Raw genomic sequence first — 56,970 nt, 5'->3', positions numbered from 1 at the left:
AACTGGAATTCCTTTTTCAGGACCCATCACCTATCTCCCATGCAAATCAATATGATTATAGAGCTCAACAGACAGTTTCCCTCCTTTCATGCATGGAATAGCTATTACAGAATGAACCCGAGAAGATGGTGGTATGATAGATTTTATGCCTTGGAAAGAATCTTAGGTCCTCAAGTTTTCATCGTCTTCCAAAACAATTACTATCACGGAAGCCATCCTGTTTATTATTATAATAATTACTGGACTACACACTACTATCCAAGATACACCGTAATGCCAAGATACAGAACGGTGCATGTGGATTACTATAGAATCAATCGGTACGATTATCACAGAAGTATAGGTACAAAATTCGGTTGGAACCAACCACGAAGCACCAGAACTTATACCAATTTCTCTGATGCCAATCACAATCCGAGAAGTGGCTCTATAAGCAGATTTAAGAATGACTATACAGGAAACTCCTCATGGAGCACTCCAAGAAGCAATGGAGTAAGCGGGTTTAAAAAAGAACATCATGAAAATTCGTCATTTGGTCATGCAAGAAATAACTCAGCAAACACACCAAGAACTCCCAACGGTGGTTTCAGAAATGATAGTTCTAATGGTTCAGCGTCTTCCTTTAGTACACCGAGAAATCACACCACTACTCCACCAAGAAGTACTAGCGGAGGATTTAGAAACAATAGCGGAAGCAGTTTCAGCACACCGAGAAATAGCGGATTTTCCAATAGCAATACACGCACAATGAGTAATGACACGGGTATTCGAAATTCATCCTCTGGCAGTGGCAGAGTAAGTGGATTCAAATAACCATTCAAAACGAAGTCTTTTTTCTTAGACTTCGTTTTTTTCTTTGTAAAATCCAATAAAATTATTAATTTAGCGTATCGCAAAGTGTTTTAGAAAACATCTGTGCTAAAAAACAATCAAATCTTCTTTAACATTTAATCCTAATATTTTAATAATACAATGAAAAAAAATCACGAAATCGATTACGAAATTCACGGTGAAGAAATGCAATATGTGGACATTGAGCTAGATCCACAAGAAACCGCCATAGCAGAAGCTGGAAGTTTTATGATGATGGAGGATGGCATACAGATGCAAACTATCTTTGGTGATGGCAGTGAAAAAAATCAATCTACTGGACTTTTCGGAAAAATATTAAGTGCCGGAAAGAGAATGCTCACTGGTGAAAGTCTCTTTATGACCGCCTACACCAATATGGGACAAGGTAAAAAGAAAGTAGCCTTTGCTTCTCCCTATCCAGGGAAAATTATCCCACTAGATTTAGAGCAACTGAATGGTAAGGTAATTTGCCAAAAAGATGCTTTCCTATGTGCTGCCAAAGGGGTAAGTGTAGGCATTGAGTTTCAGAAAAAATTAGGCACAGGGCTTTTCGGAGGGGAAGGTTTTATCATGCAAAAACTAGAAGGAGATGGGATGGCTTTCGTTCATGCAGGTGGACATGTTACAGAAAAAGAACTCCAAGCAGGCGAAAAAATAAAAATAGACACGGGGTGCATCGTGGGGTTTACCCAAACCGTTCATTATGATATAGAATTTGTAGGAGGCATTAAAAACACCCTCTTCGGAGGAGAAGGGGTATTCTTCGCTACACTTACTGGACCAGGGAAAGTATGGATTCAGACGCTCCCCGTGAGTAGATTAGCCTCTAGAATTCTGAGTTATGCTACCTACAACAAGAAAGAAGAAGGTAGCGTTTTAGGAAAATTAGGAAATCTATTAGACGGTGATGGCTTTTAGTAAGTAAGCTTTGGGTACAAAACACTTTATTTCAACCTAAAATAATACAATGAATCATCCCCTTTCAGTAGTGGACTATTGAAAGGGGATGAGACAAATTATTCCAAATCTCTAAAAAGAATACTTCACATCTAGCCCACCAAAGAAATAGGCTTTAGAGGGACCTGGTGTAATATCTGTAGTTATATTTTCGGGGTAACCATTGGCAAAATCAGAATCTCCCACCGCATTACCTACAAAGAGAAAACTATAATTCACTTGATTGGTCAGATTATTTCCGGCGATATAAGCGTTTAAATCCCATTTTCCAAAACTCTTTCGATACCCGAATTTCATATTCAGCTGGTGAAATCCTTTTACATTAATTTCGTTATCAAAATCAGTAAAAACATCGCTCAGATAATTGAAACTGTTATTGAGATAAAGCCCTATTTGAGTGGTAATATCCAGTCCCAAAGCATATTTAGAAGTAGGCACTCCTACTACGCGTTTACCAGAATAATCATCAATAGTGTTTTCACTTTCTTCAGAGAAGTTTTTGTATTTAAAATCATACAATGCCATATTTACATGAGGAGCAATACTCTTCACAAACCCCTCTGAAGAATACAGATATCCTATACTCGCTTCTATTCCCTTGTTCACTTGTTGCCCTGTATTCGCCCAATAGCTATAACCTCCAGAATTTGGATTCCAAAGCTGAGTAAGTTTATTAGACACATCTATATGAAAAAGAGAAATCTGATAGTTAAAATTAGTATTATCCAATAATCCTTGTGCAGTAAAATCCCACATTTTTGCTTTTTCCGCTTTCAGGTGATCATTCGTTTCTGAAATTCCTCTAATAAAAGAAGTTGCCGCCGTGGGTGGATTAAAGCCTTGACTATAGCTGAGATTAAAAACTTGATTTTTCCACTTTTTCTGCAAAGCAATATGAGGGGTAAGCTCCATGGAAAAAGATTTCTGAAAGGACAAATCTTTATTATATCCCTGTACCAGCCCTGGAAATCTCAATAAATCCAAACGATGGTACCCCATAGTGTTCCCGCTGGTTCCTACAAGTAAATCTAAGGCCCATGGTTCATAGCTTAATCGGTTCATTATAAACGCCGAAAAAGCATAATTATTATATTTAAAATAAGAAGCTCTAGAGATGGGTCTCATTTGCAAAGCAGGATCTATCACCTTACCATCAAAACGATAATTAGAAATTAAAGAACGAGAAACCGAATATTCAGCACCCCATTCTAAATGGTTAGAGAAATCATTATTCACCTTCTTATTCCACTGAAAAACAGAACGAAATCCATAGCTTGGTTGCATAGAATTTTCATGAGCACCTGCCGCCGTTCTTTGCGTATCCAAATGATGATAATAAATAGAGGTAGCATTGCTAAGCTCTGAAAGAATTTGCCACTGATGTCCCACCGTTACTCTATTAGAAATAAAATGATTGGCTGCATTTCTCCTTGCATATGCCGCATTTCCAGGGTCTTTACCTTGATAATAATCTTGGAGCGAGATTTGTCCTGGCACCCCTTCGAATGAGTTAGAATGAGACGCATACGCCGTAAGCGTTTGATGTGGATTGAGTGTAAAGCTCCCTAAAAAACTATAATTATTTTTATTGGTATTTCCTCTCGGTCTATATCCTTTGCTTTCTAAGTGACCATAATTAAACAGCAATGTAGAGTTTTCATTGCTCGTTTGGATTTTGGTATTATTTTGAAATAAACCAAAAGAGCCAGCAAGTAAACTATTAGAAATGCTCATTCCTTTTTTCTCATCAGGAAGGATAGAAAATTTCACCGTCCCTCCCGAACCTCCTCCATAACGAGTAGAAGCAGGACCTTTAATGACTTCTATGCCATTAATCTGTGAAAAATCAATATCCTCCAAAATGGTTACCCCATCTGCATTAGTAAGAGGCACCTCATTGAGGTAAAATTTCACTCCCCAATTGTTAAATTTCTGGTCATTTCCATAGCCTCTCACTACTACCCTTTGCCCTCCGAAAGAGGTTCTTTTTTCCACTTGCACTCCTGCTAAAGCTCCCAAAGTCTGCTCGATAAAAATAGGATTAGTCCGTTCCAAATCTTTAGTCTGAAGCACTTGGGTAGGCAAAGCATTTTCAGAAAATTTCTTTTGGGTTTTGTAAATCTCTTTTTTATGATAAATGACTAAGCTATCTAGTGTCCTTTCATGCTCCTGAGCAAAAGCATACGCTGAAGCAAGGAGGCTAATGACTAAACTGTGTTTTTTTAATTTCATCTCGATAAAATTTTTGCAAAAATACAAAACCAACTAAGAATTGTACGATGTAAACTTGAGAAATAGGAAGTCAGAGATTGTATAAAGTACAATGATTTTAGAAATTAGAAGTTGGAAGTTGGAAGTTAGAAAGCTAACTGCCAACCGCTAGAAGCTAAAAACTCACTATCATAAAAAAAGCCCTATCAGAATTACAATTCCGATAGGGCAAAGTAAAATTTATTGGATTAATTTTTCTAATCTCTCAAGCCTCTGCTTTAAATCTGCAATCTCTGCATCTTTAGCTTTTAATGCTTTATCTTGCTCTATACTATGCAAGTAAAGTTCTTCTATTTTCTCCACATTGGTCAGCTGCGTTTCCATTAGATCTACATAACCTTGTGCTTTAATAGTCTCAGCAGATTTATATCCTGGTAAATGTCCATTGGTTTTTACAAAATCTTCTACTTGACTCAGTGATTTGAAATTGTAATCTGCCTTGATAGACGAAGTTCCTGTATAGTACTTTTGGAATACATAATCTGGGAAGATAGTGGCTCCATTAACTCCTTGGAAAGAAGTAGCTCTTACCATTCCTTCATCTGTAATGCTTATTGGATGAGTAGTTCTGTCTCCATTGGCAGATGTAATGGCAAGCTGTACAGAATTACTCGCTGTATCTGGAACCCATGCAGATCTGATAGTAGTAGAACTACCGATTACTAATTTACCTTGTGCATCTGCATATACTGGACGATTACCTGATCCTGCTAATGAATTAGCTTTAATACTACCATTTACTTCTAGTTTTTCAGATGGATTTCCCATACCTATACCTACATTACCATCTTGGGTTACTTCAAGCATTGGAATGGTTTCATCAGCATTCCATAATTGAAACTTATTCTTAAAACCAACATAAGTATTACCAGTATCTCTTGTACCGAATTTTGAAAAACCTAGATCGTTACTTGCTTTCATTATCGTAAAACCAGTAGGATTGTAAACATCTATTTTTTCTTTTGGTTCTTTTACTCCAAGTCCTAATCTTCCTAATACATTAAAAAATATTCCACTACTTTCTGTAGGATGAAGATTACTTCTAAAACCCAAATATCTTAAATTCTCATCTACAGAACTGTAATCATACCATATATTGAATGTCTTACTATAATTGTTGTTTTCAAAATTACTCGACATATCAAATAGAATTTGACTATCACTATCTACCCCTGATCCTAACTTTAAGCTAGCATGAGCTTTTTTACTTAATAAAGTTATTCCTGCATCACTATTGGAGTTTTCCTCAGTTTTAATTATAAACTGACCTAATTGATCCGTAGCTGGTTGATCTCCTAAAATACTGAATAATCTATCGGGCGTGCTTGTTCCAATACCAACTTTTCCAGAATCATGAATAAAAATATTCTTATCATCTGTTCTTGGTGTAGTTCCATCAGATAAATTGGTTAATTTTACCACATTATTTGCTGTATCATTGGTCCACTTAGAACCATCTACAGCCAGTGAATTATTCCCCGCTTTCACCCACTCGGTACCATTATAGAAATAATATCCTTTTTCCGTAATCTTCGCTACTCTATTATTTACTGTAGCATCACTTCCTGCGGTGTAAGTAGCATCCGTAGCATACACTAAAGTACCTTCTACGGGAGTTTCAATATTAGCAATTCTCGTTTTGCTCAGCTTAGGAGCAATAATCCCTTCATTCGTTTTTGCCTCTACTCTAGCGTTATCACTATTCGGCTGTACATCCATCGTAGCACTTGGTGTTACGGTGTTTACCCCTACTTTACCCTTGTAAGGGTCTTGCTGCTGTTGCTGTGCATAGCCATAGGTCATAAAACCTAAGAACGCTAACACACTGATCTTGATTGTTGTTTTGTTCATCGTTTTTAAATTTAAAATGTTGATTTATTTTTTTTTATTAAATGATTAAAAAATTCAAAGATTAAAAGATTCCGTTCGTTTTGATGATTTCGATTTTTTAGATTCTTTAGACTCTTTAATTTCTTTCCTTTTTCTAGATAATTCCTTATTAAATCCCTATCCTCCCAAAAAACAATTAGTGAACTGTACAAATTAGAAGGGAGACACTGATATCGTATTGATTTTTGTAAAAAGTTCTGGTGAAGGATAGGGAAGGTACTGGTGCAGGTCTCTCCTCTATGGGGTAATGAATAACTATGATGATGACATAGACACAAACAAAATTGCCCCCTTCTCAATGAAGGAGGATATAAATTAAAATATCCGATATTTGCTCGCTCTAGATTTTTTTTATAGATTCCGCGTACACACGCATATTTATATATACTTAGCGAAGGTAAGTGTGTGTGTGTGTGTGTGTGTGTGTGTGTGTGTGTGTGTGTGTGTGTGTGTGTTTACACAATCATTTGAATTGACCAAATTTTTGGCCCACTTTTTTTCAGTAATTTTATATGTGTTGATTGTGTGTAACATAACGAGGCAAAGATAGATAAAGTTTTCTAATATGCAAAAAGTTTTTTTATAAGTTAATTTTAAATGTTGGAAATTAGAATTTAGAGGTTAGAAAAAGCTAACTGTCAAAAGCCAGAAGCTATTCGCTAAAAGCTTACTGCATACTGCTTTTAGAAGCAATCCATTGCACCCAATATTGAGCAACCTGGTCCCAATTGCTTTTAGAGTGATTAGGTTTACCATTTTCTATTGGAAAGAAATTATGCTCACAATTAAAATAACTTTTAAAAGTAAAGTTCTTTTTATTTTCCTGAATAGCAACTACTTGTAAATAATCATTAAAAATACCATTTTGATCTTTGGTTCCATAGGTTACCAGTATCGGGATTTTTAGCTGAAGTAAATCAGGAATAAAATTTTGTGAAAGCGAATAGCTATAAAAACTGGTATTCTCTTGATGCGTTTCTAATGCTTTTCTGTTTTCAACAATCTTTTTCCAATCTTTCAAATCATCTTGCACCCAATCTTCCTCCTCATCGGGAGCTTGACGGCTCATGTGAATAATACTCATCATCCTTCCCAAAGGATTCCCTCCGGAATAGATGAGATGGGAAATCTTTGAGTTATGCTTTGCCATTTGTAATGCAATATAAGAGCCTTCTGAATGCCCTGCTACCACAATTTTCTTAGCATCTACCCAATTTTGTTTTACCAATTTTTTGATGATATGATTATTTCTTTTATAATAAAAATCCAAATGATTATTGACAATATATTGCTTGGGAGGGAGTCCCACTTTAGGATAAGTTAAATCTTCTTTTAGATTTTGAACATATTCGGATAGGGGCAAAGCAGGTTTATTCACAATCACCAAATGATAATCCCTCGTAATAGTTGCTAATTCAAAGGGCAAAATAGGATAGCCCATTTCTTTTGAGACCAATATCTGTAATGGTCTTGCCAAGCTGCCCTGACAGAAAAAAAACAAAGGTTTCTGCTTAAACTGCTCTCCTTCCTTTGACAAAATAAGGTAATGAGATACTGCCCCATTCCATACGACAGAATCTCTCCGAACTTCCTGTGCCATAATTGATACAAAAACAAAAAATAGGAGAAAAACGAATATTTTTTTCATGTTGGCTGCCTTGTTTTCATTTATTTTTCTCGAAAAAATCTCTCGTTATTTTCATACTATGCCCTATACTTGGAAGCCCTATATTTTTTCGGTTCCGATTTATTTGTAAAGTATCCGCATCTTCATCAAAAGTCATAAATCCCCAATACAATTGCTTTTTTTTAGCAATCCAATAATTGTGCTTGTCTACCATGAGGGCGTAAATTCTTGGAGGACAATCTCCCGACTTCACCGCTTCCAATGTTTTTTCTAACAAAAAAGGGAAATCTTCCGTTTCTATCATATTGCCAAAAAAATTATCCATAGGCATAAAAGTATTATCATTCGTCATAATACCTATTTTATGAACGGAGGGAAAACCATATTTCTTAAAAGTCCATTTCAATAATTCTGCATTTTTTTTATCGTTAAGTTCCCTAATATCTACTGCTAACCTACCTCCTTGTTGGCTTCTCGCAAAAGCTACACTAAAAGAATCTACAAGCCTCCTATTCATTTTCTTTTTCCATTTCACCACCTCTCTTCTTACCGCTACACTGTCCATTCCATACTTAGTGTATATAGGGAAATACTTCTCATACAAACTGCCATAGGGTGAAAGAGTGTACACCAACCTACGCAACATTCTCTTTCCGCCAAAATCTTTGTTATATTGATCTGAAAGAGTAATATAAGTTTCAAACTCCATTATTCTTTCTTGATTTTTAGGCATATATTGTCGGAATAATTTTCTATATTCAGTAATCGTTTTTAGGGTATCTTTTTCAAATCTATAGATACTATCTATTCTATTCACTTCTTGATAATAGTGGATATAGTTTTTATTTCTACAAGAAGAAAATAGGATGAATAAGAAGATAGTAACTACCTTTAGTCGATAAAAAAACTTATAAGGCGTCATAATCTATTCTGTGATTTAGTTCTATAGGATTATTATTTTCTCTGATAGGGTCTTGCTGTTCTTTATTAAATGCTCGCATATCAAACTTCATAGGCATTCCGTCAGCATCTGTCATACGAATCGTAGCTCCTGCTTTTATTTTTTGTTCTAAATCTAAGTTGGGATGCAGATAATAGGTAACCGCAAGTTCTTTATACTTATCCCAATCTATATTGATTAAATTAGTTCTAGTATCAAATAAATTCTCCATCTTCTTCACTTGAACTAAATGAAAAGTATAATCTTCTTCACTATCATGTATAGCAACAATTAACCCTGGAAGTCCATGAAAAACATAAGGTCCATCATTCACAGGAATATCATTCGTAAACCATGCAATCCATTCTCTACCTCCATAGTTCACAGTAGCTTTCTGCGTATTATAAATACCTTTTTTTTTCTTTTCTGGTAATATTTTCCAGTTTAGAGCATCTACTATTGGAAGAGCATAATCAAATTCCTTATGATTTATTACTTTAGTTATAGTATTATTTACCAAATCTTTTTTGATATAAAATTTATTTTCAAATCCATCTGGCACCATTGCTACTCTCCCCTTTAACTTAAGTGAATCAGACTTTTTATAATAATTTTCTCTATAAATAGAATATCCATCTGAGAAATCTAATATAGTAGTGTATTTACTTATTTTATCTGGAAACTGTTTATTTAACCTACACTTTTGCTCATATACAAAACTCATCTTTTGCCCCCAGCAAAATGATGCCCACAAGATAAAAACTAAACCTAATTTTTTCATGTTTTTTTAAATATTTGAAGTACATGTTTAAAGAAAACGCTTACCTTAACTTTTTAATTTTGATTAACTTTCCTAAGCTTCATACGCTTTCAAAGCACTTTGGCAAAGTACCCAAAAACAATAAATAGTCTCTTCATCTCTGCAAAATAAATCATTTAATCTCTGTTTAATCTCTTAAAAAAATCCTTATCAATCATTGCCTGATGTTTTAAACTCGGCAATCCTATACTTTTTCTGTTTTTATCAATGGTAGTAGAATCCAAGGCTCCCCATTCTGTATATCGGTAAATGGTGCTTCTTTTTAAATTCAAATTTAATCCATCTATCATTAAAGCATATACAAAAGGTTCGCAATCTCCATATTTCACATGGTCTAGAACTTTTTCTCTTAATATGGAATTATCCACAGATTCGGAAAGATGACTTAATAATGTAGGCATTGGAAATTCACCTATTTTTTCCCTTGTAGGATAGCCATACCTATCAAAATACCAAAGTAAAAATTTTGCATTCCTGTCAACATTCTTATTTATAGTCAGAAAATCCTTTTCAGCTCTTCCCTCTTGATCTCTTTCCAATACAATTCTAAAAGAATCTACTAATTTTTGGTTTTGTTTCTGTTTAGTCTCTTTTATCAGCTGTTTTACTTCTTCATCTTGCAACCCATATTTCTGAAATAAACCTTCATATTGTTTCAATCTATCACCTAAATAATACTTCATAGTAACTAGTTTTTTCAAAGTTTCCTTCCCTCCAAAATCTTCATTGTACTGATGCGAAAGTAAAATATAAGTTTCAAACTCCTGAATTCTTTCCTGATTCTTAGGCTCATATTTTTTAAAGAGCTTTTTATACTCTTTAACAGCCAATTGCGGCTGATTCGCTAATCTATAAATACTATCTATTCTGTTTACTTCCTGATAGTAATGGATATAGTTCATCTTTTTAGCACACGAAGAAAACCCTAAAATGATAATAGAAAAAAGAAGGATACAACAAAAAAACCTGTACATAGCACAATATTCACCCGATAAAATTACGAAAAACGAATCATTTATACAAATATATTCTCAAATTCACTATCACACACCATTAAAATAAATAAAAACACCATCATTCTTAACAAAATGATGAACATAAAAGCAATCCTAATCACCAAATCCACACATGAATATTTCATCAATATACCCAATAAAAAGAAAACAAGTTCACAAAAAAATAATTCTTACATTTGCACACTATCAGTATTTTCTATAGAAAACAAAATTGATAAAACTACAACAAACAAAAAACGATGAACAAGGAATATACTTACATTGCATTGGCAGATGATGATGAAGACGATAGACTCTTCTTCACCGATGCTTTTGATGAACTAAAAATCAATACGAAAGTGCATACCTTTAATGATGGTGCCGAACTGATGAATTTCCTTAATGAAGAGGAAGAAAAATTGCCAGAAATACTCTTCCTAGACCTCAATATGCCCAAAAAAAATGGCTTTGAATGCCTTACAGAAATTCGTTCTAACCCTAAATTTAAGGACATTGTAGTAGCTATTTATTCCACTTCTTCTAGTGAAGAGCATATAGAACAAACTTTCGTGAATGGTGCCAATATCTATATCAAAAAACCCAGTAGCTTTAATGACCTGAAAAAAATCCTCTCCTCCGTAGTAACTACCAACTGGCAATACCAAACTTCAGGACTCAATAAAGATAATTTTCTGATGAGATTATAATATTCATGAAAAATAGAAAAACAGACCAATCAACGCTCCTGCTCACTACGCTCTTTGTGGTAGCATCAGCGTTGATTTTTTTTGTTCTCGCACTCACTTTTAATAACCTTAACGAAACCCGAAAATCTAATGAGATCGCCCAGCAAAGCATCCTCATTCAGACTTCCCTTAATCAACTTTCTAACCAGCTACACCTCTCAGAGTTAGAAAGAACCAAAAACATTCATAAAAAATATAGCCTCCAAAAACAAAAAAACGCTCTCCTGTCTTCGCTGAACAAGGCGGAGAAGATGCTTAACGAATATCGGAAAGAAGAATGCAGCTCAGAAGCTCTTCATCACCATACCCTGCACTACATTACCCTATTTACCAACTATGAAAACACCTACGAGGTGTCCTCTGATACAGATATTCTAAAAAAAAATAAAGAAATATCCAAAACTTTTAAAAGCATAAAGAAGGAAATCAATGCAATTCATAAAAAAGAAAAAGATTTCCAATTATTACAACACCAAAGACACCTTAAAAAACAAGACGAAATCCCTTTTTATATCTCCATCTTCGCACTTATCTCATTTCCTCTTCTCATATTTACTTTTATCTATTTCCTGAAAAAATTTCATCAGCAAAAAAAACTCAATAATCAGCTGAATCTATCCTTAGAAACCATGAAAATGGCTCAAGAAACAGGACAATACGGTGTATGGAGGTGGGATATGGAAAATGATGAGATTTACTTTTCAGAACAAATATACGCCATCATGGGATATGAGCCGAATGGCATTCACATTTCCCTCAGCTCTATTTTTAGTAATATTCATCCCGATGATTTGGCATTCTTTAAAAACAAAATGAAAAACTTAGCCGAAAGTGGCACTACGGAAGCCTTTAACTACCGAGCCTTCAACGCAAAAAATGAAATTATTCATTTTCAAACCGTGGCTAAAACACATACCAACTTACAGAATAAACAATTCATCATCGGTATCTCCACGGATATTACCAAAGATATAGAACATCAGCTCCATCTGGAGTCCACCAATGCTACACTTATGGAAAAAAATAAAAATCTTAGCATTATCAATGAAATATTTGAAGAAGCAGAAAAAATCGGTAAATTCGGAACTTGGCAATGGTTTGCAGATGGAAATACTTATCATTTTTCAGACAATCTAAAAAGAATCTATGGGTACGATATTAAAGATGAAAACATTACCACAGAAGATCTCATAAGTAGAACCTGCCCAGAAGACCTACCGCTGATTCACAGAAAAATGAAAAAAATGATGAGCCATACCTTCATTCTCCCTTTTGTGTACAGAATAGTGAGAAAAACTGATGGCGTGGTGCGTTACCTCTCTGTGAATAGTAAATTTATAGATGATGACCCTCTGATAGGTAACTACCTGATGGTCATCGTAAGAGATGTTACCCTAGATGAACAAAGACAAAGAAAACTAGAAGAACAAAACCGAACTTTAGAAGAAAACAATAAAGAACTAGAGGCTTTTAACTATGTAGCCAGCCATGACCTACAAGAACCTCTGAGAAAAATAGAGACTTTCATCTCCCGTTTAGAGGACAAAGAGAAAAATAATTTCTCAGAATTTGGACAAAAATACCTTTCCAGAATTTCTTTTTCTGCAAAACGAATGAGAAAACTCATTGATGACCTTTTACAGTTTTCTAGAAACACCCGTGTAGAGCAGAGTTTCAGCCTCATAGATCTCAATACGGTTCTAGAAAACACTAAAGAAGAGCTTACCGCTACCATCAAAAATAAAAATGCCACCATCCATGCCGGAGTTCTCCCAAAAATTCATGGTATAGAGTTTCAGATACAGCAGCTTTTCATGAATATCATTGGAAATTCTATCAAATATGCACACCCCGAAAGAAATCCTGAAATTACCATTACCACAAAATGCGTAGAGGTGAGTTTAGAACACCCTTATAAAAACTTGGCACCTGGGAAATATCAGCAAATTTCCTTTGAAGACAATGGAATAGGCTTTGACCAACAGTACGCTGATAGAATATTCAAACTCTTTAATAGGCTTCACGGTAAACTAGAATACGAAGGCACAGGCATAGGCTTAGCCATCTGTAAAAAAATTGTGGAAAATCACAAAGGAAAAATCTTCGCTGAAAGCACCATCAACCAAGGTGCTAAATTTACCGTAATTCTTCCTATTTAAACCATTCTGCTAGAAAGACAATATAACAAAAAATGGTGCTTAAAAACCTTGTAAAGCATTGTCTTTTATAGACTTATAAGAGTTATAATGAAAGTGGTTTCATTATAACTCTTATTTTATGTCCAAAACGAATAAAAAATGTCCAGTTTGTGATTCTAATCACATCATCAAAAAAGGAAAAAGAAATGGAAAACAACGCTTTCAATGTGGAGATTGTCAGGCAAATTTTACGATTAAAAACATTGGTGTAAAAAGAAAAAATCAATTCATTTGGTTCAGAAAATGGATAATGGAAAGGCAAGTCTATAAAACCCTTTCGAGGGATAGCTCAATGAGCCAATCTACCCTTCAAAACCTCTTTAAACATTACCTTTCACAAGTTCCTACCCTCAGCATCAAAAGCAAGACAAAGGTTCATCTCTTGATTGATGGCACCTACTTTTCCAATGGATTATGCCTGATACTCTACTACGATTATGACATTCGATATGTGCAACTTTACCGCCAAACCAACAAGGAAAAACTTCGTGATATAAAGCAAGATTTGGAAAACTTAAAGAAGCTGAATGTGGCAGTTTACAGTGTAACCTGCGATGGGCATAAATCTATTTTAGGAGCGGTAAAAAAGGTGTTTCCAGAGGTGATTATCCAAAGATGTTTAGTGCATATTAAACGACAGATTAAGAACTATTTAAGTGGTAGCCCAAAACATTTTATTAGCCAACAGCTTTTGTGTTTATCCAAAGAAATTACGCATCTAAAAACCAATGAACAGGCTAACGATTGGGTAAATAGATTTTACCAGTGGTATGTTGAAAATCAATATTTTATAGAAGAAAAATCAATGAATGAAGAATCTGGATTTCAGTGGTTTAAACATAAAAATCTACACTTAGCTACTTATCATATTATCAATGCCTTACCCAATATGTTTGCATATCTGAAAGATAGTGAAATCCCTTATACTACCAATCGTTTAGAAGCCTATTTTACGCATTTGAAAGAGAAATTAACCTTGCATAGAGGACTTCGTTTTGAGGCTAAAAAGAACTTTATAAAATGGTATTTATATTTTAAAAATCAAGGGGGATAAGGTTTTTTTTAGCCATAGGGTTCATCCGATAGTTTTAATAAAAAAGGGTGAGAAAAACTCACCCCTAAAACTATCGTTTTGAACATTGATTGTATTGCTGACAATGAACTATGTTCGTAACCTTCGTAAAAGCTATTCGCTTTTTCTCGCTTATTCCTCAGCAGAGCTTGTTTCCTCTTCCAATCAATGTGCGAAATATAAGCATTTTTTATCAATTATAAAAGTACCATTTTTTACCACATTGCCGCTAGAAAAATAAGATAACGAGTTTTTATTTTACTTTATACTCTAGTTTAATGGTAATACTCGCTTCTTTTTCTTTAGACGAGGTATTAAAAGTTCCACCATAAGAAAACTCTTCATCAGAATTAGGAGCTGTGATTTGAATCACCCCCATAGTAGCTTTTTTTAATTCTCCTAAAGAAGCCCCTGCGTTGTGTGCTATTTTTTCAGCTCTTTCTTTAGCATCTTTAGTAGCATCGGCTATCATTTCTTGCTTCACATCAGCCAGTTTGGTATAGAAATACCTAGGAGATGAAGAGGTAAACTCTATTCCCAAATTAATAATTTCAGTAATATTTCTAGATACATTCTCTATTTTAGCTACATCTTTCCCTTCTATAGAAACGCTCTGCGTAAGCTCATACCCTCCAAAAGTTCGGATAGAGTTCCCATTCGCATCCGTAGAGTAATTATATTGTTTAGAAATATCCACAGAGGAAAAAACGATTTGGTTCCTTGGAATGCCTTTAGATTCTAAATATTTTTGAATTTCTCGCCTATCCAATGCCAGTGCATCATAAGCACTCTTCAGCTCATAATCATTTCTAGAAAAACTTCCAGACCACGCAATGAGGTCAGAAGTAAACTGTTTGGTCCCTAGCCCCGTTACAGAGATGGTTTGGTCTGCTTTATTTCTATTTTTCACCGCATCTCCGAGGACAAATGAAGAAATTACCAGTCCTAAAGCGGCAATTCCCGCTACGATGGTGGTGGCTTTATTATCCATGACAATTGCTTTTTGTTTTACTAAGTTACTGAATTTTGTATTATTTCAATGTTTTAAGCTGAAGTTTTTTTTGATATTTCTCCCAGTCTTCGGCCGTTTTTATTTTTTTGTACTCATCCGTACTAAAGAACTGCAAATATGGCATTAGCTCTTTGGTTTCCATCGCTCCCGTAAAAGCCGTAAGCACATTCCCCTGTGCATCAAAAAAAACGGTGGAAGGAAAACCATTTAGGCCTAAATAAAGAAAAAACTCATGAAATTTAGTATTTTTCTGATTTGAAGCATGAAAATCTCTCCCCTTATAATGAATATTTTCTTTTCCTTCTCCATTAAACTTAACGGGATAATAATGTGTATTAATATATTGAACTACCTCAGGATGGGTAAAAACCGTTTTATCCATTTGCTTACAAACGCCACACCAAGAGGCATAGACATTCATAAAAATCTTTTTAGGCTGATTTTTCTGAGCTTTTAATGCGTCGCTCATCGTCATCCACTGTATCTGCTGGGCATTCCAAATACTAAAAAATAAAATACTGAGAAATAATACTGCTTTATTCATATATAATCTTTTAAAATCACCATGGATTCAAAAATAATACCGAGTCTATCTTGACTTTTTGAAAACAAACAAGGAATTATGATTTTTGTGGTGTGAAACATAAAAACCTAAGACCTTGTTTGTAGTACTGGACAAAGATACGATAGTAGAAGAAATTATCCCACATTTACCTAAAAGAAAAAGAGGATTTAAACCAAAATCGCCTATTAGTGAGATAATTAACTGTATTTTATACAAATTGAAAACAGGTATTCAATGGGCACTTTTACCAATGGAACAATTGTTTTCAGAGGTAGTTCCGAGCTATAAAACCGTGTTTGGGCATTACCGGAAATGGTGCAAAGAAGGTGCTTGGCAGACTTGTTGGGTAGAAATTTTGAAGAAAAACAAATCGAAAATAGATTGTTCAAGTTGCGATTTTGACGGTAGCCAAACACCCGCAAAAAAAGGAGGGGAACAAGTAGGATATCAAGCTCGTAAAAAAGCAAAAACAACGAATAGTTTGTTCTTGTCCGACAGGCAAGGTTTGATGTTAGCAATGTCTCAGCCTATATCTGGCCAGCATCACGACTTGTATAACATAGAGGTTCATTTTCAAGAAATTACATCCGTTTTGAAAAAAGCTGAAATTTCCACAGAGGGTTTATTTGTGAATTTTGATGCAGGTTTTGACAGTGAAAATCTTCGGAAAATAACCGCCTCAGAAGGTATCATAGCCAATATTTGTGAAAACAAAAGAAACCAAAAATCACCCTCTGAAGCGGAACATTATTTCGATAAAAAACTCTACAAAGAGCGTTACGCCATTGAAAGAAGCAACGCTTGGATGGATAGTTTTCGTTCGGTTTTAAATCGTTTTGATACTACCGTAAGTAGTTGGATAGGTTTTAATTACCTTGCCTTTATCGTATTAGGACTCAGAAAATTTAAACAAAAGAGAAAGTCGAGATGAGTTCACCATAAAAAAAACCTCTGAAAGAATCAGAGGTTTAGTAATTTTATCTCACACCATGCATTAGCTTCAGGATAAATTTATTTAGAAGAATAAGAAGTAAACCACAAATCATCACAAAAACAGCAATGTAGGTAAATACTTGTCCTGCTCCTAAAGTTTCTACACTAGATGCTACAAGCCCTCCAATAAAGTTGGCCGCAGAAGAAGAAAGCATCCATACCGCCATAAGGACCGAAGCCAGTTTAGGTGGAGAAAGCTTAGTTACTACTGAAAGCCCTACTGGTGAAAGACATAGCTCTCCAATGGTATGAAGCAAGTAAGTCATAATGAGCCACATCATAGCTGCCTTATTCGCTACATCATTAATATCTCCATTGGCTTCTCTTTCTGCTACCGCTCCCAGCATAAATAAGAATCCTATGCCTAAAATAATCATTCCCACACCCATTTTCAGCGGCGTGCTTAATTTTTTTCCTAATTTAGAATTCCAAAACATGGCGAATAACGGTGCCAAAAGCACAATAAATACTGGGTTTACCGATTGGAACCAAGAGGCTGGAACTTCAAAATTCCCTATCTTTCTATCAATATAAGAATCTGTGTACAAGGATAGTGAAGAACCTGCCTGCTCAAAGCCTGCCCAAAAGAATACCGCGAATAAAAACAAGATAAAAATTACTGAGATTCTTTGCTTCTCTTGAGTTTTATCCAATTTTTCTCCTGTTTGAGGATTAATAGAGTCTAAGTTCTCTACCAATTCAGCATTTTTAGAAGCACCTACTGGTTTTCTTCCTAAATCTCCCAAGTATTTCTGTGCAAATAGATTAAAAACCAATTGTCCTAATAACATACCTATTCCAGCAGCTAAGAAACCATATTTATAGCCATGGCTCATGATTTCTCCACCTTCTTTTACCGCAAATAAATCATCTGTAAGATATCCGATTACTAGAGGTGCTAAAAATGCTCCTAAATTAATTCCCATATAGAAAATAGAAAATGCAGAATCTCTCCTATCATCTCCTTCTGCATAAAGCCCTCCTACCAGCGTAGAAATATTGGGTTTAAAGAATCCGTTACCGATGATGAGTAATATTAACCCGATATACAGTCCCGTCATACTATTCATACCGAAAAGCACAAACTGACCGAACATCATAGTAATCCCTCCAATAGTGATGGCAAGTCTTTTTCCTAAATATTTATCTGCCAACCACCCTCCGATAAGTGGCGTAAAATATACCATCCCTGCAAAATTACCATACAATAAGGTAGCTTCTGCTTTATCCATACCCAGCCCTCCTTGTAGATAAGTTTTTGTAAGATAATAAATAAGTATAGCACGCATTCCATAGTACGAGAAACGCTCCCACATTTCTGTAAAGAACAAAAGGTAAAGACCTTTAGGATGTCCTTTTTTAGCTTGAACTGAATTCATTTTCTATGTTAAATTTTTGTTAAGACGACAAATATAGTTTTTTTCTGAAAATATACCATTAATTAATTTCAAAAAAATACCGATGATTTTTTTTAATAATTTTATTTAGAATTAATTCAAAATACTTATTTTTGTATAGAAAAATTCTAAATATGCTTACCCAAACGAGTACTACAAACACCAACCAATCACTGATTTGCAACAACTTAAGTACAAATATTGAGTTTTTTTGTTCTAAGAAAAAGTGCTGTAAAAAATTTAAGAAAGGAAAACGGTGTAAAAAATGCCCAGGAAACCTTAAATTAGCCTAAAATTATAAAGTAATGATACATCCAGAAATCGAAAGATTAATTAACGAACAAATTACTCACGAACAATACGCAGCTCAGCTTTACCTCTCTATGTCTGCATGGTTTTATGGTAGAGACCTAGATGGCATTGGACATTATTTCCGTGTACAGTCTAAGGAAGAGCTCATGCATGCAGAAAAATTCTTTGACTATCTTAATGATTTGGGAGGAACGATAAAATTAGGTGCTGTAGATGCTCCTCCACATGATTTTGCAGATGAGAAAACCATCTTTGCACTTGCTCTGGAACATGAAAAAAAAGTATCTCAGAGTATTTTTAATATCTTAAAAGTAGCGAACGAAGTAAATGATTTCCCTACTACCAATTTTCTACAATGGTTTGTAAATGAACAGGTAGAAGAGGAAGCAAATGCCTCACAGCTGGTAAGCAAAATCAATATGGTAATAGATAATCCTTCTGCACTCTACCTCTTTGATAAAGAATTAGGACAGAGAGTATTGGTACAAGAAGCATAATAAAATATGATTCATCCATAAAAATAGACAATATAACAAAAAATGGTGCTTAAAAACCTTGTAAAGCATTGTCTTTTATAGACTTATAAGAGTTATAATGAAAGTGGTTTCATTATAACTCTTATTTTATGTCCAAAACGAATAAAAAATGTCCAGTTTGTGATTCTAATCACATCATCAAAAAAGGAAAAAGAAATGGAAAACAACGCTTTCAATGTGGAGATTGTCAGGCAAATTTTACGATTAAAAACATTGGTGTAAAAAGAAAAAATCAATTCATTTGGTTCAGAAAATGGATAATGGAAAGGCAAGTCTATAAAACCCTTTCGAGGGATAGCTCAATGAGCCAATCTACCCTTCAAAACCTCTTTAAACATTACCTTTCACAAGTTCCTACCCTCAGCATCAAAAGCAAGACAAAGGTTCATCTCTTGATTGATGGCACCTACTTTTCCAATGGATTATGCCTGATACTCTACTACGATTATGACATTCGATATGTGCAACTTTACCGCCAAACCAACAAGGAAAAACTTCGTGATATAAAGCAAGATTTGGAAAACTTAAAGAAGCTGAATGTGGCAGTTTACAGTGTAACCTGCGATGGGCATAAATCTATTTTAGGAGCGGTAAAAAAGGTGTTTCCAGAGGTGATTATCCAAAGATGTTTAGTGCATATTAAACGACAGATTAAGAACTATTTAAGTGGTAGCCCAAAACATTTTATTAGCCAACAGCTTTTGTGTTTATCCAAAGAAATTACGCATCTAAAAACCAATGAACAGGCTAACGATTGGGTAAATAGATTTTACCAGTGGTATGTTGAAAATCAATATTTTATAGAAGAAAAATCAATGAATGAAGAATCTGGATTTCAGTGGTTTAAACATAAAAATCTACACTTAGCTACTTATCATATTATCAATGCCTTACCCAATATGTTTGCATATCTGAAAGATAGTGAAATCCCTTATACTACCAATCGTTTAGAAGCCTATTTTACGCATTTGAAAGAGAAATTAACCTTGCATAGAGGACTTCGTTTTGAGGCTAAAAAGAACTTTATAAAATGGTATTTATATTTTAAAAATCAAGGGGGATAAGGTTTTTTTTAGCCATAGGGTTCATCCGATAGTTTTAATAAAAAAGGGTGAGAAAAACTCACCCCTAAAACTATCGTTTTGAACATTGATTGTATTGCTGACAATGAACTATGTTCGTAACCTTCGTAAAAGCTATTCGCTTTTTCTCGCTTATTCCTCAGCAGAGCTTGTTTCCTCTTCCAATCAATGTGCGAGATATAAGCATTTTTTATCAATTATAAAAGTACCATTTTTTACCACATTGCCTAAAAATAAAACACCCCAAACCATCGTTTGGGGTGTTTTTATTAATCTACATCTCTATTGAGAAATCTGTTTTGGCGAATTTCGGTATTGCCCTGATGATCCTCACGGAGATAAGTATTCACCTGTTGAGAAGAAGGCTCTTCCAGTCCTTCAATCTGAATATTTTTTCTTCTAAAAGAAGGCGTACTTTCGAAATCATCTTTGGTCTTATCTACCTGATAACGAGAATTAAATTCTTCCAACTTCCTCCTCCTTTCCATGATTTTGGATTCATTAGACTTAGAAATAAAAGTAAATCCCTCGTGCTTTTCTTCTATAATTTGCTCTACCTGAGGAGGTACTTCTGTTTCCACCTTAGGCGTTTCTTTCTCTATAGTAGAAAAAAGGTTGGGCTGAGCTTCTGTGGTATTCTGAGCTTCTTTTTCCTCGGTTTCAAAAACCATAGGTTCAGAATCTGCTACCGTAAAGGTGAAAGAAATTGGTTTTTCTTCCTCCGTAATTACAAAAGGTTTATTTTCTTCTTTCTCTTCATAATCAAAACCAAAAGATAATGTCTCATCTGAATGAATGATATTTTCATCTTGATAATCTCCATACACCTCTACTACCTCATTTTCATAAGCCAAGGACTGTGTCATTCCCGCAGATGAAGAGGGCGTAGTACTCATGGTTATCCCAGTACTTGATGGCTCATCATGGTCATCTAATTTGAATACATTTTTCCCCGATTCATTCACGGAAGATGATGTTTCAGATGCTACTGATGTTCTATCAAATGGTGATGGTTTTCTCTGGGCATTTTGTTCTCCAAGCCCTAATACTATTTTTTCATTTTTAGCAGGTGCTTTATTAGAAAAGCCTGTAGCAATGACCAATACCTTTATGGCATCCCCTAGCTCATCATCTGTTCCTACTCCGAATATGATGTTGGCCTCATTATCTCCTCCTGCTTCATTTTGAACATAGTCATTAATAAGTCCTATTTCATCCATAGTAGCCTCATGGGCTTCATCAGAACCACTAAGAATGAGCAATAGTACATCCTTCGCTCCTGTAATTTTACTATCATTCAAGAGCGGAGAATCTAATGCTTTTCTTACCGCCTCTTCTGCTCTCTTTTCCCCTGTAGCAATTCCTGTGGACATCAATGCTGTACCTGAATTCTGGAGTACCGATTTTGCATCTCGGAAGTCAATATTAATTTGGAAAGGAGCAGTAATTACCTCTGCCATTCCTTTTGCGGCATTGGTAAGTACTTCGTCTGCTTTGGAAAAGCCTTGTTTGAATCCAAGATTTCCAAACTGCTGTCTCAATTTATCATTATTGATAACAATGAGAGAATCTACATTTTCTCTTAATTTTTCTAATCCAGCTTCTGCCTGACTCACTCTTCTTTTTCCCTCAAAAGCGAAAGGTACGGTAACAATGGCCACAGTAAGAATGCCCATTTCTTTGGCTATTTTTGCCACTACGGGAGCGGCTCCTGTACCTGTACCACCGCCCATTCCCGCGGTGATGAATACCATTTTAGTATTTTGTCCTAAAGCAGACTTAATATCATCTATACTTTCTATTGCTGCTTTTTCTCCCACTTCAGGGTCAGCACCTGCACCAAGACCTTCGGTAATGGAAACACCAAGCTGCACTTTATTAGAAACAGGATTACTATTGAGGGTTTGTGCATCGGTATTACAAATTACAAAATCCACTCCATGGATGCCTCTTTCATACATGTGTTTCAAGGCATTATTTCCACCTCCTCCTACACCGATTACTTTTATAATAGAAGAGTTGCCTTTTGGCAAGTCAAAGGTAAAACCCGAATTATTATTTTCCATATTCATTTTGTTCAAAAACGCTTAACTTTTTATTATCTGAAAATGAGACTCTTACTAATCTTCAGACTCTTCAAAGAACTTTTTCACTTTGTCCAATATCCTCTGTCCTAAACTCGTTGGTTTCTCCTTATCCGCTGGAGCAAGAACTTCGGTAGGAATAGTGGCTTCTTCTCCTGATTCTACAAAAGTATTATTTTTTGCGGAATTTTCATGAATTTTTTCTTCATTTTCTTGCTCATTGTCTTTCTGTAAATTTTTATTGAGCTGCTCTCTATCTCTAATTTCGAGGCTTTCCATCAATAAACCAATGGCTGTGGCATACTCCGGTCCCTTTAATGATTGGTTTTTATCATTGCTAATATATTCATTTGCATAACCTAATCTGGTTTCAAAACCTGTTTTATACCTCGCCAGTTGTCTAATATTTTTCAAATTAGAGCCACCACCTGTAAGCACTATTCCCATAATGAGTTTTTTCTTTTGTTCGTGGGCACCATAGGCTTTGAGTTCATTGTTTACCATATCTAGAATATCTTCCACTCTGGCATTAATGATTTGCGAAAGAGAACGAAGAGAAATTTCTCTATTCGGTCTGCCATGCACCCCAGAAATGGTAACATAGGTATTATCTTTTTCCAGCTCTGGAACAGCTGAACCGAACTGTACTTTAAGCTGTTCTGCCTGTTTTTCTATAATAGAACATCCCTCCTTAATATCTTCGGTTATGATGCCACCGCCAAAAGGAATCACACAGGTATGACGAATGATATTATCCTTAAAAATAGCAATATCTGTAGTTCCACCTCCAATATCTACAATGGCTACGCCCGCCTCTTTCTCCTCTTTGGTGAGAACTGCTTCGGAAGAAGCCAACGGCTCTAAAGTTAAAGATTCAGATTCCAAGCCCGCTTCTCTTACGCATTTTTCAATGTTCAGGATACTGGTCATCTGTCCCACTACCACATGAAAATTAGCCTCCAAACGCGTTCCGTGCATGCCGATAGGTTCCTGTATTCCACCTTCAGAATCTACTTTGTAATCTTGCGGAAGAACATGAATAATTTTTTCACCAGGGAGCATTACCAGCTTATGCACCTGTTCTTTAAGTGCTTCAATATCTTTTGCAGTAATAAAAGAATCTGGCTGCTCTCTCATGATATAATCTGAGTGCTGTAAAGAGCGTATGTGCTTTCCTGCAATACCTACCGTTACTTTTTTTATGGTTACTCCTGCTGCACGCTCTGCCGCCTGAACGGCTTCTTTAATGGAAGCAATGGTCTGTGCGATATTGGTAACAATACCTTTATTCACTCCCATACTCTTTGCTTTCCCTACGCCCATCACTTCTATTTTGCCAAAGCTGTTTTTTCGCCCTACTATGGCAACGATCTTGGTAGTACCAATGTCTAATCCCACTGAAAAATCCTGTTGCATGCTCATAATCTTGTTTGTTCAATAATTTTTTTCTATGCTCTATTCCGCTTTTTTATTTTCTTCTGGCTGATAACCTTTTCTTAGTGTTGTTACAATTTGATTATCAAAACGAAGTGAAATCTTGGTATATTTCCTTGGGTCTTGATACATCAAATATTTCTCCATAAATTTTTTAAAACCTGATAACTTATAATCCAGCTGGTGAAGGTCTCCCAGTTCCACCTTAAAATGTCCATCTTGGGTGATTAAGTAATAATTATTCTCTTTTTCTTTGACTATCCCTATATAGTATTTTTTAGAAAAAGTATCGTTCTTTATCTTATCCACCAATTCTATTAACTTCTGATATTCTGTTCTTTTCACATTTCCAGAAACCAGCATCACATCATGGGCATAATGAGGAGAGGTAGGAAATTCCTGAGCATCACCATCTACATAGTAGTTCATATCTCCCTTGGAAAGTCTAAATTTGGGTACTCTCTGCTGAATATCTATATGCAGTTTTCCATTCAGATTGAGGTACACATTGGCACTATCTACAGAAGGAAAATGATTTATTTCTTTCTCTAAATAAGGAATATCAATATCTCCTACTTTGCCAGAAGGATTTTTACTCTTGACAAAATCAATGACTCTTTTTTCATCTAGGAAATATACTTTTTCATCGTCACTGCTCACAAAATGGACCAAAATATCTTCCATTTTTTTTTCATTAAACCGAGTCAATGAAAAATACATCAATAACCCGAAAATGATTATTGTAGAAAATATTTTTAATAAACGCCATTTGTTTTTCATGCGACCTATTGTTTTTTATCCAGCCACTCCACGATGCCATCATAGAGCCTATCTATACTCCCTGCTCCCACGGTAAGAAGCACATCAAAATCTTTATTTTTTATCTTATCCAATGCTTCTGAAAGTGTAGAAACTTCTTTTTTTTGCAAAGTTACTTTTTCTAATAACCAATTGGAAGTAATTCCTAAAAAATTTTCTTGCAATTCTCTTGCTGGGTAAATGTCTAGCAAAATCAGCTCATCCGCTTGGCTTAGGCTTTGAGCAAAGCCCTCTGCGAAATCTTTCGTTCTACTGAATAAATGGGGCTGAAATGCTACCAATAATTTCTTATTAGGATAAAAAGTACGGATGGAGCCCATCACTGCATCTAGTTCTGTAGGATGATGAGCATAATCATCTACATACACTTTCCCATTGGCAAAAGAGTGCTTCGTATATCGTCTTTTGATGCCTCTAAAACTCGCCAAAGCATTTTTTAAAGTTTCTATTCCCACTCCTAAATTATACAAAACTGCCAATGCCGCCGTAGCATTTTCCACATTATGAACGCCTGGAATTTCCCATTCAAAAGGATAAACTTCTCCATTAGGCAAATGAAAATCAAAGGTAATTTTATCCTCTTTCATCTTCAAATTATCCGAGTAATAATCTGCCTTATCATTTACGGCATAAGTTATCGCATTTCTACCAATATCAATACCTTTTCTCACGAAAATTTGTTTTTCTTCAGCCACCAAACTCGCAAAATCATGAAACCCTTTTTGAATAGTTGCCGTATCTCCGTAGATATCTAAATGATCGGCATCCGTAGAGGTAATAATTGCCCAATCAGGAAACAAATTCAAAAAGCTTCTATCGTATTCGTCTGCTTCTACCACGGAGTATTCACTTCCATGAAATAAAAAATTAGATTTGAAATTTTCAGAAATCCCCCCTAGAAATGCTGAAAATGGCAACCCCGCTTCTTTACAGAGATGAGCCACAAGACTAGAGGTGGTAGTCTTACCATGCGTTCCTGCTACTGCAATACAACGGGTATCTTCCGTAATCATACCTAAAACCTTAGCCCGCTTTAGCACTTCAAAACCCTGGTGCTGGAAGTAATCCATGATTCCCAACTGCTTAATGGCCGGAGTAAAGATGACCAGTGTATCTTCTTTTTTCAAATTCACTATTTCGGCATCTATTGTATCTTCAAAAGAAATTGAAATGCCCTCCGCTTGGAGCGTTTTGGTCAGTTGGGTTTCGGTTTTATCATAGCCCAAAACTTTTTTCCCGATAGAATGAAAATACCTCGCCAAGGCACTCATCCCAATCCCTCCAATTCCAATGAAATAAAAATTACTATACTGTTTCATATTTCTTTTCTTCTTTCCAAAAGAGTTTTTCTAAATTTTTCTATTACTAAATATTATATTTTTTTATCGCTCATAAAAAATGAACACGAGATATTTGGGGATTGATATTCAATTGAAAACAGGATAGTTAAATCATCTTAAGATTCTTTATCTGTACTTTAAAACTTCATGTGTTTTTTTATTTTCAACAAGCAAATACTTTCCCCACTCTTCTGATATGCTCCTTTAAATCTTCATTTTCAATTTTTTCAAACACCGATAAGTCAATCTTATATGGCAACAATAAATCATCCAACTGCATTTCTATTTTGAGCAAATCATTATAGGAGATTGCTCCCAAAAGAGACAAGTCTATATCCGAATTGTATCGGAAATTCCCCTTTGCTCTTGAGCCATAAATCAATACTTTTTCTATATTTTTAAATCTTGAAAAAACATTATTCATCTGCTCTATTACTTCTGCTTTAAGTCCAAATTTACTCATCCTGACGCGTTTTCATCGTTTGCCAAAATTCATAAAAAGCATCCATGTATTCCTCTTTTATCTTCCTAAAAATATCCTCCGCCGTACTTTCATTATAAATATGACTACTCTGATTTCGGCTAAGAATCATTTCTTTCCATGTAAATTGCATTTCCTCTGAGATGAGTCCCATAGAAAATGCCTCACGAATGGCATCCCTTGAGCCTGCTACATTAGGAATACCCTGGTAAATAGCGTAATCTTTCATCAAATTCCAAGCAAGTTCAAAAGAAAATTCAAAAGATTTAATCACTGAAGTTCGGATGACCTCCGCTAATTCTTCATGCTCTTGTTCTTGCTCAAAATAACGAAGTCCTTTTTCCAACTGCTCTAATGCCTTGGAGTAATTTGCAAATCTTTGTCGATATCGGATATCCATAATTACCTTTTCGCATCATGCTCTTACTACATACCAGTCTGTCAGAACATTTATACGATTGATTTTACAATTAATATCTATTTTCTCAATTTTTCTTCTGCATAATAAATAGCTTCTTCTGCAGCTTTACGAGCTTGAGGACTATTTTTATAGCAAGTACTTCCCGTAAGTTCTGCTCCTGAAGACAAAATGTATTCTACAGAAGCATTGGCCAATTTTTCCATCGTATCCAAACCCATTTGTTCCAAACGGGTAACGAATGTGTCTCCTATCCCCTTAATGGCAGTCAATTCTTTTCTTTCCTCTTTTGTAAATGGCATGGCTAATTTTATTAAATGTCTAAATTATCAAAATATCTTTCACCTGTATTTAAAAACAAATGATACCCTATAATATAGTTTCTCCAAATATAAAGAGAAACAAAAAAAAATCGAAAAAAAAACGCATTTAATTTTCCACATCATTGAAGTTGTTATAAATACAACTCATGTTTAAAGATTCATTGTTAAAATCATCTCAAAATTTAGAAAATTTAAGAAAAAAAGATGAAGACAAGTTCATGATATGGAACACTATTTTTTATTAATTTTGGTAAAAAAAAGAGGCTATGCTTTTAGATTTACTTTTTCCAAATCGCTGTTTGCATTGCACTCGAATGATTGAAGCTTATGAATGGATATGCAATGCCTGTTGGGATCAAGTAGCTTTGGCTCATTATAATTTCAATGGAACGAATGATTTTGCCAAAAGATGTAGGGTACATTTCCCTATAGAAAACGCTTATGCTTTGTTTGAATTTGTAAAATCTTCTCCCGTTCAGATGGCAATACATCAGCTGAAATACAAACATAGAGAAATCATAGGAAGATTTTTTGCTGAGCTATTCATCTCAAAACTGAGCGAATTACCTTCAGAAATTGACCTTATTACTTATATTCCTATTCATGAAAAGAAAAGGAGAGACCGTGGCTATAACCAGCTGACCCAGTTCTGCACCATAATAGGAAATCACTTTAAAATTCCCGTAGAACACAACGCTTTAAGAAGAAAAATCCACCGAAAAGCACAAGCTCAAAAATCAAAAGAAGAAAGATATATTACTCAAAATATTTTTGAATGTACACAGCCCTATCATGACACGCATTTTTTACTCATTGATGATGTCTATACCACGGGCAATACCATTGCTTCAGCAGCATGGCAACTCCTAAAAAGCGGAGAAGGAAACAAAATAAGCGTCTTAGTAATGGCTGAAGACAAATAAAAAACCGTTCCCAAAAGGAAACGGTTTTTATAGGTATAGTATGAAACAAATTATTTCAATTCGATTTCAGCACCAGCCTCTTCAAGTTGCTTCTTAAGAGCTTCAGCCTCATCTTTTGGAACACCTTGCTTGATTGGAGCAGGAGCACCATCTACGATGTCTTTTGCTTCTTTAAGACCAGCACCTGTCAAGTCTTTTACTAATTTAACTACTGCAAGTTTAGAAGCACCTGCAGATTTCAAGATTACATCGAATTCTGATTTTTCTTCAGCAGCTTCTCCACCACCAGCAGCACCAGATACTACCACGGCTGCAGCAGCTGGTTCAATTCCGTACTCCTCTTTAAGGATAGTTGCCAATTCGTTTACATCTTTAACAGTAAGGTTAACAAGCGTTTCCGCTAAATTTTTTAAATCTGACATTGTAATAATGTTTTAATTGTTGAACGATTATATTATTTTTTTTGAGTGTCTTATTCTGCTGCCTCCGCAGTTGGGGTTTCTTCATTTCCCCCTTCGTTATCTGCCTTATTTTGTAAAGCAGAAACCAATCTTTGGATAGGAGACTGAAGTAATCCGATGATTTCTCCAAGCATCTCTTCCTTAGATTTGATATTAGAAAGTGTTTCTAATTCTTTATCTCCGATGTAGAAAGTTTCCTGAACATACGCAGACTTAAGTGCTGGTTTTTCCTCTTTCTTACGGAAATCTTTGATTAATTTTGCTGGAGCATTTGCCGTTTCAGCAATCATCAAAGCTGAATTTCCTTTAAAAGTAGGGAACATTTCAGAGTAATCTACACCTTCTACCTGTTCCATTGCTTTTTGTAAAAGGGTATTTTTTACCACCTTTACTTTCACATTGCTCTTGAATGCCTGTCTTCTAAACTCTGAAGACTTTGCTGCATTAAGTCCTTCCAAATCTGCTACATAGACTACTTTTGCATCTTGTAGCAAATCTTTTATCTCTTGTATTACTAATACTTTATCTTCTTTAGTCATTGTCTTTCAAATTTTAGTTTACAGATTTAGTATCAACAGCAATACCTGGACTCATCGTAGAAGAAAGGTACACTGATTTCACATAAGTACCTTTAGCTGCAGTAGGCTTCAATTTTTGAAGTGTTTGAAGTAATTCTACTGCATTTTCTTTCAATTTTTGAGCATCGAAAGAAACTTTTCCGATTGCAGCGTGTACAATACCGTATTTATCTACTTTAAAATCAATCTTTCCAGACTTCACTTCAGAAACCGCTTTCCCGATTTCCATAGTAACTGTTCCTGATTTAGGGTTAGGCATCAATCCTCTTGGACCAAGCACTCTACCCAAAGGACCGAGTTTACCCATCACGGCTGGCATAGTTACGATAACATCTACATCTGTCCATCCGTTCTTAATTTTTTCTAGGTACTCATCTAGTCCTACGAAATCTGCACCTGCTTCTTTAGCTTCTGCCTCTTTGTCTGGTGTTACAAGGGCAAGTACTTTTACATCCTTACCTGTTCCATGCGGAAGAGAAACTACTCCTCTTACCATTTGATTTGCTTTTCTTGGATCTACACCCAATCTTACAGCAATATCCACAGAAGCATCAAATTTCGCAGTATTTACTTCTTTTACCAAAGCGGTAGCTTCATCTAAATTATAGATTCTACCTTTTTCAACTTTGCTTAAAGCTTCTTTTTGTTTTTTAGTCAATTTTGCCATATCCTTGAATCTTAAGCGTTAGTTGGTTTAGTTCCTGTTACTTTCACACCCATAGAGCGAGCAGTTCCCGCTACCATGCTCATTGCAGCATCAAGGGTAAAGCAGTTAAGGTCTGCCATCTTATCTTCTGCAATTTTCTGAATCTGTTCCCAAGATACTGAACCTACTTTATTACGATTCGGTTCTCCAGAGCCTCCTTTTAGCTTAGCCGCTTCTAATAATTGAACTGCTGCTGGTGGAGTTTTAATCACGAAGTCAAAAGATTTGTCTTCGTACACAGTAATCACTACTGGTAAAACTTGCCCTGGCTTATCTTGCGTTCTTCCGTTAAATTGTTTACAAAACTCCATGATGTTCACCCCTGCAGAACCCAAAGCTGGACCTACTGGCGGAGATGGGTTAGCTGCACCACCCTTCACCTGAAGTTTAACCATTTTAAAGACTTTCTTAGCCATTGTTGTTGTTTAAATGAATTAATAAATAATCAATGTGGAAGCATTTATTATTTATATAGTGTCCCTTATCTCACCTCGAAACACTATATTTCGGACTGCAAAATTAGAACTTTTTTTTGATTCCACCAATAAATCAATCACTTATTTTTTTCGAGATGTAATTTCTAAATTAAAAGAGCTTATTTAAATTTTTCTGATGATAAATATAGAGCCTTATACAGACACTATAAGCAGGAGGCTTTTAGCGGTTGGCTACTGTCTGTTGGCTTTTCACTTTTTAGCTTTCTAACCTCTACTTTCCAACTTCTCATTTCTAAAAGCAGTAAGCAATAGGCAGTAAGCAGTAGGCTTTTGGTCTGACCTCGTAGAGGTCATATCTTTATAGCATGGAATACGGTAGCATATAACATTCGACCCCGATGGAGTCGAATAACAAAACAAATATTATGATTACACATATTTGACTCCGATGGAGTCAATACATGCAGTTCAATTTGGGTGGATAGCGATTAGCTTTTCATTTTTTAACCTTCAAAATCTTTGTACATTATACTTTATACATTGTACAATTTCTAATCTCTAACCTCTACTTTCCAACTTCTAACTTCTAAAATTCATCTTCAGCTCCTCCTCAATAAAAAGGTATTATCTTTGCACCTATGGAATATCCAAGCAAAGTTTTAGGTAAGGCGGTAGAAGAAATATCAGGATTACCAGGCATAGGTAAAAAATCAGCACTCCGGTTGGCACTTCATCTGGTGAAGCAGCCATCACGCGTGGGCGTATCTTTAGCACAGGCAATAGAAGCACTCGTTTCTGATATTCATTATTGTAAAGAATGTCATAATTTTTCAGATTCTGAAATTTGTGATATCTGTTCAAATGCTGCAAGAGATGAAACCCAGCTTTGCATCGTGGAAGATGTGAGAGATGTAATGGCAATAGAGAATACGGGAAAATACCAAGGGAAATATTTGGTGCTAGGAGGGAAAATATCTCCTATGGAAGGCATCGCTCCGCATCAGCTGAATATTCATTCCGTGGAAAAAAAAGTAGCTCAAGGGTATATTAAAGAAATCATCTTTGCACTCAGTGCTACCATGGAGGGAGATACCACAGCGTATTATATCTATAAGAAAATAAAAAATCAACCTATTATTTTTACTTCTATTGCCCGAGGAATATCCATAGGAGACGAACTGGAATATGCAGATGAACGCTCTTTGGCAAGATCTATCCAGCAAAGAACGCCTTACCATGAATCTTTATAATACGCATGCAAGTATCTATCATTATTCCTTTTTACAATGCCGAAAACACGATACAAAAGGCCATTCTTTCTGCTATCCATCAGCAGGGGATAGACCGTATGGAAGTTATCTGCGTGAACGATGGCAGTACCGATCAAGGACATGCCGTTATAGAAAAGATCCAGGCACAGTATCCGCATTTTCCTATTTATTTAATCCATCAAACCAATCAAGGTGTGGCATCGGCAAGGAATGTGGGTATGAAAATGGCAAAAGGGGAGTATATTGCTTTTTTAGATGCCGATGATGTTTGGCATTCTGAAAAAACAAAAATTCAGCTTCAGAAAATGAGAGAATTTCATTTAGACTTCTTAGCGTGTAGAAGGCATCCGCAGAAATTACTTTTTCCTTATAAGGTAAATGCAAAGGGATATGCTCCTGTTTCTTTTCGTCAAATGCTTTTTCGGAATGAAATTCAGCCCTCTACTGTGATTTTTAAAAAGAAAATCTTAGAAAAAACAGGTGATTTTGTAGAAGGGCAAAGACATGCCGAAGATCATTATCTGTGGCTGATGATTTCCCGATTTTTTACCATGGGAATTTGGGATGAAAATCTTATTACAGCAGGAGGTGGAAAAAAAAGTTTCGGAGCATCAGGGCTTTCAGCTGACTTATCTGCTATGGCAAAAGGCTTTCAGCAAAATCTTCAACGCTTAGAAGAACAAAAAATCATTTCTAAGGTAGAAAGTTTTTTTTATTCATTATTGTATCAAATGAAATATTTATTTTTACGCTTTAGAAATAAAACGAATATCTGAAATGCCTGTTACCCTGAGTATCATCATTGTTCACTATAATGTAGCACAGCACCTAGAGCAGTGTTTGCTTTCTATACAGAGATTTGCTAAGGGGATTACTCATGAAGTGATTGTGGTGGATAACGCTTCTCCTAACAAGGATTGGAAAAGACTTATTCCGCAATTTTCTTCAACTAATTTTTTAGTTTCTGATGAGAATTTAGGTTTTTCTAAAGCGAATAATCTAGGGGTAAAACATGCACATGGTAAATATATTCTTCTCCTCAATCCTGATACAGAGTTTTTAGATGACTCTATAGAGAAGGTAATTCATTTTGCTGAAAAACAGGAAAAATTAGGCTGTATCGGTGTAAGATTGGTAGATGTAGATCATCAATTTCATCCTGAGAGTAAACGCTCAGTTCCGAACTTGTCAGATTCTTTTACCAAACTTTTTTTTCCAAAAAAGCAAAATGCTAGAGGCTATTATAGAAATGATATTCCTCAGAGTGCCATTGCTCCTGTGGAAGTGGTGACAGGTGCGTATTTACTATGCGAAAAAGAAAAATACCAAAGAATAGGAGGATTAGATGAAGCGTATTTTATGTATGGAGAAGATATAGATTTATGCTATACTTTTTTACAGCATGGTTATACTAACTGGTACTATGGGGCTTCCACGGTACTTCACTACAAAGGAGAAAGCACCGTAAAAGATGAGGTATATCTAGAAAGATTTTATGGTGCCATGCAAATTTTTTCTAAAAAATACCATTATCCTCAAAGTAAACTGAAATATCTATTGGTGCTTCTGGGACTCAAAATAAAACGATGGATGGCAGAAAGGAAGCTACACAAAGCTAATTAATTTCATCATCTTGTTACAGCTGTTCGCTTTTTGACTTTCTCATGTCTTTATTGTAATTTTGCTTCTTAATTACAATGTTTTATGCAGTATCTTATTTTGTCTCTCATTTCGGGGGTTCTTTTATCCCTTTCTTGGCCTACTTACGGAATACCATTTTTCATATTTTTTGCACTTGTCCCTTTATTATTAGCAGAACATCAGCTTAGGCTTTTTTCTTCTACTCAATATAAAGGCTGGAAAATTTTTGGGCTTTCCTATCTCACATTTTTAATATGGAATGCGGTAACCACAGGCTGGCTGTATCATGCCCAGAGTCCAGACGGAACCCCTTCCTTGATGGCGGTTTTGTTCCCTGTATTGGTGAATAGCCTTTTGTATGCCTCGGTATTTTCCTTTTACTCTTTTTTCAAAAAAATGAAAGGAACCTATTGGGGATTAGCTTTTTTGATAAGTATCTGGATGGCATTTGAGAAGTTTCATCTCGAGTGGGAGTTCACTTGGCCGTGGCTTAATCTGGGGAATGCTTTTGCTGAATATCCTAAGCTCATTCAGTGGTATGATACGCTAGGGGCTACGGGAGGTTCATTATGGATATTGATAGCCAATGTTTTTCTTTTTTATACGATTAGAATATGGCAAGCGGAAAGAAGCAGAAAAGAACTCATCAAAAATGCAAGTATCTATATAGGTATTATGGTAATACCGATGCTCATTTCTTGGTATAAATATTACCACTTTGATTTTCAATCTAAAGGAGAGGTTAGCGTACTCATGCTACAGCCAGAATTAGATCCTTATACTGAGAAATACACCAAAGATTCATTACAAATTACCGAGGAACTTTTGGCATTGGCTGCGGAGAATGCCAAAGGTCAGATAGATGTGTTTCTTGCTCCTGAGACGGCACTTCCAGGGTATGGCTCATATTCAGAAAAGGGAATAGGGAATAGTGTTACACTGAAAAGTATTCAAGAGTTTGTTCGGCAGCATCCTAAGTCGGTGTTTATTGCGGGGTTATCTACCCATCGGGTTTTTCCTATAGATGAAGCCCCCGCTAATGCCTATCAATATGATCAGTATGCCGCTGAAAGTTATAACTCTGCCATACAGATTACTCAGAGCGGATTATCCGAGATTTATCACAAAGGAAAGCTGGTGCCTGGGGTAGAGATTTTTCCATATATGCATTTGCTAAAACCTATATTAGGGGATGCTATGCTGAATTTTGGAGGTACTATAGCTTCATTAGGTAGAGATAAAGAAAGAATGGTGTTTGCCAATCCTTACAATAAAATGAAGGCAGCCCCTATTATATGCTATGAAAGTATTTATGGTGAATTTACTACCGAATATGTAAAAAAAGGAGCCAATCTCCTTGCCATTGTTACCAATGACAGTTGGTGGGGGGTGAGTGAGGGGCATAGGCAGTTGCTTTCTTATGCCAGACTGAGAGCCATAGAAACGCGTAGAGAAATTGTTCGTTCTGCCAATAGTGGTATGTCTGCCAAGATTAATGCTTTAGGAGAAGTAGAGGAGCATACGCTATATGGAGACCGTACCACGCTTTTTTCTAAAGCACAGCTTTATGAGGAGCATACATTCTATACAAAGACAGGAGACTGGATTTCGAGAGTGGCTATTTTCGTGCTGGGATTCATTATTTTCTACACATGGATTCAATGGGTGAGAAAAAAAATTAAATGGTAACCCCTTTCACGAAGACTGAAAATATAAATTTCAAGAAATATTTTTATAAGTATTTGTATATGTAAGAAATATTACTTAGTTTTGCACACTCAAATAATTAAGTCGAATAAAGAACATCGAGATATGTCAAGAATTTGCCAAATAACAGGAAAGAGAGCTATGGTGGGGAACCATGTATCTCATGCCAACAACAAAACGAAGCGTCGTTTTGAGATTAATTTGTTGGAGAAAAAGTTTTATCTTCCAGAGACTGAAGAAAGCGTAACGCTAAAAGTATCAGCTCATGGATTAAGAGTAATCAATAAGATAGGTATCGAGGAAGCGATAGAAAGAGCAAAGAGAAACGGTTTTATTAAAAAATAATAGGAATCATGGCAAAAAAAGGAAATAGAGTACAGGTAATATTGGAATGTACAGAGCAAAAAGAAGCCGGCGTTCCAGGAATGAGCCGTTATATTACCACTAAAAATAAGAAAAATACTACGGAAAGATTGGAACTTAAAAAATACAATCCTTTCTTGAAGAAAGTAACCGTACACAAAGAAATTAAATAATCACTATTAAAGAACCATACAATGGCAAAGAAAGTAGTAGCAACGCTTAAAGATGGATCATCTAAAAAGATGACGAAAGTAGTGAAAATGGTAAAGTCTCCTAAAACTGGAGCTTATGTTTTCGAAGAAAAAGTAATGAATGCTGATGATGTAGATGCATTCTTAAAGAAATAATCTTTTGAAAAGATTCTCATACTAAAAAGAAAGCTGCCTATCAAGGTAGCTTTCTTTTTTTTAGACAATATAACAAAAAATGGTGCTTAAAAACCTTGTAAAGCATTGTCTTTTATAGACTTATAAGAGTTATAATGAAAGTGGTTTCATTATAACTCTTATTTTATGTCCAAAACGAATAAAAAATGTCCAGTTTGTGATTCTAATCACATCATCAAAAAAGGAAAAAGAAATGGAAAACAACGCTTTCAATGTGGAGATTGTCAGGCAAATTTTACGATTAAAAACATTGGTGTAAAAAGAAAAAATCAATTCATTTGGTTCAGAAAATGGATAATGGAAAGGCAAGTCTATAAAACCCTTTCGAGGGATAGCTCAATGAGCCAATCTACCCTTCAAAACCTCTTTAAACATTACCTTTCACAAGTTCCTACCCTCAGCATCAAAAGCAAGACAAAGGTTCATCTCTTGATTGATGGCACCTACTTTTCCAATGGATTATGCCTGATACTCTACTACGATTATGACATTCGATATGTGCAACTTTACCGCCAAACCAACAAGGAAAAACTTCGTGATATAAAGCAAGATTTGGAAAACTTAAAGAAGCTGAATGTGGCAGTTTACAGTGTAACCTGCGATGGGCATAAATCTATTTTAGGAGCGGTAAAAAAGGTGTTTCCAGAGGTGATTATCCAAAGATGTTTAGTGCATATTAAACGACAGATTAAGAACTATTTAAGTGGTAGCCCAAAACATTTTATTAGCCAACAGCTTTTGTGTTTATCCAAAGAAATTACGCATCTAAAAACCAATGAACAGGCTAACGATTGGGTAAATAGATTTTACCAGTGGTATGTTGAAAATCAATATTTTATAGAAGAAAAATCAATGAATGAAGAATCTGGATTTCAGTGGTTTAAACATAAAAATCTACACTTAGCTACTTATCATATTATCAATGCCTTACCCAATATGTTTGCATATCTGAAAGATAGTGAAATCCCTTATACTACCAATCGTTTAGAAGCCTATTTTACGCATTTGAAAGAGAAATTAACCTTGCATAGAGGACTTCGTTTTGAGGCTAAAAAGAACTTTATAAAATGGTATTTATATTTTAAAAATCAAGGGGGATAAGGTTTTTTTAGCCATAGGGTTCATCCGATAGTTTTAATAAAAAAGGGTGAGAAAAACTCACCCCTAAAACTATCGTTTTGAACATTGATTGTATTGCTGACAATGAACTATGTTCGTAACCTTCGTAAAAGCTATTCGCTTTTTCTCGCTTATTCCTCAGCAGAGCTTGTTTCCTCTTCCAATCAATGTGCGAAATATAAGCATTTTTTATCAATTATAAAAGTACCATTTTTTACCACATTGCCTTTTTTTAAACTTATTGTTAACCTTCGAATTTCTTTAATTCAAATTTTTCTGAAAATTCCCCATAAGTAAAATAGGAAATCCAATCGCCAAGGTTAATGTATTGAGAAGTATTCTCTTTTAAATCTAATACCATGGGAAGATGGCGGTGTCCGAAGATGAAATAATCATAATGGGCTGTTTCTAATTTCTTTTTGCAATATTGAATCAGAAACTCTTTGTCTTCGCCTAAAAATTTTTCATCTTCTTTGCCCGAAATCATTTTATTTTGGGTGGAAAGATAAGTGGCTATCTTCATGGAAATATCAGGGTGTATCCATCGGAAAGCCCATTGTGCCAATGGGTGGGTAAAAAGTTTTTTCATCCTCTTATAGCCTTTGTCTCCAGGGCCTAATCCGTCACCATGAGCTAAGAGCATTTTTTTACCTTGAATATGAAATATTTGTTTGTTTTGGAAAACAGTGCATCCAATTTCTGTTTCAAAATAATCTCTCACCCAAAGGTCATGATTGCCCGTGAAGAAATAAATCTGAATACCTTGGTCTTGCATCTCTGCAAGTTTTCCTAATATTCTCACGAAACCTCTGGGAACTACAAACTTCCAATCGTGCCAGAAATCAAACAAATCTCCCATGATGAAAAGGGCTTGTGCGTCTTTTTCTATCATTTTTAACCATGAAAGAAACTTCAGCTCTCTCGGCTTGCTCAGTGCAGGAGTAGGAGCACCAAGGTGATGATCAGAGCAGAAATATACCTTTTTACCTGATTGAAGTTCAATGGTATGCATTGAAAAAGTGATTATGGATTAGAAAGTAGGTTTTAATAAATCATTTTTTTGATTCTGATAAGAACTACATCTTATGAAAGATGAGTTTTATTCATTGTCTTCGGCAAACCATTCACCGTAAGAATTTTCAGTTTCGTGGAGTTTTAGATAGGCTAAAGAGACGGTCTCTGGTAACCTGCGTTGAATTTTTTGTGCAATATCTAAAAGCATATTTTCACAGGTAGGCTGATAGGGGCAAAATATTACTTTGTGTCCCCTGGTTTCCAAATCTTTACCTAAATCTACATGTGGAGATGCAGCATTTACCAAAACAGCATGATCCCAAGCATCTACAATTTCTTCTTTTACAATGCTTTTAATGTCCCCAAAGTCTATCACCATTCCGTTTTTACAATGGTTAATATCATTGATGGGAGTCCCTTTTACTGTAACAAAGAGTTTATAAGAATGTCCATGCATGTTCTTACACTTGCCATCGTAATTGTAAAGTACATGTGCAGTTTCAAAAGTGAATATCTTAGTAATACGAATCATGGTGCAAAGGTACGAAAATGGTAAATCTGACGAAATGAATTGGCAAGTCAATTGTTATAAAAACAAAAAAACCTTAGCACTATGCTAAGGTTTTGTGGGTTCTGAGGGATTCGAACCCCCGACCCTCTGGGTGTAAACCAGATGCTCTGAACCAACTGAGCTAAGAACCCGATTTTTTTTGAAAGGTATCGTTCCTTTTTGTGGGTTCTGAGGGATTCGAACCCCCGACCCTCTGGGTGTAAACCAGATGCTCTGAACCAACTGAGCTAAGAACCCGACTTTCGTCTTATTACTCGTTTTGAGTGGTGCAAATATACGACTATTTTTTATACCACCAAATTTTTTTCTAAAAAATCTCCTACTACAAAGTTACTTCCACCGATGAAAATCATTTCATTTTCCATACATTCTTGTTTTGCAGTGAGATATCCTTCGTTTACTTCATTAAAAATTTTGTACTTAATTCCTGATTTTTTCAGTTGCTCTTCATATTCTTTGGGGGGTCTGCCTCTAAAAATGGAGGGTTTTACGAAATAATATTCCGCATTTTTGGGAAGTATTTGGAGTACTTCGTCTATTTTTTTGTCATTCACAAAGCCTAAAACCATTCTTTTGTATTGAGGCATGGTTTCGAGTTGGGCGAAAACTTCTTCTAATCCTGCCTGATTATGTCCCGTATCACATATGGTAAGTGGTTGTTGAGAGAATTCGTACCATCTTCCGATGAAATTTGTGTTTTTTTGCACATTTTTGAGTCCATGGATGATGGCAGATTCAGAAATAGTAATGCCCATTCGTTTTAATTCCTCTATCAGTGCGATGGCTACGCGGATATTTTTTTGTTGGTATTTTCCTTGTAAATCGGTTTCGTATTGGTGGGAAATCGTGGTAGCATCTATCCATTGGGCTGTATTTTCTTCTGCTTTTTTTCGGATGATATTTTTTACCAAAGGATTTTCGTCTCCAGAAATAATGGGCGTGTGAGGCTTTATGATTCCCGCTTTTTCAGCCGCTATTTCTTCTATGGTCTCGCCCAAAATATTTTGATGGTCGAGGGCTACATTGGTGATGGCGGAAATCATCGGTTGGATAATATTAGTGGAGTCTAATCTGCCTCCAAGTCCTACTTCAATGATGGCAAAATCTACATTTTGCTGACGAAAATATTCAAATGCCATAATGGTAGTGAATTCAAAGAAAGACGGTAAAATAGTTTCGGGGAGGTTTTTTAGCCGTTGAATAAAATCGTACACGAATGTTTTTTCTGCGTTTTTACCATTTACTTTGATTCTTTCAGTAAAATCTATAAGATGAGGAGAATTGTAGAGACCTACTTTATAGCCTTGTTCCTGTAGAATAGAAGCAAGCATATTGCTGGTGGAGCCTTTACCGTTGGTGCCTCCAATATGAATGGTTTTCAGTGTTGCTTGTGGATTACCAAAAAAGTTACACAGTTTAATGATATTACCTAAGCCTGGTTTGTATGCTTTTTGTCCATCAATTTGATAGTTGGGCATTTGTACGAATAGCCACTCAATGGCGTTTTGGTATTGTTCTTTCGTCATTGTGAAAAGTAAAAAGCAAAAATAAGGTATTTTAATGGATAGGAATTTTAAATTTTTAAAAAGAAATTAGATATTGTATAATGTGCAAAGTATAATGTACAATGATTTTAGAAATGAGAAGTTGGAAAGCAGAGGTTAGAAAGCTAAAAAGTTAAAAACCAGAAGCTATTCGCAATTCACTAAAAGCCAATCGCTCAAATCCCACTTCATGAACTGGACCCAGCGGGGTCAAATGTATATAGCAATAACAAACATCCAAAGACCTTTGCAAGAACCGTTTACCCTCTATTTTCTCATATTCGGATGATTTTTTTAGAAAATCACATATTTAAAAACAGAAAACAGATGATTTTTTGGTGTTTTTTGTCAATTTTTCGAGTGTTTTCCCTTAAAAACACTCTTTTTTTTGCCTTTTTTCATTAAAAAGCAGGAAGTATCTCCATTTTCGGACTTCGCTTCAGATTGTAGGCAATGGCTTCCAAAATATGTTGCGTGTGTACCTTGTCTAGGTCTTTTAAACGCGTCTGCCCCACACCAAACCATCGCTTTTGACTCCCAAAAGTACGCTCTACTACCCAATGCGTCTTAGAAATCAACTTGTTAAACACTTTCTCCCATTTACTTAGCGACTTTTCATCCGAGGCGGAGAGTCCTTTTTGATGGTGTTTGTCGATGATAGCAGAAATGGATTTCCAATCAATAATGGTATCGACCTGTGAGAAAGAGCCTTTTCAGGTGCGTCTTTCCACATCGTAAGCAGCAAAGGACATAGCAGATAGGGTTTTGGTGCGTTTTACAAGACATAATATACGAAATAATCACCTAACAATCAATTTTTTAAATGATTTTTCTCATTTTTTTACTGTGCAAAGGTCTCGTACTATAAAAAATAAGGCCATCCTTTTTGGATAGCCTATTTTTGTTATTAAGGGTGTGTTTTTTATGGATGAAGATCTACCCAATAAGTACCATTACAACCTTGGAATTTTTTAGAAGCAGTATGAAAGCGAAGTGTTCCTTGAGTTTCATTAGTACATGTGGTAGCAGTAGTACCTATTTTGATTCCTCCTATTACCTCTAATCTTTCTTTGGGTTCATAATCACTAGGCACTCCAATTGCAAGCTTTCCTTCATCTGTAAGCATCATTTGAGATCTATTATCCGTAGGAGTTCCATCTGTCTTTTGTCCATAAGACCAAAACTGAAGAGAGTTGGTATATTGATTTCCTGTAGTTTGCTTTCCTAAGTTGTAGATTTTCCATTTTGTAGCTAATTTACCATCAGCATTAATTTTGCTATCATTCGATAATACTACATGACCTCCAATATTTGCATTTATGCTAGAGCGGATAGCACCAGCTACTTCTAATTTTTCTTCTGGTTTATAAGTTCCTATCCCTACTTTAGGTCCTTGTGCTGTGTCGTTTCCTAATAGGATGGTATTGCTATCTGCATTAGGAGTATTAGGAACAGCAAGATCTGTATCGTTAGTTTGTACTGGAGGTGCCATTCTGTGTCCAATAAAAATGGTGTTATTAAATCCAGCATTATTATCAATCCATTGATTGTCAATATTTCCTATATGCATATTTCCATTTCCTCCGAGAATGAAAGTTCCAGGCATATAACCTACACCTGTATTGTAATCTCCTTTAGAATGATACAAACCACGATAACCTAGTGATAAGTTTCCAATACCCACTTCGTTAGTACGCATACTCTCAAATCCCATAGCAATATTGTATCTTCCTGTGGTATTGTTTTCTAAAGCTTTAGCATTAAGTGCAATATTGGACTCCCCAGAAATGTTTTTATTTAGAGTTTGATTTCCTAATGCCAAATTGTTTCCACCTGTCGTATTAGAAGACATTGAAGGAGCTCCCATGGAGATATTATAACTACCAGTAGTATTTTTTTCTAAAACCTTGTATCCAATAGCGGTGTTATATACACCAGTAGTGTTGAGTTTAAGTGCAGATTGACCAATAGCAGTGTTACCTTGTGCAGTAGTGTTCTCTGAGAGAGCGTCTACGCCAATTGCCACATTGTTACTTCCTGTGGTATTTTTAGGTAAGGCATTGGTGCCTATCGCAGTGTTAAATTTTCCTTCAGTATTTGCTTTTAAAGCATTAGTCCCTAGGGCTGTGTTACTAGATCCACTAGTAGTTGCTGCCATAGCATCTCCTCCTATCGCTATATTATGGTTTCCATTGTTTTTAGAAAGTGCATTGTTTCCTATTGCCACATTACTAAAAGCGGTACTCAATGAGCCCAGAGCATTAGCTCCCATAGCTACATTATTACTCCCCGTAGTTATAGCGTTCAAAGAACCTTTACCAATTGCTACATTGCTTTCACCCGTCCCTGCACTGGTTCCAGTGCCGCCTACCCCAGCGTCCATGGTAATATGGTTACTATTACCTACTCTTCTAAGGTCGGTTTCAAATTTTCCAGATACGCGTACCCATCGGCTATCGTTGAGGTTGCTATTCCACTCCCAATAGTAGTATCCCGCACCTGATATTAGTTCATAGTTGCCCACTCTTTCAGAAGTAGAAATCTCTTCTGTAATAAAAGCCAACATAGAGTGTTGGTTTGCTGTTAAACTTGGCGTAATGTTTTTTACTAGAGTAGCGTTAAGTCTTGGAATCAAAATTCCTTTTGCATTGTCTGCAGTAATGGCGTTAATATCCATTGCAGCTTTCGGCTCATGGGTATTTACCCCTACCCTTCCAGTTTGTGCGTACGCCATGGCACCTAATAATAGGCTAAATGCAGCTATTGTACTTTTCATCATTGTGTAATTTTTATTCTTTTTTAAATTCTATTTTTTTTACAGCTCGGCATTACGAACAAAAACCGTGCCGTAGTTTTTTCAAATGATTTAGAACATGAGTGAAAAGAGATACACTAAATGAGAACATTGTGTACTTGTAGATTTAGGAAGTGGAGTATATTTCAAATAATGTCTTATTTCAAAACAAAACTCTATCTTTGTCCCATCAAAATATCATGAAGAAGCTCGTTATCATTCCTACTTATAATGAAAAAGAAAATATTGATGCTATTATCCGTGCGGTAATGGCATTAGAACAACAGTTTCATGTTTTGGTAGTGGATGATTCCTCCCCAGATGGAACAGCGGAGATAGTGAGAGCACTCCAGAAAGATTTTCCTGAATATCTACATTTATCTGTCAGAAAAAACAAAGATGGACTGGGGAAGGCGTATCTGCATGGTTTTCAGTGGGCACTACAGAATGGTTATGATTATATCTTTGAAATGGATGCAGACTTTTCCCACAATCCTGCGGATTTACCTAAACTCTATGCAGCATGTTTAGAAAGCGATATGAGCATCGGGTCTAGGTATAAAAATGGTGTGAATGTAGTGAATTGGCCCATGGGGAGGGTGTTACTCTCTTATTTTGCATCTCAATATGTACGATTCGTTCTTGGAATTCCCATTCATGATACTACAGCAGGTTTCGTTTGTTTTAGCAGAAAGGTGCTGGAAGGTATAGGTCTAGAGAAAGTAAAGCTCAAAGGGTATGGTTTTCAGATAGAAATGAAGTACAGAGCATATAAGAAAGGGTTTAAAATTACAGAAGTTCCCATTGTATTTACCAATAGGGTGTTGGGAGAGAGTAAAATGAATGGAGGAATCATTGGCGAAGCGGTATTGGGCGTGCTTAATCTCCGAAAAAAAGCAATCTTTAATCAGTTGTAACATGAAGAAAATATTTCCATTCATTGTGCTATTGGGGCTTATTGCTTGTGCTGAGTATATTGCATCGCCTAAGAATCAACTCTCTAAAGAAGAAATGGCGGGTATCATTGCAGAGCTGAGTCTCAATGAACAAACACTTTTCGTTCAGCCTAAAGGCTCTACAGAAGAGGGAGCTTATTTCATATTTAAAAAATACAATATTAGTAGCCAAGACTTCAAAGACAACTATACCTATTATTTGGCAAAAAAAGAGATGCCTAAAATTTTAGATAAAGCACAAAAGAAAATTATAGAAATGCACCCGAAAGCAAAGGAGCATATACAGCAAGAAGATAAATTACAAAACGCAGAAAGACCTGAATAATGAAGAAAATTTTTAATATCGATAAAGCCACTGAAGGAAAGGCAAGAGCAGGAGTGATTACTACGGACCATGGTGAAATTCAGACCCCTATTTTTATGCCCGTAGGAACGGTGGCAAGCGTGAAAACGGTACACCAAAGAGAACTGAGAGAAGATATTAAAGCCCAAATTATCCTTGGAAATACCTATCATCTTTATTTGAGACCAGGTATGGAAGTGATGGAAGCTGCGGGAGGACTGCATCAATTTATGAATTGGCAAAAACCTATTCTTACAGATTCTGGTGGATTTCAGGTGTTTTCATTGGCAGATTCCAGAAAAATCACCGAAGAAGGAGCGAAGTTTAAATCCCATATTGATGGGAGCTATCATTTTATCTCTCCTGAAATTTCTATGGAAATTCAAAGGAAAATAGGTGCGGATATTTTAATGGCTTTTGATGAATGTACCCCTTATCCATGTGAGTATCATCAAGCGAAAAAATCTATGGAGATGACGCACCGTTGGCTCAAAAGATGTATGGATTGGTGCGAAGAAAATCCGCCTATTTATGGGCATCAACAGTATCTTTTCCCTATCGTTCAAGGTTCTACCTATTCTGATTTGAGAAAAATTTCTGCCGAAGTCATTTCTGAAGCGGATTGCGCAGGAAATGCCATTGGCGGGCTATCTGTAGGAGAGCCAGAAGAGGAAATGTATAGAATTACCGATGAAGTAACAGATATACTCCCGAAAGAAAAACCGCGTTATCTGATGGGGGTGGGTACGCCTTGGAATATATTGGAATCCATAGGGTTAGGGATAGATATGATGGATTGTGTAATGCCTACTAGAAATGCCCGAAACGGAATGCTTTTTACATGGGATGGCGTTATTAATATCCGAAATGAAAAATGGAAAAAAGATTTCTCACCATTAGATGAATCGGGGACGGCTTTTGTAGATTTTGAATATTCCAAAGCCTATCTCAGACATCTTTTCGTGGCGAAGGAATATCTTGGGAAGCAAATAGCAAGTATTCATAATTTGGCTTTTTATCTTGATTTAGTTACTCAGGCAAGAAAACATATTTTGGCAGGAGATTTCTATGAGTGGAAAAATACCGTAGTACCGAGACTGAGACAGAGAAGATGATTAACATGAAGTTGGAAATTAGAAATTGTACGATGTACAAAGTATAATGACATAAATTAGAAGTCTATAGTTTACGGTCTGCTGTTTATTTATTTTTAGAAGTCAGTAAGTTAATTGCTAGCAGTCATATGCTCATCTTATTAGTATGAAAATCATAGATCGCTATATCATTAAGAAATATTTGGGCACATTTACTTTCATGTTGCTCTTGCTTTCTATTGTGGTCTTCGTCATTGATGTTCAGGCGAAAAAACCAAGAATAGATGCCAGTGATTATGAGTTATCCGATTTTCTGATTGGGTTTTATCCTTTTTGGATTATTTACCTTATTATGACTTTTATGTCTATACTCGTATTTATTTCGGTGATTTATTTTACTTCTAGAATTGCCAATAATACGGAGATTGTAGCTATTATTAGTTCGGGAGTCAGTTTTCATCGGTTTGCTAAACCTTATCTTCTCACTTCTTTATTCATTGGTGTGATTTCTTTGGGGATTAATCATTTCGTCCTTCCTTGGGCGAATACCAAGAAAAATGCTATGGAGCCTTATATCATGAATGCCATGGATAGGGAAAAGGTGATGGGCTCGGCACCTATTGCTACGCAAATTTCTAAGGATGAATATCTGTTCATAGATTATTATAATAAAGGGGAAAAAAGGGGAAGTGGCTTTTCATACAAAAAATACGATAAGGATAGGAAGTTAACTTACCAACTGCTTTCTTCAGAGATTTCATGGAATGCTGAGAAAAAGGTGTTTGTCCTTAATAATTATTTTGAAAAAACATTCTTACCGAAAGATAGGCAGAAAATAAACAATGGTCATCAGATAGAAAAATCTTTTGGTTTTCCACCTGAAGAGCTTTTCCCAGATCAGCTTATCGGGCAAAATAAAGTAACGCCCGAGCTGATGAGGTTTATCCAAAGAGAGAGGGAAAAAGGAAATAGTCATCTGAATACTTACCTCAATGACCTCCATCAGCGTACTTCTATGCCTGTTTCTATTGTGATTCTTACCGTATTAGCACTCTCATTATCCTCTCAAAAAAGAAGGGGCGGAATAGGGATGAACCTCGCTATTGGGATTCTATTAGCGTTTATTTTTGTATTTTCATTTGAAGCATTAAAAGTCGTTGCCGAGAAAAATGTCATTCCTCCACTGCTTGCCATGTGGCTTCCTAATATGGTTTTCGCTCCACTGGCGGCAGTGCTGTACTGGAAAAGAGCTAATCAATAAAGCATCTTAATTTCTTTGTGGTAAAAAGATTTCAGCCCGTCATGTTCTAATTCTACGATAAGATTGCCGTTGGTATCCATCATTTGAATAATGCCATTTTGTCTGATGTCGTTTGTTTCAAATACAGCGATTTTTCCTCTTTTGAATAGGTGTGAATTATACTGATGAAGTAGATTTTCTATAGATAAGATGTCTTTGCTTTTCTCCGTTAAAAACGCATGAAAATCTGACGCTAAAGTATGTAAATCTAGCTTTTTTTTAGTCTGTGTAAAGAGGGAGCCTGCATGCGGAAAAGCATCGAAGTTTTTTTGCAAGACATTGATGCCTATCCCGAAAATATAGTAGTGTATATTACGGACTTTCTTTTTTTCAATGAGCATTCCCGAGATTTTTTTTTGTTTCAAAATCAAATCATTCGGCCACTTGATTTCTACCTTTTCATCGGTGATGTGCGAAAGAAAATCCCTTGCCATCAGTGTACACCAAAGCATTGTCCAAAAATCATCGTCATGAAATAGTGTAGTAGGTAGGGCTGAAGAGAAAGCGATATTTTCTGCCTTAGAAGATTGCCACTGATTACCGTAAGTGCCCCTCCCTTGGGTTTGATGAAAGGTGTAAACGGAGGTGATTGCAGTAGCGTGTTCGGGTAAAAAATGGAGAATTTCATCATTCGTAGATGAACATTCTGTCAGATAACATAAGGTAGGCATACTTTTGGCTTCATAATATGCTCTAAAAGTAAGAAAAAAACAATAAATTTGTACGATATTTCAAAATAGAATGACAGAAAAAACTAAAAAAGAGGCACTTATTCATCAAATTATTGATGCCATCCAAGACACTAAAGGCGAAGACATCATGGTTTTTGACCTTTCTAATATAGAAAATGCCGTAGCAGAAACATTCATTATCTGTAGTGGAAATTCTAATACTCAGGTTTCCGCCATCGCTGGAAATGTAGAAAAGAAAGTAAGAAACGAACTCAAAGAAAGACCTTGGCATGTAGAGGGTACTGAAAATGGACTTTGGGTGTTAGTAGATTATGTTTCTGTGGTGGTGCATATTTTCCAAAGACATATCCGTGAATATTATGAGATAGAGGAACTGTGGGGAGATGCTAAAGTAACCAAAATAGAATCATAAATAATTTTCAATCATAATCATTTTTTTCATGAATAATAAAGGTTTTAATTGGTTTTTTCCAATAGCAATTTTGGCACTTTTCCTTTTTTTCGGAAAAGATATGTTCTTCTCAGAGCCTACCAATAAAATATCTGAGGATGAATTTATTACGCTAATGCAAGATGGGAAAGTTCAAAGTATAAAAGTGTATAGAGATAATTACACCGCTGATGTTTTTCTTACCCAGCAAGCAAAGGCAGCAAGTGTAGAAAATGCAAAACAAGAAAATAATCCTTTCTCAGGATTTACCACCGCTCCTAAGGTGGACAGAGTGGTGCAGTACGGAGATTTATCCCTATTTCTTTCTAAAATAGATGAAGTAAAAAAGGCCAATCCTGAAATAAAAACTACCCATACGGTAGGAACGGCAGGTTCAGTATTCCAAGAAGTGATGATTCAGATTCTTATAGGAATCACTATTATGATGATTGTTTACTATGTTTTCTTCCGTAAAATGATGTCTGGAGGTGGAGCGGGTGGACAAATTTTCTCCATCGGAAAATCCCGAGCCAAGGTCTTTGACGAAAAAACAAAAGTGAAAGTAACTTTCCAAGATGTAGCAGGAATGGAAGGTGCGAAGGAGGAAGTACAGGAGGTGGTAGATTTCCTTAAAAACTCTGAAAAATATACCAAATTGGGAGGTAAAATACCGAAAGGAGTACTTCTGGTGGGGCCTCCAGGAACAGGTAAAACCCTATTGGCAAAGGCAGTGGCTGGAGAAGCGGAAGTGCCTTTCTTCTCCCTTTCGGGGTCTGATTTTGTGGAAATGTTCGTAGGGGTAGGGGCTTCCAGAGTGAGAGATTTGTTCGCTCAGGCAAAAGCAAAATCTCCGTCGATTATTTTCATTGATGAGATTGATGCCATCGGTAGAGCCCGAGGAGGTAAAAATATTACTGGCGGAAATGATGAGAGGGAAAATACATTGAATCAATTGCTTACAGAAATGGACGGCTTTGGTACAGATACGAATGTTATTGTGATGGCAGCTACTAACCGTGCAGATATTTTGGACAAAGCATTGATGCGTGCAGGAAGGTTTGACCGTTCTATCTTTGTGGATTTACCAGAACTCCATGAAAGAGAACAAATCTTTGATGTTCATCTGGCAAAAATTAAAATCGATACCTCAGTAGATAGAAAGTTTTTAGCGAAACAAACCCCAGGATTTAGTGGTGCCGATATTGCTAATGTTTGTAACGAAGCAGCACTAGTAGCTGCCAGAAACGGTCATGAATCGGTAACGAAACAAGATTTCTTAGACGCCGTGGATAGAATCATCGGTGGGTTAGAAAAGAAAAATAAAGCCATTAAACCTTCGGAGAAGAAGAGAGTGGCTTTTCATGAGGCAGGGCATGCTACAGTATCTTGGCTTTTGGAACACGCAGCACCGCTTTTAAAAGTAACTATTGTGCCGAGAGGAAGGTCTCTAGGAGCGGCTTGGTATTTGCCTGAGGAACGCTCACTTACCACTACTGAACAAATGCTAGATGAAATGTGTGCCACCCTAGGAGGTAGAGCTGCGGAGCAAGTAGTGCTGGGGAATATCTCTACAGGGGCTTTGTCTGACTTGGAAAGAGTAACGAAACAAGCACAAGCCATGGTAACCATCTATGGGCTGAATAAGAAAGTGGGGAATATCTCCTACTATGATAGTTCAGGACAGAGCGAGTTTAGCTTCGGAAAACCTTATTCAGAAGAGACCGCGAAAATCATTGATCAAGAAATCTCAGCCATCATAGAAAATCAATACCAAAGGGCAGTAGATATTTTAACCAATAACCGAGAAAAATTAGATGCCTTGGCAAATAAGCTTCTGGAAAAAGAGGTGATATTCCGCGAAGATTTGGAAGAAATATTTGGTCAAAGAGCGTGGGATCCAGAACTTACAGAAAAACCAGTGAGTAATGCTCCCCAAGTACAAGCAACCTTGGAACCGCATGAGGTAGAGGATAAATCTCAGGATGAACAGCAGAATGCTTAAATACCAATTAAAAAATCTAACTTTTAGCAAGTTAGATTTTTTTTTATAGAATCCTATTTACATTAAAACAAAATTATTATTTTTGTAAAACCAACAGTTTGTGCAATTGGAATTTTTCAAGAAACTTTTAAAAAAAATTATTAACCCTCATGAAGAGGAAGAAGCTCAGACCCTAGAGGATTTGGGTGACTCCCTTCGTAATGCAGATTTAGACTATCGTTTTGCACAGCTCTTTACACATTCGGGAGGCTTTTTTAATTACTGTGCTGATGAGTCTGAAGCACTAAGTATTCTTCAGCAAATCATTAAGGCTGAAGGGATTAGTTCTTTTTTTGCTTGGGATGAAGACCTTAAGAATTTCCTTAATGTAATCAAAGTGCCTTATACAGAAGCACTAGAAACGCATAATGATGCAGCGTTTATTACCTGCGAGTATCTCATTGCATATGATGGTAAAATAGTGCTCTCTCATAATAATATTAAGCACTATAATTCAGCCCGATTGCCTTCAAAAATCATTATCATGGCCACGGTTTCTCAGATTGTTACCAATCTGAATGATGCTATGGGCAAAATAAAGCGGGCAGGAAGTGTGAAAAACCTTACTTCCATCAGTGGAAATCAAAATAAATTAGACACTTCTAGTCCAGTAAATCAAAAACTATTTTTACTACTCTTAGAAGATTAATTTTTCAATATTTATTATTTTGGACAAAAATTTTACTCAGCGAAGCCTTTCTGGGATAGTCTATGTAGCCTTGCTCGTATTTTGTGTACATCCTATAGGGGCAGATTTGCTCTATCGTTTTTTTTCCATTAATATCGCTCAGGCGTATTTATATTTTGGGCTGATTACGCTTCTTACCTTGGGCTGTTTATGGGAAGTCTTTAATATTTTGAAATTTGGCAAAAGCTACGAGAGATGGCTGGTCTTTCCCTTAGGGGCTTTTGTTTTTTATCTCTTTGCCAAGCGATATTTTGGCTATGATTTCTATTTTAATTTCAGAGTTTCAGAGATGCTGGCACTTTCGCTTATTGGCATTGCAGCGGTAACGGTATTTAAATTCGTACAAGAGCTCTATTATGATAATGGAAAGCTCATCTTTGCTGTTATTTATGCGGTTTTACCTTTTGGCTTTGCGTTGGGATTGCCTCAGGTGTCTTTTATGGAAGGTGGTTTTAGTAAAGAAGTTTTTTATCTTTTCATTTTGATTTGGAGCAGTGATACTTTTGCGTACATTGCAGGAAGACTTTTCGGGAAGCATAAAATGGCCCCTAAAATCAGTCCGAAAAAAACTTGGGAAGGTTTTGCAGGAGGGGTTTTGCTTACACTTGTATTATCATTTTTTATTCAGTCTTATTCGGAGGAAATGCGAGGGAATTGGATGGTTGTAGGGGTATTGGTAGCCGTATTTGCTCCGCTGGGAGATTTGGTGGAGAGCCAGCTGAAAAGAAGTTTTGGGGTCAAAGATTCTGGAAATATTATACCAGGGCATGGCGGAATACTGGATCGGTTAGATAGTTTTATTATTTGCGTACCTGTTGTATATTTGTACTTTGTTTTAGACCGATGGATATAAGTGAAAAATTAAAAATGAATAATCAAATAAAATGAAATTACATAAAGAATCTAAGGGAACGATACTCGTAGCCAGTATAGTATTTGCAGTTGTAGCGTTCTTAGCGGTAAGGTTTTTAGAGGAATGGTCATTATTTATCATTATTCCGCTTTTGGTAGTGTACGGATTGGTGTTTTGGTTCTTCCGAGTACCCCACCGAGCTATACTGGAACATAGAAAGGAAGTGATAGCCCCTGTAGATGGAAAAGTGGTGATGATTAAGGAAGTGGAAGAGAATGAGTTTCTGAGTGGTAAGGCCGTACAGGTATCTATATTTATGTCCCCGCTCAATGTACACATTTGTAGATATCCTGTATCTGGAAAAGTGGTGTACAAGAAATACCACCCTGGGAAATATCTGGTAGCTTGGCATGAAAAATCATCTACAGAAAATGAACGAACAACGGTAGCTGTGGAAACCGAAGATGCCCATAAAGTAGTGTTTAGGCAAATTGCAGGGTATGTGGCCAGAAGAATTGTTTTCTACTGTAATGAAAATGATGAAGCCAAAGCGGGGCATGAATTTGGATTTATCAAATTTGGTTCTAGGATGGATGTGTTTTTACCACTAGATACCAAAATCCTTTGTAAAATAGGAGACAAAACCAAAGGAGGCGTAGATGTAATCGCAGAGATGACTTAGATAAGAATATAGACGGTGAAATGCCGTCTTTTTTATTCCTCATTTCTATCCAATTGGGCTAATTTTTTATCTACCCAAATGGTAGCGAAAGGGAAGAATGCAGAGAGCAAGGCAAACACAAAATCCTCATCATCCCAATCATAAATTTTCCTTGCAGGAAGGCAAAGTAGGAGGTACAAAGTGAAAAACAAACCATGGATATTCCCTACAATAATGATGAAAATGGTAGATGCTAAGCTGTCATCATAGCGTTTCCAAATCATAGCAATACCGTAGAGTAAAAAACAAGAAATGGCTTCCCAGAGACAGGTTTTTTTAAACCAAACCATGAGTTTATCATCGCCGTATCTTTGTCTTAATTTTTCTACAAAAGTTTTCATCATTAATTATTTATAAAATGAACTGCCATCTAAATAGTCAAATACTTCTGGGGGAAGCATAGGACGAACATTTTTGTTTTCTTTAATCATATTCCTAATTTGTGTAGCAGAGAGCTCTATGATAGGAGCATCTATTTTTTGTATAGTAGGAAGCTCTAGCAGCTTTTTTCCTGCTGAGGTAGTTTCGGTGAGCCTAGGATACACATAGATAGGATAATGAGCGATGAGTACATCTGCATTTTTCCATTTTTGGAGTCCAGATAGGTTGTCTTCGCCCATGATGAGACTGAATGTATAGGAAGGATGTCTTTCTTTCAGATACGCAAGCGTATCTATGGTATAGCTGGGCTGTGGCAGTGAAAATTCTATATTACTGGCTTTCATATTGGGGTAATTTTTCAGTGCCAGTTCCACCATATAGAGTCTATTTTGGTCATTTAGCAATGTTTTTTTCTCTTTAAAAGGATTGTGAGGCGTTACCACGAACCATATTTCGTCTAAATTTGAAAATTCTAAAATATGATTGGCTAAGATGATGTGTCCGATATGGATAGGATTAAACGAACCGAAAAATAAACCTATTTGTTTCATATATGATGTGGTATTAATACTTTGGGAAAGAATGATTTAGTCAATGAATTTCACATCTCGGATGCTGAAATAATGTGTTACATTTCCTTTCCAGTGGTTTTCTTCTAAGGTAAAAGCGATATCAAAACTTTTATTTCTGAAATCTTCCGCAAATTTTCCAAGTTTAAAGCCCACACATTCAAAGTTTTTAGCAGTAGCACTTTTGATATGAAATTTGAGATGATTATTATCTTTTCCCATCGTTTTCACATATCCTGCCACTTTTTGGTTTTTTAGTACGAAAATGGGTTTCATGTTTTGAGGTCCAAATGGAGCGAGTTTTCGGTGAAAGCTGATGAACTCTCTATTTAATTCTTCGATTTGAATTTCGGAATCAATCGTGATAGAGGGGGATTTTTGGTGTTCCTGAATTTGTTCAGCTACTACTTGTTCAAATTTTTTCTTGAATGTTTCAAATTTTTCAGGTCTCATAGAAAGTCCTGCAGCGGCCTGATGTCCACCGAATTTTAGGAAATATTCTGAACAGCTATCTAAGGCGGCGTGGACATCAAAATCAGATACAGATCTTGCAGAAGCTACCAGTTCATTATCAGAGCCTTGAGTGAAGACTAAGGTGGGTTTATAATAAGTTTCCGTTAGTCTGGAGGCTACAATTCCTATCACCCCTTTATTCCAATTTGGGTCATATACTATGGTGGTGTAGTTATTTTCCTGTCCTGTTTCTTTCACTTGTTTTATGGCAGATACGGTAGATTCTGTATCCAGCTCTCTTCTTTCGTCATTGAGATTTTTAATGTCATCTACAATTTGGTGAGCGTGTTTCAAGTTGTCAGAAATCATCAGTTCCACCGCCGCTTTTCCATGAGAAATTCTACCAGCAGCATTGATTTTCGGAGCGATCTCAAAAACGATATTCGAGATATCAAAAGTAGCCAATTTCTCCTCAGGGATGAGGAGTCTGAGTCCTAAATTTCTGGTTTTTCTGAGGGTTTTTAGTCCTATTTTTGCCAGTTGTCTATTCTCTCCCGTCATTGCCACAATGTCTGCGGCAATGGAAATGGCCAATAAATCTGTTAATTCATACAGTTCATTATCAGGAATTCGGTAGATGCTATTGAGTCCTTGGCACAGTTTAAAGCCCACGCCGCAACCTGAAAGTTCTTTATAGGGATATCGGCAGTCTTTTCTTTTAGGGTCTAGTACGGCGTATGCGTTGGGGATTTGCTCACCAGGAAGGTGGTGATCACAGATGATAAAATCAATGCCCAATTCATTGGCATAGTCTATTTTATCCAATGCTTTAATTCCACAGTCTAAGGCAATGATGAGGCTGAAATTATGAGCATGGGCAAAGTCTATCCCTTCGGTAGAGATGCCATAACCTTCGGCATTTCTATCAGGAATATAAAAGTCTAAGTATTTTTTTTCTACTATTTTAGAAAGGTAGAGGTACATCAGTGCTACAGCGGTAGTACCATCTACATCATAATCTCCATAGACCAGTATTTTTTCACCATTCTCTATTGCCGTAGCTATTCTTCCTACGGCTTTTTGCATATCGGTCATCAAAAAAGGATTATGGATATCTTCCATTTTAGGTTTGAAAAATTCCCTTGCCTTTTCATAATTATCAATACCTCTCATCACTAAAAGTTTGGATTCGAAAGTTCCAAATCCCAGTGACATACTGAGGCCATCTACAATTTCTTCATCGGGTTCGGGATTATAAATCCATTTTTGACTCATCATGTAGCAAATTTAGTAAAAAATATTGGCTTTAGCCGATTGGTTTTTGGTATTTAGCCAATGGCTGGTATATAAAGCACTTTGTCACAGTAGTAATACCGTGACAATGTTTCGTAAGTGAATAAGGTATTTTTATTTTGTTATACATATCGCTTTGGTGAAAGTCTAAACACTTATGACTAAAGCAGATGACTAGTGAGGTAGTTTTTCTCTAAATTTACCATAGACCCAAGTTCCTGCAATGGCACTGAGCAGGGTAATAATGATGACAGTAGCCCCCGTTCCTATCTGTGCAAAAAGAGGCCCAGGACAGGCACCGGTAATTGCCCAGCCAAAACCGAATAGGAGCCCCCCATAGATTTGTCCTTTGTTAAACTCTTTAGGAGCAATTCGGATAGGTTCTCCGTAGATGGTTTTGATATTCCATTTTTTAATGATCAATACAGAGAGCATTCCTGTAATGACAGCACTACCGATGATGCCGTACATGTGAAAAGACTGAAAACGAAACATTTCCTGAATTCTAAACCAGCTGATAACTTCGGCTTTCACGAAAAGAATGCCAAAGAGTATCCCTACGAAGAGGTATTTTAGATTATGATACCAATGGTGCTGGAGCTGGCTTTCATTCACGCAGATGGCATCTTGTTCACGCAGTTGTAAATCGTTATTATCGTTTAGATGATTCATAGTATAAGATTTTAAAGTGAAAGGATAATAGGTAAGATGAAATTGGCCATGATTAAGCCTCCTATCATAAAACATATAGTAGCAACGAGAGATGGCCATTGTAAATTAGAAAGCCCCATGATGGAGTGTCCACTGGTACATCCTCCTGCATAGCGAGTCCCGAACCCTACTAAAAATCCACCTACTACCATGGTAAGTATTCCCCTAAGGGTAAATAGCGATTCCCAGCTGAAGAGGTCTTCGGGAACCAAATTGTCATAATGAGTAATCCCGTAAGTGGAAAGCTCTGATACTAAATCAGGATGTACGGTGATAGGTGCTGGATTGGATAAAAAGTTAGCAGAAATTACACCTCCTAAGAAAATACCAAAGACGAAGAATAAATTCCATACCTCTTTTCGCCAATTGTATTTGAAGAAGGGAATATTAGTAGGCACACACGCTGCACAGATATGTCTGAGCGATGAACTTATCCCGAAAGATTTATTGCCTAATATTAATAATGCAGGTACGGTAAGCCCAATGAGTGGTCCTGCCACATACCAAGGCCAAGGAGACCTAATGAGTTCTAAAATATCCATTATTTTATTTTTTTTAGACAAAAATGAGATAATTTGCTGAAATATTCGGTAACTTATGTTACAAAAGAGTGCTTTTGCTTTTCCTTATCCTGATGATTTATGTGCTTTTATCGGAATTAGAAATCTAATCATGAGTACATCAAGCGTATTTGTTCATGGCGAGCAATAATAAGGGGAGTGAAAATTCTTTCTTATCAATATTTTGCTGATGTGCAGTTTTTTTCGTACATTTATATCATCATTAATACTTTGAAATATGAAAAAAATAGTAGTTCCTGTAGATTTTTCGGCACAGAATAAAAAGTTGATTTCTTATGCCGTGGATTTTGCCAAAATGATTCATGCTAAAATTACACTATTACATGTAGCCTCTATGGATATAGGCTATGCCATAGGAGATTTGGGATACCAATACATTCCAGAAGTGGAAAATACTGTTTTAGAAGATGAAGCAAAAAAACTTGATGAACTGAAACTAGAGGTAGAGCAAATGGGCGTGAGCTGCGAAAGACAATTACTCCAAGGCATACCGAGTGTAGCAATTTTAGATTTTGTGAAGAAAGCACATACTGATTTTTTAGTGGTAGGCTCTCATGGTAGAAGTGGTTTTTATGATGTTTTTGTGGGAAGTTTAACCAAAGAGCTAACCCAAAAGGCTCCTATTCCTGTACTCGTAGTTCCCGTACATGAATAAACAACCAAACGACCAACAAAACCCCGCAGTGTTTACTCGGGGTTTATTTTTGGCAATGTGGTAAAAAATGGTACTTTTATAATTGATAAAAAATGCTTATATTTCGCACATTGATTGGAAGAGGAAACAAGCTCTGCTGAGGAATAAGCGAGAAAAAGCGAATAGCTTTTACGAAGGTTACGAACATAGTTCATTGTCAGCAATACAATCAATGTTCAAAACGATAGTTTTAGGGGTGAGTTTTTCTCACCCTTTTTTATTAAAACTATCGGATGAACCCTATGGCTAAAAAAACCTTATCCCCCTTGATTTTTAAAATATAAATACCATTTTATAAAGTTCTTTTTAGCCTCAAAACGAAGTCCTCTATGCAAGGTTAATTTCTCTTTCAAATGCGTAAAATAGGCTTCTAAACGATTGGTAGTATAAGGGATTTCACTATCTTTCAGATATGCAAACATATTGGGTAAGGCATTGATAATATGATAAGTAGCTAAGTGTAGATTTTTATGTTTAAACCACTGAAATCC

Annotated in this window: 58 protein-coding genes, 2 tRNA genes and 1 pseudogene (1 of these 61 only partly in view); 27 read left to right on the top strand and 34 right to left on the bottom strand. The window is 36.0% G+C overall.

What is annotated here, in order from left to right; genetic code table 11:
- Together HMPREF9699_RS10960 and HMPREF9699_RS03350 are read left to right on the top strand one after the other, a co-directional pair.
- Positions 1–813, top strand: the 3' portion of a protein-coding gene (locus tag HMPREF9699_RS10960; RefSeq protein ID WP_002662418.1) for a hypothetical protein. 219 nt of this gene lie to the left of the window's left edge; the window shows 813 of its 1,032 coding nt (coding positions 220–1,032); its start codon lies off the left edge, out of view; its stop codon occupies positions 811–813.
- Between the two features lie 159 nt (positions 814–972).
- The gene (locus HMPREF9699_RS03350; RefSeq protein WP_002662416.1) at positions 973–1,770 is read left to right on the top strand and encodes a TIGR00266 family protein; all 798 of its coding nucleotides are present in this window, start codon (positions 973–975) and stop codon (positions 1,768–1,770) included.
- A gap of 111 nt (positions 1,771–1,881) precedes the next feature.
- Here the strand turns inward: HMPREF9699_RS03350 and HMPREF9699_RS03345 are convergent, their stop codons facing one another.
- The 6 genes from HMPREF9699_RS03345 to HMPREF9699_RS03320 all read right to left on the bottom strand — a co-directional run bounded on the left by HMPREF9699_RS03345 (position 1,882) and on the right by HMPREF9699_RS03320 (position 10,259).
- The gene (locus HMPREF9699_RS03345) at positions 1,882–4,041 is read right to left on the bottom strand and encodes a TonB-dependent receptor (protein WP_002662414.1); all 2,160 of its coding nucleotides are present in this window, start codon (positions 4,039–4,041) and stop codon (positions 1,882–1,884) included.
- A gap of 219 nt (positions 4,042–4,260) precedes the next feature.
- Positions 4,261–5,931: a hypothetical protein gene (locus tag HMPREF9699_RS10775; protein WP_002662411.1), complete on the bottom strand. Its 1,671-nt coding sequence runs from the start codon at positions 5,929–5,931 to the stop codon at positions 4,261–4,263.
- Between the two features lie 706 nt (positions 5,932–6,637).
- Entirely contained in the window at positions 6,638–7,618 is a 981-nt protein-coding gene (locus HMPREF9699_RS03335; protein ID WP_002662410.1) for an alpha/beta hydrolase family protein, read from the bottom strand.
- Between the two features lie 16 nt (positions 7,619–7,634).
- Positions 7,635–8,519, bottom strand: a complete 885-nt coding sequence (locus HMPREF9699_RS03330; RefSeq protein ID WP_002662408.1) for a hypothetical protein — start codon at positions 8,517–8,519, stop codon at positions 7,635–7,637.
- Positions 8,506–9,318 carry a GLPGLI family protein gene (locus tag HMPREF9699_RS03325; RefSeq protein ID WP_002662407.1) on the bottom strand — a complete coding sequence of 271 codons (813 nt, stop codon included), beginning with the start codon at positions 9,316–9,318 and terminating at the stop codon, positions 8,506–8,508. The genes HMPREF9699_RS03330 and HMPREF9699_RS03325 overlap by 14 nt, the downstream gene beginning before the upstream one ends.
- 155 nt (positions 9,319–9,473) lie before the next feature.
- Entirely contained in the window at positions 9,474–10,259 is a 786-nt protein-coding gene (locus HMPREF9699_RS03320; protein ID WP_002662406.1) for a hypothetical protein, read from the bottom strand.
- 353 nt (positions 10,260–10,612) lie between these two features.
- On the opposite strand from HMPREF9699_RS03320, the gene HMPREF9699_RS03315 reads away from it, so the two are divergent.
- From HMPREF9699_RS03315 to HMPREF9699_RS03305, 3 genes are all read left to right on the top strand, one after another.
- The gene (locus tag HMPREF9699_RS03315) at positions 10,613–11,059 is read left to right on the top strand and encodes a response regulator (RefSeq protein WP_002662405.1); all 447 of its coding nucleotides are present in this window, start codon (positions 10,613–10,615) and stop codon (positions 11,057–11,059) included.
- Between the two features lie 5 nt (positions 11,060–11,064).
- The gene (locus HMPREF9699_RS03310) at positions 11,065–13,257 is read left to right on the top strand and encodes a sensor histidine kinase (protein ID WP_002662404.1); all 2,193 of its coding nucleotides are present in this window, start codon (positions 11,065–11,067) and stop codon (positions 13,255–13,257) included.
- 118 nt (positions 13,258–13,375) lie between these two features.
- Entirely contained in the window at positions 13,376–14,350 is a 975-nt protein-coding gene (locus HMPREF9699_RS03305) for an IS256 family transposase, variant Zn-binding type (protein ID WP_002661810.1), read from the top strand.
- Between the two features lie 271 nt (positions 14,351–14,621).
- Here the strand turns inward: HMPREF9699_RS03305 and HMPREF9699_RS03300 are convergent, their stop codons facing one another.
- Entirely contained in the window at positions 14,622–15,359 is a 738-nt protein-coding gene (locus tag HMPREF9699_RS03300) for an SIMPL domain-containing protein (protein WP_002662403.1), read from the bottom strand.
- 40 nt (positions 15,360–15,399) lie between these two features.
- The gene (locus tag HMPREF9699_RS03295; protein ID WP_002662402.1) at positions 15,400–15,924 is read right to left on the bottom strand and encodes a thioredoxin family protein; all 525 of its coding nucleotides are present in this window, start codon (positions 15,922–15,924) and stop codon (positions 15,400–15,402) included.
- A gap of 115 nt (positions 15,925–16,039) precedes the next feature.
- Here HMPREF9699_RS03295 and HMPREF9699_RS03290 point away from each other — a divergent pair, with 115 nt between their 5' ends.
- A complete protein-coding gene (locus HMPREF9699_RS03290; protein WP_002662401.1) occupies positions 16,040–16,876 on the top strand; it encodes an IS5 family transposase in 837 nt (278 codons plus the stop codon).
- Between the two features lie 46 nt (positions 16,877–16,922).
- On the opposite strand, the gene HMPREF9699_RS03285 is transcribed toward HMPREF9699_RS03290, so the two are convergent.
- Positions 16,923–18,317 carry a peptide MFS transporter gene (locus tag HMPREF9699_RS03285; protein ID WP_002662400.1) on the bottom strand — a complete coding sequence of 465 codons (1,395 nt, stop codon included), beginning with the start codon at positions 18,315–18,317 and terminating at the stop codon, positions 16,923–16,925.
- Positions 18,318–18,640: 323 nt separating this feature from the next.
- Between HMPREF9699_RS03285 and HMPREF9699_RS03280 the strand changes: the two genes are divergently transcribed.
- Both HMPREF9699_RS03280 and HMPREF9699_RS03275 read left to right on the top strand, forming a co-directional pair.
- Complete coding sequence (locus HMPREF9699_RS03280; RefSeq protein WP_002662399.1) at positions 18,641–19,144, top strand: ferritin; 504 nt, start codon at positions 18,641–18,643, stop codon at positions 19,142–19,144.
- Positions 19,145–19,272: 128 nt separating this feature from the next.
- Entirely contained in the window at positions 19,273–20,247 is a 975-nt protein-coding gene (locus HMPREF9699_RS03275; protein WP_002661810.1) for an IS256 family transposase, variant Zn-binding type, read from the top strand.
- Between the two features lie 287 nt (positions 20,248–20,534).
- On the opposite strand, the gene ftsZ is transcribed toward HMPREF9699_RS03275, so the two are convergent.
- From ftsZ to HMPREF9699_RS03240, 7 genes are all read right to left on the bottom strand, one after another.
- Positions 20,535–22,331 (bottom strand): cell division protein FtsZ, encoded by a 1,797-nt coding sequence (gene ftsZ, locus HMPREF9699_RS03270; protein ID WP_002662397.1) that lies wholly within the window; start codon positions 22,329–22,331, stop codon positions 20,535–20,537.
- A gap of 54 nt (positions 22,332–22,385) precedes the next feature.
- Entirely contained in the window at positions 22,386–23,765 is a 1,380-nt protein-coding gene (ftsA, locus tag HMPREF9699_RS03265) for a cell division protein FtsA (protein WP_034985481.1), read from the bottom strand.
- A 39-nt stretch (positions 23,766–23,804) separates the two neighbouring features.
- Positions 23,805–24,467: a cell division protein FtsQ/DivIB gene (locus HMPREF9699_RS03260; protein ID WP_245946078.1), complete on the bottom strand. Its 663-nt coding sequence runs from the start codon at positions 24,465–24,467 to the stop codon at positions 23,805–23,807.
- A gap of 101 nt (positions 24,468–24,568) precedes the next feature.
- Positions 24,569–25,921 (bottom strand): UDP-N-acetylmuramate--L-alanine ligase, encoded by a 1,353-nt coding sequence (gene murC, locus HMPREF9699_RS03255; RefSeq protein WP_002662391.1) that lies wholly within the window; start codon positions 25,919–25,921, stop codon positions 24,569–24,571.
- A 184-nt stretch (positions 25,922–26,105) separates the two neighbouring features.
- Positions 26,106–26,405: a nucleotidyltransferase domain-containing protein gene (locus HMPREF9699_RS03250; RefSeq protein WP_002662388.1), complete on the bottom strand. Its 300-nt coding sequence runs from the start codon at positions 26,403–26,405 to the stop codon at positions 26,106–26,108.
- Positions 26,398–26,823: a nucleotidyltransferase substrate binding protein gene (locus HMPREF9699_RS03245; protein ID WP_002662386.1), complete on the bottom strand. Its 426-nt coding sequence runs from the start codon at positions 26,821–26,823 to the stop codon at positions 26,398–26,400. Before HMPREF9699_RS03245 ends, HMPREF9699_RS03250 begins: the two co-directional genes overlap by 8 nt.
- A gap of 77 nt (positions 26,824–26,900) precedes the next feature.
- Positions 26,901–27,143 (bottom strand): hypothetical protein, encoded by a 243-nt coding sequence (locus HMPREF9699_RS03240; protein WP_002662383.1) that lies wholly within the window; start codon positions 27,141–27,143, stop codon positions 26,901–26,903.
- A 287-nt stretch (positions 27,144–27,430) separates the two neighbouring features.
- Here HMPREF9699_RS03240 and HMPREF9699_RS03235 point away from each other — a divergent pair, with 287 nt between their 5' ends.
- On the top strand, positions 27,431–28,087 hold the full coding sequence (locus HMPREF9699_RS03235; RefSeq protein WP_002662381.1) for a ComF family protein: 657 nt from the start codon (positions 27,431–27,433) through the stop codon (positions 28,085–28,087).
- Positions 28,088–28,137: 50 nt separating this feature from the next.
- On the opposite strand, the gene rplL is transcribed toward HMPREF9699_RS03235, so the two are convergent.
- The 4 genes from rplL to rplK are packed head-to-tail and all read right to left on the bottom strand — an operon-like array spanning position 28,138 to position 30,248.
- Positions 28,138–28,509: a 50S ribosomal protein L7/L12 gene (gene rplL, locus HMPREF9699_RS03230; RefSeq protein ID WP_002662378.1), complete on the bottom strand. Its 372-nt coding sequence runs from the start codon at positions 28,507–28,509 to the stop codon at positions 28,138–28,140.
- A gap of 50 nt (positions 28,510–28,559) precedes the next feature.
- Entirely contained in the window at positions 28,560–29,087 is a 528-nt protein-coding gene (gene rplJ / locus HMPREF9699_RS03225) for a 50S ribosomal protein L10 (RefSeq protein WP_002662377.1), read from the bottom strand.
- A 13-nt stretch (positions 29,088–29,100) separates the two neighbouring features.
- Entirely contained in the window at positions 29,101–29,793 is a 693-nt protein-coding gene (gene rplA / locus HMPREF9699_RS03220) for a 50S ribosomal protein L1 (protein ID WP_002662375.1), read from the bottom strand.
- Between the two features lie 11 nt (positions 29,794–29,804).
- Entirely contained in the window at positions 29,805–30,248 is a 444-nt protein-coding gene (rplK, locus tag HMPREF9699_RS03215; RefSeq protein WP_002662373.1) for a 50S ribosomal protein L11, read from the bottom strand.
- 659 nt (positions 30,249–30,907) lie between these two features.
- On the opposite strand from rplK, the gene recR reads away from it, so the two are divergent.
- The 8 genes from recR (at position 30,908) to HMPREF9699_RS03180 (ending at position 36,738) form a co-directional block, all read left to right on the top strand.
- Positions 30,908–31,519, top strand: coding sequence for a recombination mediator RecR (recR, locus tag HMPREF9699_RS03210; protein ID WP_002662372.1), 612 nt, complete (start codon positions 30,908–30,910; stop codon positions 31,517–31,519).
- A 5-nt stretch (positions 31,520–31,524) separates the two neighbouring features.
- On the top strand, positions 31,525–32,316 hold the full coding sequence (locus tag HMPREF9699_RS03205; RefSeq protein WP_002662370.1) for a glycosyltransferase family 2 protein: 792 nt from the start codon (positions 31,525–31,527) through the stop codon (positions 32,314–32,316).
- 1 nt (position 32,317) lies between these two features.
- Positions 32,318–33,163 carry a glycosyltransferase family 2 protein gene (locus HMPREF9699_RS03200; protein ID WP_002662369.1) on the top strand — a complete coding sequence of 282 codons (846 nt, stop codon included), beginning with the start codon at positions 32,318–32,320 and terminating at the stop codon, positions 33,161–33,163.
- 81 nt (positions 33,164–33,244) lie between these two features.
- Positions 33,245–34,870, top strand: a complete 1,626-nt coding sequence (gene lnt / locus HMPREF9699_RS03195) for an apolipoprotein N-acyltransferase (RefSeq protein ID WP_002662368.1) — start codon at positions 33,245–33,247, stop codon at positions 34,868–34,870.
- Positions 34,871–34,993: 123 nt separating this feature from the next.
- Entirely contained in the window at positions 34,994–35,233 is a 240-nt protein-coding gene (gene rpmB / locus HMPREF9699_RS03190; RefSeq protein WP_002662367.1) for a 50S ribosomal protein L28, read from the top strand.
- Positions 35,234–35,241: 8 nt separating this feature from the next.
- Positions 35,242–35,424, top strand: coding sequence for a 50S ribosomal protein L33 (gene rpmG, locus HMPREF9699_RS03185; protein ID WP_002662366.1), 183 nt, complete (start codon positions 35,242–35,244; stop codon positions 35,422–35,424).
- A 21-nt stretch (positions 35,425–35,445) separates the two neighbouring features.
- Positions 35,446–35,598 (top strand): DUF4295 domain-containing protein, encoded by a 153-nt coding sequence (locus HMPREF9699_RS10950; protein ID WP_002662365.1) that lies wholly within the window; start codon positions 35,446–35,448, stop codon positions 35,596–35,598.
- Positions 35,599–35,763: 165 nt separating this feature from the next.
- The gene (locus HMPREF9699_RS03180; protein ID WP_002661810.1) at positions 35,764–36,738 is read left to right on the top strand and encodes an IS256 family transposase, variant Zn-binding type; all 975 of its coding nucleotides are present in this window, start codon (positions 35,764–35,766) and stop codon (positions 36,736–36,738) included.
- A 262-nt stretch (positions 36,739–37,000) separates the two neighbouring features.
- On the opposite strand, the gene HMPREF9699_RS03175 is transcribed toward HMPREF9699_RS03180, so the two are convergent.
- From HMPREF9699_RS03175 to HMPREF9699_RS03150, 7 genes are all read right to left on the bottom strand, one after another.
- Positions 37,001–37,768, bottom strand: a complete 768-nt coding sequence (locus HMPREF9699_RS03175; protein WP_002662363.1) for a UDP-2,3-diacylglucosamine diphosphatase — start codon at positions 37,766–37,768, stop codon at positions 37,001–37,003.
- A gap of 87 nt (positions 37,769–37,855) precedes the next feature.
- Positions 37,856–38,302, bottom strand: a complete 447-nt coding sequence (locus tag HMPREF9699_RS03170; protein ID WP_002662362.1) for a 6-pyruvoyl trahydropterin synthase family protein — start codon at positions 38,300–38,302, stop codon at positions 37,856–37,858.
- A 95-nt stretch (positions 38,303–38,397) separates the two neighbouring features.
- Positions 38,398–38,472: transfer RNA gene (locus HMPREF9699_RS03165), tRNA-Val, on the bottom strand.
- Positions 38,473–38,503: 31 nt separating this feature from the next.
- A tRNA-Val gene (locus HMPREF9699_RS03160) sits at positions 38,504–38,578 on the bottom strand.
- A 50-nt stretch (positions 38,579–38,628) separates the two neighbouring features.
- On the bottom strand, positions 38,629–39,867 hold the full coding sequence (locus HMPREF9699_RS03155; RefSeq protein WP_002662360.1) for a bifunctional folylpolyglutamate synthase/dihydrofolate synthase: 1,239 nt from the start codon (positions 39,865–39,867) through the stop codon (positions 38,629–38,631).
- Between the two features lie 419 nt (positions 39,868–40,286).
- Positions 40,287–40,541, bottom strand: coding sequence for a transposase (locus HMPREF9699_RS10945; protein WP_260182297.1), 255 nt, complete (start codon positions 40,539–40,541; stop codon positions 40,287–40,289).
- 266 nt (positions 40,542–40,807) lie between these two features.
- The gene (locus tag HMPREF9699_RS03150) at positions 40,808–42,664 is read right to left on the bottom strand and encodes a hypothetical protein (RefSeq protein WP_002662359.1); all 1,857 of its coding nucleotides are present in this window, start codon (positions 42,662–42,664) and stop codon (positions 40,808–40,810) included.
- A gap of 215 nt (positions 42,665–42,879) precedes the next feature.
- On the opposite strand from HMPREF9699_RS03150, the gene HMPREF9699_RS03145 reads away from it, so the two are divergent.
- The 4 genes from HMPREF9699_RS03145 to HMPREF9699_RS03130 all read left to right on the top strand — a co-directional run bounded on the left by HMPREF9699_RS03145 (position 42,880) and on the right by HMPREF9699_RS03130 (position 46,333).
- Positions 42,880–43,596, top strand: coding sequence for a polyprenol monophosphomannose synthase (locus HMPREF9699_RS03145; protein ID WP_002662358.1), 717 nt, complete (start codon positions 42,880–42,882; stop codon positions 43,594–43,596).
- Position 43,597: 1 nt separating this feature from the next.
- Complete coding sequence (locus HMPREF9699_RS03140; protein ID WP_002662356.1) at positions 43,598–43,960, top strand: DUF4296 domain-containing protein; 363 nt, start codon at positions 43,598–43,600, stop codon at positions 43,958–43,960.
- Positions 43,960–45,093, top strand: a complete 1,134-nt coding sequence (gene tgt / locus HMPREF9699_RS03135; RefSeq protein ID WP_002662354.1) for a tRNA guanosine(34) transglycosylase Tgt — start codon at positions 43,960–43,962, stop codon at positions 45,091–45,093. Before HMPREF9699_RS03140 ends, tgt begins: the two co-directional genes overlap by 1 nt.
- Positions 45,094–45,238: 145 nt before the next feature.
- Positions 45,239–46,333 carry an LptF/LptG family permease gene (locus tag HMPREF9699_RS03130; RefSeq protein WP_002662352.1) on the top strand — a complete coding sequence of 365 codons (1,095 nt, stop codon included), beginning with the start codon at positions 45,239–45,241 and terminating at the stop codon, positions 46,331–46,333.
- Here HMPREF9699_RS03130 and HMPREF9699_RS03125 read toward each other — a convergent pair.
- Positions 46,327–47,043, bottom strand: coding sequence for a biotin--[acetyl-CoA-carboxylase] ligase (locus tag HMPREF9699_RS03125; protein WP_002662351.1), 717 nt, complete (start codon positions 47,041–47,043; stop codon positions 46,327–46,329). The genes HMPREF9699_RS03130 and HMPREF9699_RS03125 overlap by 7 nt on opposite strands.
- A gap of 70 nt (positions 47,044–47,113) precedes the next feature.
- Between HMPREF9699_RS03125 and rsfS the strand changes: the two genes are divergently transcribed.
- The 5 genes from rsfS (at position 47,114) to HMPREF9699_RS03100 (ending at position 51,758) form a co-directional block, all read left to right on the top strand.
- On the top strand, positions 47,114–47,476 hold the full coding sequence (rsfS, locus tag HMPREF9699_RS03120; RefSeq protein WP_002662350.1) for a ribosome silencing factor: 363 nt from the start codon (positions 47,114–47,116) through the stop codon (positions 47,474–47,476).
- 28 nt (positions 47,477–47,504) lie between these two features.
- A complete protein-coding gene (gene ftsH / locus HMPREF9699_RS03115; protein WP_002662349.1) occupies positions 47,505–49,496 on the top strand; it encodes an ATP-dependent zinc metalloprotease FtsH in 1,992 nt (663 codons plus the stop codon).
- A 106-nt stretch (positions 49,497–49,602) separates the two neighbouring features.
- Positions 49,603–50,184 (top strand): LUD domain-containing protein, encoded by a 582-nt coding sequence (locus HMPREF9699_RS03110; RefSeq protein WP_172539693.1) that lies wholly within the window; start codon positions 49,603–49,605, stop codon positions 50,182–50,184.
- A gap of 19 nt (positions 50,185–50,203) precedes the next feature.
- The gene (locus tag HMPREF9699_RS03105; RefSeq protein WP_002662347.1) at positions 50,204–51,076 is read left to right on the top strand and encodes a phosphatidate cytidylyltransferase; all 873 of its coding nucleotides are present in this window, start codon (positions 50,204–50,206) and stop codon (positions 51,074–51,076) included.
- Between the two features lie 31 nt (positions 51,077–51,107).
- Positions 51,108–51,758: a phosphatidylserine decarboxylase family protein gene (locus tag HMPREF9699_RS03100; RefSeq protein ID WP_002662346.1), complete on the top strand. Its 651-nt coding sequence runs from the start codon at positions 51,108–51,110 to the stop codon at positions 51,756–51,758.
- A 32-nt stretch (positions 51,759–51,790) separates the two neighbouring features.
- On the opposite strand, the gene HMPREF9699_RS03095 is transcribed toward HMPREF9699_RS03100, so the two are convergent.
- From HMPREF9699_RS03095 to HMPREF9699_RS03075, 5 genes are all read right to left on the bottom strand, one after another.
- Positions 51,791–52,138 (bottom strand): DUF3817 domain-containing protein, encoded by a 348-nt coding sequence (locus HMPREF9699_RS03095; protein WP_002662345.1) that lies wholly within the window; start codon positions 52,136–52,138, stop codon positions 51,791–51,793.
- Positions 52,139–52,144: 6 nt separating this feature from the next.
- On the bottom strand, positions 52,145–52,729 hold the full coding sequence (gene nadD / locus HMPREF9699_RS03090; protein WP_002662344.1) for a nicotinate (nicotinamide) nucleotide adenylyltransferase: 585 nt from the start codon (positions 52,727–52,729) through the stop codon (positions 52,145–52,147).
- Between the two features lie 36 nt (positions 52,730–52,765).
- Positions 52,766–54,475 (bottom strand): single-stranded-DNA-specific exonuclease RecJ, encoded by a 1,710-nt coding sequence (gene recJ / locus HMPREF9699_RS03085; RefSeq protein ID WP_002662343.1) that lies wholly within the window; start codon positions 54,473–54,475, stop codon positions 52,766–52,768.
- A gap of 192 nt (positions 54,476–54,667) precedes the next feature.
- Complete coding sequence (locus HMPREF9699_RS03080; RefSeq protein ID WP_002662342.1) at positions 54,668–55,165, bottom strand: DUF6691 family protein; 498 nt, start codon at positions 55,163–55,165, stop codon at positions 54,668–54,670.
- A gap of 11 nt (positions 55,166–55,176) precedes the next feature.
- Complete coding sequence (locus tag HMPREF9699_RS03075; protein WP_002662340.1) at positions 55,177–55,746, bottom strand: YeeE/YedE family protein; 570 nt, start codon at positions 55,744–55,746, stop codon at positions 55,177–55,179.
- Positions 55,747–56,002: 256 nt separating this feature from the next.
- Between HMPREF9699_RS03075 and HMPREF9699_RS03070 the strand changes: the two genes are divergently transcribed.
- Entirely contained in the window at positions 56,003–56,440 is a 438-nt protein-coding gene (locus HMPREF9699_RS03070) for a universal stress protein (protein WP_002662338.1), read from the top strand.
- A 296-nt stretch (positions 56,441–56,736) separates the two neighbouring features.
- On the opposite strand, the pseudogene HMPREF9699_RS11165 reads toward HMPREF9699_RS03070, so the two are convergent.
- Positions 56,737–56,970: pseudogene (locus HMPREF9699_RS11165) on the bottom strand (IS256 family transposase, variant Zn-binding type); the annotation flags it as partial.

The sequence above is a fragment of the Bergeyella zoohelcum ATCC 43767 genome (genome assembly GCF_000301075.1).
GTDB classification, from domain to species: Bacteria; Bacteroidota; Bacteroidia; order Flavobacteriales; family Weeksellaceae; genus Bergeyella; species Bergeyella zoohelcum.
This window is presented reverse-complemented; position numbering and strand designations above follow the sequence as displayed.

What these genes read in the sequence shown, in the direction of transcription:
- HMPREF9699_RS03350 (WP_002662416.1), top strand. Translation starts at nt 973, where the DNA reads ATGAAAAAAAATCACGAAATCGATTACGAAATTCACGGTGAAGAAATG.
- HMPREF9699_RS03345 (WP_002662414.1), bottom strand. Translation starts at nt 4,041, where the DNA reads ATGAAATTAAAAAAACACAGTTTAGTCATTAGCCTCCTTGCTTCAGCG.
- HMPREF9699_RS10775 (WP_002662411.1), bottom strand. Translation starts at nt 5,931, where the DNA reads ATGAACAAAACAACAATCAAGATCAGTGTGTTAGCGTTCTTAGGTTTT.
- HMPREF9699_RS03335 (WP_002662410.1), bottom strand. Translation starts at nt 7,618, where the DNA reads ATGAAAAAAATATTCGTTTTTCTCCTATTTTTTGTTTTTGTATCAATT.
- HMPREF9699_RS03330 (WP_002662408.1), bottom strand. Translation starts at nt 8,519, where the DNA reads ATGACGCCTTATAAGTTTTTTTATCGACTAAAGGTAGTTACTATCTTC.
- HMPREF9699_RS03325 (WP_002662407.1), bottom strand. Translation starts at nt 9,318, where the DNA reads ATGAAAAAATTAGGTTTAGTTTTTATCTTGTGGGCATCATTTTGCTGG.
- HMPREF9699_RS03320 (WP_002662406.1), bottom strand. Translation starts at nt 10,259, where the DNA reads ATGAACTATATCCATTACTATCAGGAAGTAAACAGAATAGATAGTATT.
- HMPREF9699_RS03315 (WP_002662405.1), top strand. Translation starts at nt 10,613, where the DNA reads ATGAACAAGGAATATACTTACATTGCATTGGCAGATGATGATGAAGAC.
- HMPREF9699_RS03310 (WP_002662404.1), top strand. Translation starts at nt 11,065, where the DNA reads ATGAAAAATAGAAAAACAGACCAATCAACGCTCCTGCTCACTACGCTC.
- HMPREF9699_RS03305 (WP_002661810.1), top strand. Translation starts at nt 13,376, where the DNA reads ATGTCCAAAACGAATAAAAAATGTCCAGTTTGTGATTCTAATCACATC.
- HMPREF9699_RS03300 (WP_002662403.1), bottom strand. Translation starts at nt 15,359, where the DNA reads ATGGATAATAAAGCCACCACCATCGTAGCGGGAATTGCCGCTTTAGGA.
- HMPREF9699_RS03295 (WP_002662402.1), bottom strand. Translation starts at nt 15,924, where the DNA reads ATGAATAAAGCAGTATTATTTCTCAGTATTTTATTTTTTAGTATTTGG.
- HMPREF9699_RS03285 (WP_002662400.1), bottom strand. Translation starts at nt 18,317, where the DNA reads ATGAATTCAGTTCAAGCTAAAAAAGGACATCCTAAAGGTCTTTACCTT.
- HMPREF9699_RS03280 (WP_002662399.1), top strand. Translation starts at nt 18,641, where the DNA reads ATGATACATCCAGAAATCGAAAGATTAATTAACGAACAAATTACTCAC.
- HMPREF9699_RS03275 (WP_002661810.1), top strand. Translation starts at nt 19,273, where the DNA reads ATGTCCAAAACGAATAAAAAATGTCCAGTTTGTGATTCTAATCACATC.
- ftsZ (WP_002662397.1), bottom strand. Translation starts at nt 22,331, where the DNA reads ATGGAAAATAATAATTCGGGTTTTACCTTTGACTTGCCAAAAGGCAAC.
- ftsA (WP_034985481.1), bottom strand. Translation starts at nt 23,765, where the DNA reads ATGCAACAGGATTTTTCAGTGGGATTAGACATTGGTACTACCAAGATC.
- HMPREF9699_RS03260 (WP_245946078.1), bottom strand. Translation starts at nt 24,467, where the DNA reads ATGGAAGATATTTTGGTCCATTTTGTGAGCAGTGACGATGAAAAAGTA.
- murC (WP_002662391.1), bottom strand. Translation starts at nt 25,921, where the DNA reads ATGAAACAGTATAGTAATTTTTATTTCATTGGAATTGGAGGGATTGGG.
- HMPREF9699_RS03250 (WP_002662388.1), bottom strand. Translation starts at nt 26,405, where the DNA reads ATGAGTAAATTTGGACTTAAAGCAGAAGTAATAGAGCAGATGAATAAT.
- HMPREF9699_RS03245 (WP_002662386.1), bottom strand. Translation starts at nt 26,823, where the DNA reads ATGGATATCCGATATCGACAAAGATTTGCAAATTACTCCAAGGCATTA.
- HMPREF9699_RS03240 (WP_002662383.1), bottom strand. Translation starts at nt 27,143, where the DNA reads ATGCCATTTACAAAAGAGGAAAGAAAAGAATTGACTGCCATTAAGGGG.
- HMPREF9699_RS03235 (WP_002662381.1), top strand. Translation starts at nt 27,431, where the DNA reads ATGCTTTTAGATTTACTTTTTCCAAATCGCTGTTTGCATTGCACTCGA.
- rplL (WP_002662378.1), bottom strand. Translation starts at nt 28,509, where the DNA reads ATGTCAGATTTAAAAAATTTAGCGGAAACGCTTGTTAACCTTACTGTT.
- rplJ (WP_002662377.1), bottom strand. Translation starts at nt 29,087, where the DNA reads ATGACTAAAGAAGATAAAGTATTAGTAATACAAGAGATAAAAGATTTG.
- rplA (WP_002662375.1), bottom strand. Translation starts at nt 29,793, where the DNA reads ATGGCAAAATTGACTAAAAAACAAAAAGAAGCTTTAAGCAAAGTTGAA.
- rplK (WP_002662373.1), bottom strand. Translation starts at nt 30,248, where the DNA reads ATGGCTAAGAAAGTCTTTAAAATGGTTAAACTTCAGGTGAAGGGTGGT.
- recR (WP_002662372.1), top strand. Translation starts at nt 30,908, where the DNA reads ATGGAATATCCAAGCAAAGTTTTAGGTAAGGCGGTAGAAGAAATATCA.
- HMPREF9699_RS03205 (WP_002662370.1), top strand. Translation starts at nt 31,525, where the DNA reads ATGCAAGTATCTATCATTATTCCTTTTTACAATGCCGAAAACACGATA.
- HMPREF9699_RS03200 (WP_002662369.1), top strand. Translation starts at nt 32,318, where the DNA reads ATGCCTGTTACCCTGAGTATCATCATTGTTCACTATAATGTAGCACAG.
- lnt (WP_002662368.1), top strand. Translation starts at nt 33,245, where the DNA reads ATGCAGTATCTTATTTTGTCTCTCATTTCGGGGGTTCTTTTATCCCTT.
- rpmB (WP_002662367.1), top strand. Translation starts at nt 34,994, where the DNA reads ATGTCAAGAATTTGCCAAATAACAGGAAAGAGAGCTATGGTGGGGAAC.
- rpmG (WP_002662366.1), top strand. Translation starts at nt 35,242, where the DNA reads ATGGCAAAAAAAGGAAATAGAGTACAGGTAATATTGGAATGTACAGAG.
- HMPREF9699_RS10950 (WP_002662365.1), top strand. Translation starts at nt 35,446, where the DNA reads ATGGCAAAGAAAGTAGTAGCAACGCTTAAAGATGGATCATCTAAAAAG.
- HMPREF9699_RS03180 (WP_002661810.1), top strand. Translation starts at nt 35,764, where the DNA reads ATGTCCAAAACGAATAAAAAATGTCCAGTTTGTGATTCTAATCACATC.
- HMPREF9699_RS03175 (WP_002662363.1), bottom strand. Translation starts at nt 37,768, where the DNA reads ATGCATACCATTGAACTTCAATCAGGTAAAAAGGTATATTTCTGCTCT.
- HMPREF9699_RS03170 (WP_002662362.1), bottom strand. Translation starts at nt 38,302, where the DNA reads ATGATTCGTATTACTAAGATATTCACTTTTGAAACTGCACATGTACTT.
- HMPREF9699_RS03155 (WP_002662360.1), bottom strand. Translation starts at nt 39,867, where the DNA reads ATGACGAAAGAACAATACCAAAACGCCATTGAGTGGCTATTCGTACAA.
- HMPREF9699_RS03150 (WP_002662359.1), bottom strand. Translation starts at nt 42,664, where the DNA reads ATGATGAAAAGTACAATAGCTGCATTTAGCCTATTATTAGGTGCCATG.
- HMPREF9699_RS03145 (WP_002662358.1), top strand. Translation starts at nt 42,880, where the DNA reads ATGAAGAAGCTCGTTATCATTCCTACTTATAATGAAAAAGAAAATATT.
- HMPREF9699_RS03140 (WP_002662356.1), top strand. Translation starts at nt 43,598, where the DNA reads ATGAAGAAAATATTTCCATTCATTGTGCTATTGGGGCTTATTGCTTGT.
- tgt (WP_002662354.1), top strand. Translation starts at nt 43,960, where the DNA reads ATGAAGAAAATTTTTAATATCGATAAAGCCACTGAAGGAAAGGCAAGA.
- HMPREF9699_RS03130 (WP_002662352.1), top strand. Translation starts at nt 45,239, where the DNA reads ATGAAAATCATAGATCGCTATATCATTAAGAAATATTTGGGCACATTT.
- HMPREF9699_RS03125 (WP_002662351.1), bottom strand. Translation starts at nt 47,043, where the DNA reads ATGCCTACCTTATGTTATCTGACAGAATGTTCATCTACGAATGATGAA.
- rsfS (WP_002662350.1), top strand. Translation starts at nt 47,114, where the DNA reads ATGACAGAAAAAACTAAAAAAGAGGCACTTATTCATCAAATTATTGAT.
- ftsH (WP_002662349.1), top strand. Translation starts at nt 47,505, where the DNA reads ATGAATAATAAAGGTTTTAATTGGTTTTTTCCAATAGCAATTTTGGCA.
- HMPREF9699_RS03100 (WP_002662346.1), top strand. Translation starts at nt 51,108, where the DNA reads ATGAAATTACATAAAGAATCTAAGGGAACGATACTCGTAGCCAGTATA.
- HMPREF9699_RS03095 (WP_002662345.1), bottom strand. Translation starts at nt 52,138, where the DNA reads ATGAAAACTTTTGTAGAAAAATTAAGACAAAGATACGGCGATGATAAA.
- nadD (WP_002662344.1), bottom strand. Translation starts at nt 52,729, where the DNA reads ATGAAACAAATAGGTTTATTTTTCGGTTCGTTTAATCCTATCCATATC.
- recJ (WP_002662343.1), bottom strand. Translation starts at nt 54,475, where the DNA reads ATGAGTCAAAAATGGATTTATAATCCCGAACCCGATGAAGAAATTGTA.
- HMPREF9699_RS03080 (WP_002662342.1), bottom strand. Translation starts at nt 55,165, where the DNA reads ATGAATCATCTAAACGATAATAACGATTTACAACTGCGTGAACAAGAT.
- HMPREF9699_RS03075 (WP_002662340.1), bottom strand. Translation starts at nt 55,746, where the DNA reads ATGGATATTTTAGAACTCATTAGGTCTCCTTGGCCTTGGTATGTGGCA.
- HMPREF9699_RS03070 (WP_002662338.1), top strand. Translation starts at nt 56,003, where the DNA reads ATGAAAAAAATAGTAGTTCCTGTAGATTTTTCGGCACAGAATAAAAAG.